The sequence below is a fragment of the Streptococcus gallolyticus subsp. gallolyticus DSM 16831 genome (assembly GCF_002000985.1).
GTDB lineage: Bacteria > Bacillota > Bacilli > Lactobacillales > Streptococcaceae > Streptococcus > Streptococcus gallolyticus.
On the sequence record NZ_CP018822.1, the window covers coordinates 2268510 to 2326180 of the forward strand.

Sequence of the window (57671 nt, forward strand, 5' to 3'; positions counted from 1 at the left end):
TTTTAGTTTGCGGAAGGTATTGGTCAAGCATATCGTCTTTGATACGTTTGAGTTCGGTACGTGGGAGGATTGATAACAATTCCCAGCCTAAATCAAGCGTTTCTTCGATGCTACGGTTTGTTTGGAAACCTTGATTAATGTATTCTTCTTCAAAACGTTTAGTGAATTCCACATAAAGTTTGTCGGTGTCAGACAAGGCTGATTCACCCAACACAACAGCCAATTCTGCCGCTTGTTTTCCTTGGGCGTAAGCAGCGAAAAGTTGGTTCATTGTTGCCGCATGGTCACCACGTGTTTTACCTTCACCTGACCCTTTATCTTTCAAACGAGATAGTGATGGCAATACATTAATCGGTGGACGATAACCAGAATTATACAATTCATGTGATAAAATGATTTGTCCTTCGGTGATGTAACCTGTCAAGTCAGGAATTGGGTGCGTAATGTCATCTTCAGGCATGGTCAAAATAGGAATCTGTGTTACAGAACCTTTTTTACCAACCAAACGCCCCGCACGTTCATAAAGTGTTGACAAGTTTGTGTAAAGGTAACCAGGGTAACCACGGCGCCCAGGGACTTCACGACGTGCAGCCGACACTTCACGAAGCGCTTCACAGTAGTTGGTCATATCCGTCATGATAACCAACACGTGCATATCTTTTTCGTAAGCCAAATATTCAGCCGTTGTCAAAGCAATACGTGGTGTGGCAATACGTTCGATAGCAGGGTCATTTGCCAAATTGATAAAGAGAACAGAACGGTCAATCGCTCCCGTTTGACGTAAGTCATTCATGAAAAATTCTGCTTCTTCAAAGGTAATCCCCATGGCTGCAAAAACAACCGCAAAATTTTCATCAGAATTTAATACCGTTGCTTGACGCGCAATTTGCGCTGCTAATTCATTGTGAGGAAGACCTGAACCTGAAAATACAGGTAATTTTTGCCCACGAACCAAGGTATTCAAATGGTCAATCGCTGAAATCCCTGTTTGAATAAATTCATCAGGATAATCACGCGCCACGGGATTGATTGCTTGACCGTCAATATCCAAATATTTTTCCGGAATCAAATCTGGTCCACCGTCAATTGGTTTTCCCATACCATTGAAAATACGTCCAACCATATCTTCTGATACTGGCAATTCCAAAGGATGTCCTGTAAAACGCACCTTCGCCTTTTCAAGATTGATACCACTAGACCCTTCAAAAAGTTGAACCATGGCTTTATCTTCTTGAACTTCAAGCACTTGCCCTTGACGAACTTCACCATTATGAAGCTTGATTTCAACCAGTTCATTGTAGTGAACACCAGAAACTTGGTCAACAATCATCAGAGGTCCAACAACTTCTCTGACTGTTCGATATTCTTTAAGAACACTCATCTTAGATACCTCCTTTTGCTAACACTTGATGAATCGCTTCTTGTGCTTGTTCAGATAGCGCTTTGATTTGGTCAATATTTTCCTCGGCAATGTATTTACTACGCGCCATGCGGTCACGTACTTCAACAGTTCCGTCCATGATTTCAGTGAAATAAGCTCCTAGTTCAAGGGCTTTTTTAGCTTCATCCGCAAAATTCAAAATATTGTTAAGCATCGCTTCTTGTTTGGCAAATGAAGTGAAGGTATCAACTGAATCGAAGGCATTTTGTTGCAAATAATCCTCACGGATTTGTTTAGCAATTTCCATGGTCAAACGGTCTGTTTCAGAAAGTGAATCAATACCAACCAAGCGTACAATTTCTTCCAAACTAGACTCACGTTGCAAAATATTCATAGCTTGTGTCACCTTAGCAGCCCAATTTGTTTTTTGGACTTTATCAACGTACTTCCCAACTTCATCTTTATAAAGTGAATAGGATGTCAACCAGTTAATTGCTGGGAAATGACGACGTTGGGCAAGCGGAGCATCCAAGCCCCAGAACACTTTAACAATACGTAGCGTATTTTGCGTAACAGGTTCTGAAATGTCTCCTCCTGGAGGTGATACAGCACCAATGGCGGTAATTGTACCTTCGCGGCCTTCTTGACCAAGTACACGAGCACGACCAGCACGTTCATAATATTCAGCAATACGAGAACCTAGGTAAGCTGGGTAACCTTCGTCACCTGGCATTTCTTCCAAACGCCCTGACATTTCACGAAGCGCTTCTGCCCAACGAGATGTTGAATCTGCCATAATGGCGACAGAATACCCCATATCTCGGAAGTATTCAGCAATCGTAATCCCTGTGTAAATAGAAGCTTCACGCGCAGCCACGGGCATATTTGATGTATTGGCAATCAAGACTGTACGTTGCATGATAGATTGACCAGTATTTGGGTCAATCAATTCTGGAAATTCATTCAAAACATCGGTCATTTCATTACCACGTTCACCACAACCAACGTAGATAACAATATCCACATTCGCAAATTTGGCGATTTGGTGTTGAACAACCGTTTTACCAGCTCCGAAAGGTCCTGGTACGGCAGCAGCACCGCCTTTTGTCACAGGAAAGAAAGTGTCAATAACGCGTTGACCTGTTACCAAAGGTTCCTCTGGAATCAAGCGTTGAGCAACAGGACGTCCTTTACGAACAGGCCATTTTTGCAACAGTGTTCCTTTAAAAATAGAACCGTCAGCTTGTTCAATTTCATAAACCGTTTCTTCAACGGTAAATTCACCTGCTGTGATAGAAATCAGTTTTCCTGAGACATTGTTTGGCACCATGATACGGTGTTCGACGACTGATGTTTCTTGAACAGTTCCCAAAATATCACCAGTGCTAACCTCTGCACCAATTTCCAAACTTGGCACAAAGTCCCATTTTGCTTCACGGTCAAGACTTGGGAGCTCGACACCACGAATCAAGAAATCACTATTCGTTGCTGTTTTAAAACGGTCCAAAGGACGTTGAATCCCGTCAAACATTTGAGAAATCAACCCTGGTCCCAATTCAACAGACAATGGATTTCCTGTCGTCACAACAGGTTCACCAGGACCAATTCCTGATGTTTCTTCATAAACTTGGATAGAAGCTTGGTCACGGCGCATTTCAATGATTTCGCCAATCAAGCCCAAGTCTCCAACACGACAAATGTCTTGAATATTTGCCTCTTGCATTCCAGAAGCCACAACTAGCGGCCCTGAAACTTTTATAATTTTTCCTTGGCTCAAGATTTTTCCTCCTGATTAAGATAAGCATTTCTTTTTGTTGTTCCCAACTGCTAATACTCTTCGAAAAGTAAAACAAAACCACACCTGAGAAAACAACAGATTTATGTCAAATGATTAATAAATTATCCACAGATAGTTTCACAATCACAACGGACTCCCCAGCAGCCTAGATCGACACCCCACAGAGGCTGAGACAAAAGTACTCAGCTTCTGTGTTTATATAATTATTATTTACAAGGCGCAGTGGTTGAGATAACGAAATCGAATTTCTTCGAAATTACCGATTCGCTTTTTAATCTTTATTTGTCCCACTCCCAATTAAACTGGTACAACGGATTTTTTGGGGGTCGATAATAAGCCCCTAAAATCCTAGTAAGCGAACTAGGCAACTGCCACAGCAGTTGGCACCCACTTACTGTCAGCCAATAGTCAGATAAACAAATTGTTACGACGCGAGAAGGAAAGTTCGTTTTTTAACTTTCCGACGAGCTAGTAAGGGGCTTAGGTTGGCGATATAACGCCAAGCGTGACAGCACTAAACATCTTTGATGTTAGTGGTGTCTAGCCCATTACAAAATATTCTGTCCGACTGCTTTTTCCACGTTATCTTGAACACGTTGTAAGCCTAGCCCTGCTGAGCCTTTGTGCGTTGGGATAAGGATAACAGCTGGTGTCACTTGCGTGTCATAATAAGCAATAGTATCTGGAATTTCAGCTGCGATGTCTTCTGTTAGATAAACAATACCATAGTCATTCATTGCCAATTGACGCAGGGTATTGATAGCTTCCTGCGCATGATTGACTGGAAAAGTATTAAAACCAATCATACGAAATGGCAGGATAGCATCACGATTTCCAACAACGCCAATTTTGTATTTTTTATTGTCCATAGATTGGTCGCATCCTTTCTCTGACAACCTCTAGCGGCATTTCATTACATAAGGCAGATAATAATAAGCGAAGATTTTTAACTTCAAATTCTCGTCCTAACAAGTATCTTGCCAAGACCAATGGACCTTGCACCTCATAGCGCGCTTGGTCAAGCAATTGAAATTGCATCACGTCGTAAAGGTACTCTAATTCGACAACTGAAATCGTTCCTTGACGCATTTTTTCTTCGTAATCCACCAGCGAAGTATCTAAAATACCTGGATTAACCTGATTAAACCATGAAATCAAGTCATTATTTTCAACCAAATCAATAAATTCATCAGCCGTAAAACTACCATTATCAGACAACAATTGAAGCATAAAACTACGCGGTTTCTTTTGACGTAAAGCCCGCTGAACCGTGGTAACATTATAAAAATCAATCATCAACGTTGCTGCCTGACTAAAAGCTGGTATTTCAGACTGCTCTGCTATTTTTTGCAAATGGTTAAAGTAAGCCAAATCAGCTCCGATTTCCAGAACGCGAATATCCTTGTAATCTTCATATTCTGCCCAAATATCTCGAATCTCTGCCACCATAAAATCAGGGAAAAAATCGGATTTTAAAGCAGAAATCATATGTTGCAAAGCTTCTAAAGAATGTTCACCAATCGGAATAAGCAAATCTGACAAATCTTTTCCAGTTGCCTTAGCTTTCAGAAGAACCTTGACATTATGATAAACATAACGCAGTGAAAACATATTGACAATCGTTTTTTCAGGCGCTTCTGCAAATGCCCATTTGTATTCTTGCGATAATTCTCGCATCAAACTCGCATCAATGGCCGTTAAATCGTCCAATTCTTCCACCGATAGGTGATAAGGCGTTGTCTGCAACAAAAGCGCGATGTCATCCTTGTTCCCCGCTTGAAGCATTTTTTGAAATGTATCCACGGTGATAAAACTATTTTCTTTAACAGCAATCGTTGTGTTAATTTGAGAAAAGAGATTTGAATCCATATAGAATACCTCCTCTAATTCTCTTTGAAAATATCGGCAGCGATTCGAGAACTTTCTTCCTTGTAAATTGATTCAATCAAGTCAGCATACAAATACGTATCATCTACTTGTCCGATTGAAATGACTAAGCCAGCTTGACCAGCAATAACATCATTTTCAAAAGTTGCCTTTGGAAACTCACTCTGCAATTGCGTGATGTCAGTAGCGCTAAGCTTCTCAGCAGTCACCTGACCGAAAGTAACCACTACTGCCTGACCAGAATATTTAGCCAAAATCTTGCGGATAAAAGCTAACTCATCTGTAACTGTCCATGCAAACATACTGTCTTTTGCCGCCGCAAACAGCTCTTTTAAGACTTTTTGCTTAGACACCAAAGTTGGTTGACGTTCTTGGTTACGAATTTGCTGCGCTTCAATTTGAAATTGTTGATTAATATCTTTGAGTTGACTTTGACGTTCTGCTTCTTTTTCACGCAATAAACGTGCTTTGTTTGCCTCAAATTCTGTTGTCAATTTATCTTCAGCAGCAGCCAAACGTAATTTGCCTTCTTGATGAGCCTGTTCAATAATTGATTGTTTTAGTGCATTTGTGTCACTCACTTGAACACCTCTTTCTAAGATAATATCCTAACGGTTATATTAGGAAAATAGTCATTAAAATTGCTTCTCATTATCCTACACGAAGTGTCAAAAGGAAAGAAACAACGAAAGCAAGGATGGCATAAGTTTCTACCATGGCAGCAAGGATAGCCCCTTTCATGAATTCTTCAGGACGTTTTGCCAAGATTTGCATACCAGCAACAGCCACATTTCCTTGATGTTTAGCTGAGAAATAACCCACAATCGCAACAGGAAGGGCAACAAAGAAATATGCCACACCTTTTTCCACAGAAAGGTCTGGAGATAATTGCAACCAAATCAAAATTCCGATAACGAATCCGTAAAGTCCTTGTGTACCTGGTAATAGTTGAAGAATCAAGGCTGACGCAAATTTTTCAGGTTGTTCTTTCAACAAAGCTGCCGCTGCTTGACCAGCTTTACCAACACCATAAGCAGAGCCCATACCACTAAGAGCAACGGCTAAAGCAACACCAAGAGCTCCAAAAAATGCACCACCATGTGCTGAGAAGTAAGTAGCTAATTGTTCCATTTTAGTTTTCCTCCGATTGAGATTTTATAGTAACTTTAACGTATTTTTCAGATGATTTTAAAGGTTGGAAAGGTTTTCCTCCACCTTCATAGAATTTTCCAAAAAATTCAACAAACATCAGACGTGCCCCATGCACATAACCTGATAACAATGATAAGAAAATATTAATAGCGTGTAGAAGTATAAAGATGACAATACCAATAGTAAAACGTGCTACTGGTGGGAAAATTTCAACAATCAAATTGAAAGCAGAGCCAATGCTTGCCCCTGACAAACCAAGCGCCATCAAACGCGTAAAGCTGACCAAGTCTCCCACATAACCACTAATATTGTAGAGATTGTAAAGACCGCTTCCTAAGCCGACCAAACTCTTTGCTTGAATAATCGAGACAATCACAATACCAATCGCATTTGCAATGGCAAGTACCGCACCAATTGTTGTCAATACTGATAGATGAGGAAGCATTGCCCCTAACACAATCAGTAAAATACCAATCAATATCAAACACCAAGCAAAGCCAGAATTGTAACTTTCCACATAATCTTTTAGCCGCAGTTTTTGCAAACCACCCAAAAGTAGCCCAACAACCACTGTCACAAAACCAAATGCAACTGATAAAAGCAAAATAGTCATCACATCAGTCGTCGTTGACAAAAGAACGATTGGCATTGTGTAGCCAAAGAAAGAACCATAAACAATTCCCCACAAGGATACCGCAACCGCTAAAATATTAAAGAATTTCAAGAAACGCCTTGTTCCTTTAGGTAAATTGAACAGTTTCAACGCCAAAAACGTCGCTAAGAATAAGAACAAACCATAACCCAAATCCGCTACCATCATTCCAAAGAAAGTAAAATAAAATGGCATCAAAATTGGTGTCGGGTCTTTCTCATAATATTTTGGCAAAGCGTACATTTCTGTCACTAATTCAAAAGGTTCTACCAATGGGTGATTTTTAAGCTTGATAGGAACATTTTCCCAATCATCTTCAACCACATCCAACTCTTGAATAAAAACACCATCGCCAAATTGTGCCTGAATATCTGACTTCAGACGGTCAATTTGCTCTGCTTCTGCCCAGCCTTCCAAAGCCACCAAATGCTTGGTACTAGCCAATTTTTTCTTAGCTTCCTGACGTGCATAAAGCCCTAAGACATAATCTGTCTGAACTTTCAACTCTTGAAGCTCTCGTTGCGAAACCTTCAGTTCACCCTCGACTTCCAGCTTTTCAGACGTCCAAGTAGCCACTTCATCTTGCATTTGAGAAATAGCTTGCGCTGGCAGTATGTTTTTGTCATAATCAAAAGGCTTAAAGCCATAGTCATCAAGTGATGACATCACTTTGCCACTTTGAAAAACAATCACACCATACTCTAATTCTGAACTAAAGACATCTTGAACTTCCAAGGCTGAATTAGCTTTAAGATTATGATATAAAGCATCATCATCTGTTTTAGGAATCGTTCCAACAACCGCATGAACAAAATCAAAATGGCTCAATTCTTTTGGAGTAACCTCAAGCGAGCGCCAGTTCATTAAACGATTGATTTCGGCTTGATGTTCTGCGATTCGTCGCTCCAAATTACGATTCTGCTTGATTTTATCATTCACTCGATTGATTAAAACATCAGCAGAATTATCACGACCAAACGCTTCTAATTCAGCAAAAGACATGGAAAAATCAGCTTTTCGTAACGATTGTATCGTTCCCTCTTTTGGAATAAAATGTTGCAATTTTCCAACAGTTGTTTCCAAAGATTGCTGTCTTTTTGCCAAATGCGAGAGCACTTCTTCTCCAGTCAACTCCTTATCAGACTCTTGCAAATGAATCTGTGGGAGATTGACTTGAGCAGTTTCAAAAGCCTCTTGCCAATCCGTCATCTGTGTGATATCACGTATCTGAACCACTTGTGATTGCTGAAGAATAAGCAACAGAGCGTCAAGCGTTTCTTTTGAGAAGATGAGAGAAATCTTCTTCATTTGACTAATTGCCATACTTTTCTACCACCCTGTCCACGATTTGCTGAACCAGACCGTCTTTTCTCGTCATCAAAACCGACCTGACATTGCTGTCATTTTTTGCAATGGTTGTCGTCAAGTTTTCTTTCAACTGAGTAGTTTTCTCCGCAAGTTCTTTTGAAAGCCCCTCAACTTCAATTTGAGTTTTCTGGTCACAATCCGTTTCGATACGTTCCAATTCTTGTGTAAATTGCGAACGTAATCCTTGAACCTTTGCATCATAAGCCGCCAAAACTTGCTTTGCTTCGGCTTCAATACCCTGCATTGTTTCTAAAATGGAATTTGCCACCGTGACACCTCCTCTCAATAATTACCTTTATTGTACCAAAATTAACACAAGAATATTAGCAAATGTTAAGTTTTTTTAGTCTTATTCCATATTCGCATAGCTCTATTCCTAACAAAAAACCTATCACGTTACTAATCATGATAGGTTTTAATTGTCAAATATCAATTGCAAAAATTTTCAATTGCTAACAAAACAGAACTCAAATAAAACTCCGTTTTTAATAGCTGAAAACGATAGTCTTTTGTGCTGTATGCGCTTACAGAATATATTGCTTATTATATCATATTTTTTCATGAATACCCAAAAAGTAAGACTGGATTTCAAGAAAATAAAAAAAACCGTCAGACTCGAGCACTGACGGTGACTTTTTGTATTCTATCAATTAAGCAGATAAAACTTTACGTCCTTTACGACGGCGAGCAGCAAGCACGCGACGTCCGTTTTTAGTTGACATACGGTGACGGAATCCGTGTTTACGTTGACGACGGATTTTACTTGGTTGATAAGTACGTTTCACGATGAATACCTCCTCATAGATTTTCGTATTCGTTTAGCCGGCTATATTTGATCAGTTACTAAACATACCATACTATTTTATAATAAGAATAGGAAGCTGTCAAGGACTACTTGGTTTTTATTTCAATGTCTCTCTTTTAAAAGATGACCCCAAAGAGCTTTTATAGTTTAAAAATACCCCAGCATATAACTGGAGCATTCGTTATCATTCTTCTAAAGCTTCGTACAAGGCTTCTTTTAGCTCTCCGACCGTTGTTGCTCTAGGGGAATCTAAGCTTAGTTCTTCCACGACTTGACCGCTGTCAGTATCGTATGTCTTTAGAACCGCATGGTTATCAGTTAAAGAATAAAATAGACCACCTTCCTCATCAGCGATGACTTTAGTATTTTCATCAATACTCCAGTTGTTAAACATCTCATCAACGTAATCTTTTGTGAAAAATTCTTCGCCCTCATAGCTGCTAAGAATTTTATCAATAGTATAATTGCCAGTTTTATGCGATACCGTACTAGCATCAACATCAGAAGCCACTAAATAACCATTAGCCCCAAGCAATGAAAACAACAAACCAAATGTGCAACCCACAACTACAATAAACTTTTTCATAATGTTCCATCTCCTAAAACCATAAACGCTTAAAAATATATACTTTAAACAAGTATATCATTTGTACCACTATTTTCAAAATATTTTAATGTTAAATATAGCAAAAGAGAACAAATTTTTGTTCTCTTGAATTTTTTATAATTACTTTACCCATTCTTCTCACGTAATCTTTGGTTAATATTTTTCACACGGTTATTGAAACTGATATAGATGACAAACCAGATGACTAGATAAGTAAGGGAAAATTCGCCTAAAAGATGCCATGACCAGACAATGCCGTTAAGTTTCTCAAGCCAACTATATAGCCCATAAACCAAGCAAAAATGAATCAGAATTTCCCATGCGACAGGAATGGCTTCCACTTCAAAAATCATACTAACCAAACCAATCAATCCACTAATGAACACCACATTTGCAATATGCTGAACCGTCTGCGTCTCAGCACCACTCTGCCACAAAAAGAACAAGTAAACCAAACTCCCAAAACCTACTCCCATTAAGAAATAGATAATCACTCGTTTAACATAATTCATCAATGTCACCTCACAATTCCAAGCGTTTTTCCAACTCTGATAAATAACGCCGACTAACATCTGTTTTGATTTTTCCTGTCAATATCGCTAACATATTGCCTGAAAAGCTATTCTCAAGTGCTTTCAGATGATTGATATTAATCAAAGCATGCTTAGAAACTTGGACAAAATCTGGGTTTGCTAAACGCTGGCGAAATTTATACAAGCGGTCGTTAGTCAACAATCGTCCCTGCGTCGTTTCCAAAATAAGGGCAGAGCCATCAACATCAACGAGAATCAAATCTGCCACACGCAACATTTCAATACGATCCACCGTTTTTATCGGCAAAACTGTTGGCTCTTTTTGCTCAAATTGAGCAAGATAATCCAGAACTTTTTGTACGGAATTGTCAAGCTGACAGCTTTTTACTAAAACTTCAATAACATCTTTTGGTAACTGCTTATCTTCCTCAAACTGATAATGCACAACTCTCTCCCTCATTTTCTACTTATCCACTAATCACTGGACGTTTTTCCTTGACGATTAACATCATTCCTAGAATGCCAAGGCTAATAACTAGCACACCGCTGATGATTAGCAATTCTTGATTGACCGTTGTTAATTCTTTTAATTTTAAGCCAATGCCTAAGTACACTTTTTCTGATTTTCCCAGATAATCTTGGTTAATCAACGTCTGACGATAAGCCGCAGCGACGTAGGCTGCTGGTGTTATTTTAACCACAATTTGTGCAATGTTCGGTAATGTTCCAAGTGGCATATAAACGCCCACAAGAAAACCTGAAACTGTCCCAACAATGGTTGATAAAGCCTCACTAGACTCTATCGATTTAAAAAATTGTAAAATCAGCAAAGCAAGACTTGCTCCGAGCAATGACCCTAAAACCATTATACTAAGTATTTGTGGTAAATGTGAACCAGAAAGGCTAATATTATCTTGCCAATGAAAGTAGAGTTTCATCACGACAAACATAAATGCTTGCATGGTAAAACCAATGACGCTCGCTGACATTAAATAACCTAGATAGACTTTAAAACGTGACGTATCAGTCAACAGAAAATCTTCTAGCTTGTGATTTTCTCGGTCATAAACTAAGCGAACAATTCCTGTCCAAGTAGTCGTAATGCTCGTTATCGCCAAGGTGCCACCAATCACCCAATTGTCTAAAATTTCTTCCAAATGTGGGGTTCCAGACCAAGAATCCTGCATATTTTTTTGCAAGAAAATAATGTATAAACCAAAAGCAATCAAAGCTCCCAACAGTGAGAAAAAGACACTCATTTTATTGGAAAAATAAAGTTTCAAATTTCGTTTGGTCATCGCAACCATTTACGCCATCTCCCTTCCCGTAATGCTTAAAAAGACATCGTTGATATTAGCCTTTTTGTAATCAAAATCCTCAATCACGGCTCGCTTGTCCGCCAAAATCGCAAGAGCTTCTGATACACTGTTAACCTCAATTTTCAAACAATCATCTGCTTGTAGATAATAATCAGTATCCTGAAAAGCTTTCACTTGCTGTGTTTTGATTAATAAATGTGGCTGTGTATAAGTTTCTTTCAATTCCTTGGCTGACCCTTTTGCCAAAACCTTTCCATGGTCAATGATATAAGCCATATCCGCATTTTCAGCTTCTTCAAGGTAATGCGTTGTCAAAAAGATTGTTAAATTTTCTTCCGCTTGCAACTGGCGCAATAATTGCCAAATAGCTTCGCGTGTCTGAATATCAAGCCCTGTTGTTGGCTCGTCCAAGAAAAGCAAATTAGGCTTATTTAAAAGTGCACGAACAATATCAACGCGGCGACGTTGCCCACCTGACAAGGTTCCATATGTCTGATTCAGAAAAGTATCAATCCCCGTCAAACGAATCAATTTACCCATCCACTCCTTATCACGGTTACGATAAAGTGCCGAACGACTCCTCAAATTATCCAAAACAGTCAATTCAGCGTCCAAGACACTCTCTTGAAAAACCATTCCGATTTTCAAATCTGGCGCTAACTCAATCTCACCAGATGTCGGTACCAAAAGCCCCGTCAACATCCGCATTGTCGTAGATTTCCCAGCACCATTTGTGCCAATATAGGCTAATAACATTCCCTCTTCAACTTCCAAATTCAAATGGTCAATCACCAATTGGTCACCAAATGTTTTCGTAAGATTCTTCGTTCTAATCAACATAACCTTTCCCTCCCTTTTGCAACCATTATAGCAAAAAAGCCCCAACAAAAGAGGCATCTTACGGTAAGCGGCGAAAAAAAGCAACTAAGCGGTAAAAAAAGAGCCTTAACGGCTCTGGAAATTTATTGAACAGCTGTCACAACAACGTAGCGATTTGGATCGTTACCTTCTGAATAACTATCCACACCATCAATGCTTGTGATTGTTTTGTGAACAATTTTTCGCTCGCTATTGCTCATTGGGTCCATGACATAATCTTTACCAGTTTCGAGAACACGATTGGCTGCTTTGCGAGTAAATTCAATCAATGTCTCTGTGCGGTGTTCCACATAATCATGAACATTCAAAATGACAGAAAAATTCTTTGAATAACGGTCATGTAAGAAATTTTGTGAAAGTAATTGAAGAGATTTCAAAACTTTTCCGTGATAACCAATGACACGACCAGCTTCTGGAGTTTCAATTTGCAAATTGATTTGACGGCGATTGTGGCTAGTTTCAACCGTTGCATCAATGTCCATTTCATAGATGATTTTTTTGACATATTCTGCAACTTCTTCCGTAGCTTTTTCGATGTCTTTACTCAATTCACGTTGAGCTGGAAATTCACTAGCAACAAATTCTTCAAAAGATTGCTCAGTTTTAGCCACTTCTGGGCTTTCGTCAACCTGAACATCTTCTTCAACTGGTTCTTCAGCCTTTTCAAGCGCTTCTAAAACCTCTGTATGCCCAGCTTCTTCAAGAATGGTTTGCGTTTTTTTCTTGTGCATGACAATATCTTCTTTAACTGAATCGTCAATGACTTCGCCACGCTCTTCCATTTTCTTAATAATGCTGGCAACTTTTCGAAGTTCCATTGTATCTTCAAATTTTGATGACACAGGTTCATTTTTTTGATTAACTTCCTCTGGCACACCCTTAACCACTTTTTGGTTAGCTCGGTGAGCCGTCACTTCATTAATCCCTTCGATATCAACCTGAGCAGGCTTTTTACCAAAACCTAAGAACCCTTTTTTTTCACGAGAAACCACTTTAATGTGGGCTTTAAGGCGTGACAAATGCAACTCCTTCAAGCCTTTTTCAATAGCATCTTCAACAGTTCTACCTGTGAATATTACCATACTTTCTTCCTCTTACTTTCTTCTCTTTTGCGCTTTCTTCTTAGCACGACGAATCTTAGCCGCACGTTCTTTTTCAGCTTGTTCCTCTTCCAATCGTTTGGCAATGATTTTGAAAGGATTATTCAACAAAAGAATTTGGAATACCTGAAAAGCATAAGAAACTGACCAATAAAGCACAACCCCTGAAGCCAATCTGAAACTCATAAAGAAAATCATAATTGGCATCACATAAGTCATCACCGTCATGGCAATATTTTTCTCACGCGCTGCTTTGTTTGTTAACCAAGATGAAAGGAATGTGAACAAAGCGGCTAAAACAGGCAAAATAAAATATGGGTCTGGTTTTGATAATTCAATCCATAAAAATGTACCTGTTTTCAAAAAGGCAACACGTGTTAAGGCTTGATACAAAGCCATCAAAATCGGCAATTGAACGACTAGTGGGAGCATCGTCGCATATGGATTAACACCGTATTCCTTGTAAAGCGCTTGGCTTTCCTCTGTCAACTTCATGCGGCTGTCTGTATCACGACCAGGATACTTTTCTTGCAACTTTTTAAGCTCTGGCTGCAAGTCTTGCATTTTTTGCCCTGATTTGATTTGCATATTGTAAAGTGGCATCATGATTGCTCGAATGATAATGGTAAAGAGAACAATCCCAACTCCGATTCGACCATTAATCGATAGCCACTGAATAGCTTTGGCAAAGAAATAAACAATTTGATCCCAGCCATTAGTTGATGAAGCGGTTACTTCGCTGCGACCACAAGCAGCCAAAAGTATTAAAGTAAGACTACTTAATCCTAATAATTTAATCTTTCTTTTCACTATTTAGACCTTCCTGATATAAATTGGCAAGTTTTAAAACATGGAGTAAATTTTTCTTCACTTCATGATAATCAAGTTCCTCGACACCCTTACGAGCAATGATAACAAAATCATGATGTCGTAAATTTGGTGACAATTCCATGACAACATGTCGAATTTTTCGCTTGATGCTATTTCGGGTAACAGCATTACCAAGTTTTTTGCTTACAGAAAGCCCTACACGATAGTGGCCTTGATTTTTTTCTAATTGATAGACGACAAATTTTCGATTGGCAACACTTGTTCCCTTGCTAAAAATTGCCTGAAAATCTTTGTCACTTTTGACACGATAGGTTTTCTTCAACGTACGACTCCATTCTAAATTATTTTTATTATACCATAAAAATTTAAAAAGCCCTAACCTCTAAGGATTTTGGGCTTAATATCTTTAAATATTTTATTGGAAAATGCTTTAGGAAGTAGAAAAAATTGTTAATGGGTCGCTTTTAGACTGTTTTTGGCTTCTTTAATTTGCCATTTGACTTGGTCAAATCCAGTCCCACCAAGAGAATGGCGACGCTCAACAGCGGTGTGTGATTTAAGAGTTTCATAAATGTCCTCATCAATCAAATCAGAAATTTCTTGGTAACGTTCAAACGGCACGTCTTGCAAATAATAGCCAGCTTTAGTACATTCTAATACTAATTTACCAACGATTTCATGAGCTTGACGGAACGGAAGCCCTTTACTTGCGAGATAATCAGCCAATTCAGTTGCATTTGAAAAATCTTTTTCAGTTGATTCAGCCATATGCTCTTTATTGACCGTCATGGTTTTAAGCATACCAGCCAAAATATCAATAGCCACCGTAATGGTTTCAACCGTATCAAACATGCCTTCTTTATCTTCTTGCAAATCTTTATTGTAAGCCAAAGGCAAAGACTTCATAACCGTCAAAAGCCCAAAAAGATTACCGTAAACACGACCAGATTTTCCGCGAATCAATTCTGCCATATCAGGATTTTTCTTTTGCGGCATGATTGATGAACCTGTTGAGAACGTATCTGAAAGCGTCACAAACTTAAATTCATTTGAGCACCAGCTGATGATTTCTTCACAAATACGGCTCATATGCATCATCAAAATAGAACTATTTGCCAAAAATTCCAAGATAAAATCACGGTCAGACACTGCATCAAGTGAATTGCTGTAAGGTTTGGCAAAGCCCATAAGCTCCGCTGTCATCTCACGGTCAATTGGAAAAGTTGTTCCAGCAAGAGCAGCCGCACCAAGCGGTGATATATCCGTATGTTTCACATTAAATTCAAAACGTTCACTATCACGCGTAAACATATTATAATACGCCATTAAGTGATGCCCAAATGAAATCGGCTGTGCGTGTTGCAAATGTGTATAACCTGGCATGATAGTATAGACATGCTCATCAGCCAAGTCCGCCAACGTTTGACGCAAATTGCCAAGCTTTTCAATCACTTCATCAAGCTTAGCTTTTAAGTACAAGTGCATATCAGTTGCCACTTGGTCATTACGTGAACGCGCCGTATGCAATTTTCCAGCCACAGGACCGATTTTAGCAGTCAAGAGACTTTCCATATTCATGTGAATATCTTCGTTTGACACATCAAATTCAATTTTTCCAGCCCTGTATTCTGCAAGCAATTCTTCAAGACCTTCTTTGATTTGCGCAGCTTCGTCTTTTGCAATAATGCCTGTTTCACCAAGCATGGTCACGTGAGCAATTGAGCCTTTCAAATCAAATTCTGCCATTTTTTGGTCAAAAGAAATCGATGCCCCAAATTCTTCAACCCATTTTTCAAGACCAGCTTCAAAACGCCCGCCCCATAATTTATGATTTTCTGTTGCCATAACAATGATACAATGAACCACCAAAACACGTGGCGTTCAAAGCCTTTCTCTTTTCTTATTTGTTTAATTAATAAATAAGTCCAAGGAGCGACCTAGGACTTATAGGGTGTTGCCTCACGGGGCGTTGGTCTTAAATGATTCTCACAGGATATCATTATTTAAGCTCGATGCCACTCTCTGTTGACATTAACGAGATAGGTAAGTTATAAGAAAAGAGTCTCAGATGGGGCTCCCTGTCCCCTTTTATCTGAAGCTTGGTGGAAATTTTCGGTACTAATCATCGTCATCATGGCTTGCCGTACCCTAAGTACTGCCTGCGCCATTCTTCCTTGATTAGCTTTAAAAATTTCTCACCAATTCTTTTTCTTACTTATTAAGACTTTTTTTCCACGGCTCAATTCCTTGATTGACATCAAAATTATCACCTTAGAAACCACCTTTTCTTCTTGATTAGCTTTGAAAATTCCTCACCAATTCTTTTCTTACTTATTAAGACTTTTTTTCTACGGCTTAATTCCTTGATTGACATCAAAGTTACGCCTTAGAAACTATTTTATTTATTTTTCTGTTAATTATTTATTGTTTACTTGTGAATTAACTTGGGTTGGTAGTCCCCAAAGTTTGATGAAGCCTACGGCTGCGTCTTGGTCAAAGCTGTCAGCTGATGTGTAAGTTGCCAAGTTTTCGTCGTAAAGTGAGTTTGGTGATTTACGAGCCACAACTTGAGCATGACCTTTGTAAAGTTTAACTTTAGCAGTACCGTTAACCACTTTTTGTGTTTCTTTGATGTAAGCAATGATAGCTTCTGTCGCAGGGCTAAACCACAAAGCATTGTAGATAAGGTTTGACAATTCATTTTCAAGAATTGGTTTGAAATGAGAAACTTCACGTACCAATGTGATGTCTTCGATTTCTTTGTGAGCTGTCAAAAGTGTGATAGCACCTGGGCATTCGTAAATTTCACGTGATTTGATGCCAACCAAACGGTTTTCAACATGGTCAATACGTCCAACACCGTGTTTACCAGCGATTGTGTTTAATTTTTGGATAAGGTCTGCCAATTTTAGCTCTTCGCCGTTAAGTGCAACTGGTTTTCCTTCTTTAAATTCAATATCAACAAATTCTGGTGTATCTGGAGCTTCTTCTGGAGAAGTTGTGATACCAAAAGCATCCTCTGGTGCTTGATTCCATGGATTTTCAAGGACACCACATTCATTAGCACGCCCCCAAAGGTTTTGGTCAACTGAATATGGATTGTCAAGGTCAGCAGGAACTGGCACACCGTTTGCTTTAGCGTATTCAATTTCTTCTTCACGAGACCATTTCCATTCACGAACTGGAGCAATAACTTTCAAGTTTGGATCAAGCGCAGCGATTGCCACTTCAAAACGAACTTGGTCATTACCTTTACCAGTACATCCGTGAGCAATAGTAGTCGCACCAGTTTTATGAGCAATTTCAACCAATTTTTTAGAAATGACTGGACGGCTAAGCGCTGATACCAATGGGTATTTTTGTTCGTAGTAAGCGTGAGCTTGAAGTGCTGGAAGCACATATTCCTCAGCAAATTCATCTTTAACGTCAAGGACGTAAGATTCAACCGCACCGACTTTAAGAGCTTTATCATGAATAAAATCAAGGTCTTTACCTTCGCCGACGTCCATACAAACAGCAACAACATCATAATCTTTCATGAGCCAAGTAATGGCAACTGAAGTATCAAGACCACCCGAGTAAGCAAGGATAACTTTTTCTTTTGACATAGGAATACTCTCTTTTCTTATTTTTGTGTTTTTATCAACTTTATGTGTATAATTATACATATCAAAAACAATCCTGTCAACACTTTTTTGAATATTTTTTCAAAAAAAAGCGAAATTTTTACGATTTTATAACAAATATACAGTATATATACAGAAAATGAGCGATTTTATGCAAAAAAATAACCATCCATAAGTGGATGATTTTTCCTAAATATCACGATTACTACATTACCATTTATTTAATTAGCTTACTTCTATTGATAAAAACGAGTATGCTTTCTAAAATCAAACAAACTATAGCTAACCAAAAACCCGTTAGCACTCCGAAATAATCGGTTATTAAGCCTATTAAAAATACAAAGCATGAAAAAGCAAGCGTAGAAATGACCTCAAAAACAGAATAAACATTTACTAAGTTATAATCATCAACAGACTCCTGAAGCATAACACTTTCGGAAATTTCTTTGAGTTGCGACAAGAAACCTGTTAATGCAGAAAAAATCAGAAAGTAATTCGCTTTTGGAACTTGAATAATGCAAAGTGTTACGATAGCCATAGCAAGTAAAGAAAAAAACATACTTTGCCATTTATAGTTGAGAATTTTTTCAGATAAACGAAAAACGAGAAATCCTCCTAATAAAATCCCCAAAGAATAAGCTGAGTTCGCATAGCCCCAATAACTTTCTGTTTGATGCAAAATATCAGTCACAAAAACCAAAATAACTGATGATACCCATATGGTATTCGCTAAAATTTCTAAAAGATTTGCTTGTACTAAAAACCTTAATTGCGGGTGCTTAATGACTAAAAACCAACCTTTTGTTAGGGTTTCAAAGCTTGTTTCAGATTCTACTTTTTCTATGTCAACTAACAGCAAAAAACACATCACGATTGTGGAAATAATAAACATTACCAGAATAATTATCATACTAGTGCGCAAGCCCATTATCGCAAATAAAAGCCCACCCAGCCCCCAGCCAACTAATTGAATACTCTCATCACTCATGGATAGAGCAGCATTTGCTTTTCCTAAATCAGTCGCATATTGTGGAATAATAGCATGAGAAACTGGTGCCGCAAATCCATCTAATAACGAAATCAAAATGATAAAAACATAGAGAAATAGGAGAGAAACATTTCCAAAACGATAAAATAAAAGCACTAAAAGCAGAAAAATAACCGTTTTACCACCTTGTGTTAACAAAAGTACCTTATTTAGAGCAATCTTCCGTGTAACTAACGGCACTAGAAAACTAGCCACAAAAGATGATAGACCAATCAAGATAGGTGCCATTGAAGTTGCTAATATCGACCCTGATAAAACAAATATATTTGCAATGATAACCACTCTAAAGAAAACATCTGCCAAATTTGCCACAGATTGTGAAACCAATAATCTCCAAAACGCTTTAGTCACTTAAAACTCCCAATTTATCTTTTTCAAAAAGCCATCCATATATCATGAACAGCTTCTAATCAACCCTTTACTTTAAATATCATCTTTTTTGATTTCTCCAATAAAATAAGCGGCAAACCAAAGTGAAATCATCAATAAAATATTATAAATGATGTACAACCAATCAATAACACTCGGCAAGAGCAACAAGCAGAGATGATAAGCAATTACTGGCGCAAAAATAAATAATATAATTCTAAGCATTTCCATCATTAATCATCCCACTTTCCAATATCGTTTCCGCCTATTTGGCGATCATTAGTAAACTAATCGTATCAATTTTTATTTAGAAATTCAATTAAAAGTATATATTTTCTAAAAATTTTAATAAAATCTCCTCAGTATAGCCTACTGGGGAGAAGTTTTTCATCTATTATAGTATTTTTTCAAAACGTTCGGTGTAGAACAAAGCCACTGCCATGATAATCGTACAGATGAATAGGCAAAGGGCTGCTACTTTCCATGAACCAAAGAGATCAAAGCTATAACCAAACAGTGTTGGTCCAAAGGCTGCTAGGAAGTAACCTCCTGATTGTACCATACCAGATAATTGAGCGGTTTGGCTTGGCGTATGAGATTTCATTGAGAAAGCGACAAGCAGATATGGGAAAAGGGCGCTAACAGCAATTCCGATTAAAACATTAACAAGCAACCAATAGACAAAGTTGCTTGATTGGAATAACAGCATACCAGTTCCGATGATACCACAAGCAGAAACAATCGCTAACATGATTTTACGATTCTTAGACGATAAATTAGTGGCTAAAGTTGGAATTGTCAATGAAAATGGCAAACTAATCAATGAATAAATAGAAGCCAAGATACCTGCTGCTTCGCTTGATACACCAGCTTGACTTGCCATTGTTGGTAACCAAGTCATTCCTGTGTAAAAAAGAAGAGATTGCAAACCACCAAAAACAAGCAATGCCAGCGCACGCTTATTTTTCCAAAGCGACCCAACGTGTGCTTCTTCATCCTTTTCAGTCACATGATTGTGGAATGTATTTGGAAACCAGACCACCAAAGCAAGCAAAATCAAGAAACTAAGAAGTAAAATCAAGCCTTTCCATGATGTCATCTTGACAATTGGCACAGCCACAGATGAAGCGACCGAAGAAGCTAAGCCCATAGCTGTCGTATAAACAGTCGTCAAAAGCCCAATACGCAACGGTTGATTAGCCAAGATAACGCTTGGTAGTAAAACGTTCATCATGGCAATACTAACCCCAATAATCATAGTACCGAGATAAAGACTTGGTAAATTAATCACGCGCATACTTGAGCCGATAAACATGGCAATCAAAACCATGGTGAATAATTTTTCAAGCCCAAATTTATCTGCCAAGCGCGGTGCCAAAGACGAACAAAAAGCAAACATAATCAACGGAATACTCGTTAGAATCCCTAGTGAATTGACCGAAACGCCCAAACCGTCCGCAACATAGCTCAAAACCGTTGGTATCGTTGTAAATGGAATCCGCAAAACAGCTCCCACTAAGATGATACCAGGAACAAAAAAGCTCGAATAATCTTTTTTCATGTAACCCCTCTTAACTTAGAAATAAACAAATTCAGTGCCTATTATAACAAGAACGACACACGTTTAGAATAGACATTATCAAAGAAAACGTTTTTTACAACAAATTTAAATATTTCTCAAAATTCATTATTTTAAGCAAAAAGGGAGTGGGACAAATAAAGTCTCCAGTGGAGACTTTATTCATGAGCATAAAAACTAAAAAGCGAATCGGTAATTTCGAAGAAATTCGATTTCTCAGCAAGTCTTAATTTCTTGTTGCTGACCTAAAACAGTTCACTGAACTGTTTTTGACACTTACTTCGTAAGTTTTATTTCCCGATTATAAAGGTTCCCCGAACCTTTATAACCCATCCCCGCATGGCTCAAAAGGTTTGGGGAACCTTTTGAGGTTGGAAATGAAGTCAAGCGCAGCTTGATGTCAAAAGGGTTGTAAAAGCTGATTTATCAGCGCATTAGAATCCACTCAACTACTGCGTCTTGCAAATAATAACTATATAAACAAAGAAGCTGGGTACTTTTGACCCAGACTCTTTTATTATATTATTTCAAGCTGTTAAGCATATTTTCGATGTGTTCAATTGATTTTTCACGACCAAGAAGGTAGATAGTATCTGGAAGTTCTGGACCGTGCATTTCACCTGAAACAGCGATACGAATTGGCATAAAGAGGTTTTTACCTTTGATACCAGTTTCTTTTTGAACAGCTTTGATTTGTGGGAAGATATTTTCTGATTTGAAATCTTCGTCACTCATCGCTTCAAGTTTAGCTTTGAAAGCTTCAAGAACTGTTGGAACGGTTTCACCAGCCATGAATTCTTTTTCAGCATCTGTCAATTCTGGGAAATCTTCGAAGAACAAGTCAGTCAATGGAATGATTTCGTCAACAGATTTCATTTGTGGTTTATAAAGTTCAACCAATTTTTCTGCTTTATCAGTCAAACGACCAGCTTCTTCCAAGAATGGTTTCGCCATTGCAAAGATTGTATCAAAATCAGCATTCTTGATGTATTCGTTGCTCATCCAGTCCATTTTCTTTTGGTCAAAGGCAGCTGGAGATTTGCTCAAACGATTTTCATCAAAGAGTTTGATTAATTCTTCACGTGAGAAGATTTCGTCTTCACCACCAGGATTCCAACCAAGAAGAGCGATAAAGTTAAAGACTGCTTCTGGCATGTAACCTTTTTTACGGTAGTCTTCGATAAATTGAAGGGTATTTGTATCACGTTTTGACAATTTTTTACCAGTTTCAGAGTTGATAATCAATGTCATGTGACCGAATTCTGGTGCTTCCCAACCAAGTGCTTCGTAAACCATCAATTGTTTTGGTGTGTTTGCAATATGGTCATCCCCACGGATAACATGAGAAATTTCCATCAAATGGTCATCAATAACAACGGCGAAGTTGTATGTTGGGTAACCATCTTTTTTCTGGATAACCCAGTCACCACCGATGTTGCCACCTTCAAATTCGATGTCGCCTTTAACGATATCATGCCATTTGTAAATGCCTGATTCGTTAACAGCCAAACGAACAGTTGGAACGATTCCTTTAGCTTCACGTTCTGCGATATAAGCAGCTTTTTCGTCTTCTGACATACCAAGGAATTCGTTGATATAACGAGGTGTTTCACCAGCAGCTTCTTGGCGTTCACGTTCTGCCGCTAATTCTTCTTCAGTAACGTATGATTTGTAAGCTTTACCTTCTGCCAACAATTGGTCAATGTATTTTTGGTAAATGTCCAAACGTTCTGATTGGCGATATTTTTCATGAGTTTGTGGGCTTTCGTCCCAATCCATTCCCAACCATTTAAGGTTTTCCAATTGTGAACGTTCACCGTCTTCGACATGACGTTTACGGTCAGTATCTTCGATACGGATAACAAAATCACCACCATGGTGACGAGCATAAAGATAATTAAAGAGCGCAGTACGCGCATTTCCGATGTGTAAAAGTCCTGTTGGACTTGGTGCATAACGCACGCGAATTTTCTTAGGCATTTTCGTCTCCTGTTGAATTTCAATCATTTCTATTATAGCACAATATTTATCCTTGGAACAAAAAATCAGCTGAAAACAGCTGATTTCCTACGTATTTTTCAATATTTGATTTCCAGCAAGTTTTGATTTCTTGTTGTTAACCTAAAACGGTCTATTTCCAGACCATTACTTTCCAACTCCATAATCAGCTTGAGGCAGAGCTACTTGATGATTCGATTGCTTTGACGTAGTCGATAGCAATCACTAGCGAAATCACTAAATCAGCAAGACTGTCATCGTAAATATCAACATGGTAAGTCGAGGCTATCTTGAACCATTCTTGATGAATACTTGCCACTTCACGCCCTTGGTCAAGCAGACTAAAATTCATATTCCAAATGTCTCCAGCCACTTCCAAACCAAAATCAGAAATATCATATTTAGCTTTGAGCAATGAAAAACGTTGTTGAATCGTAATCTGTTTGCCGTCCGCAAAAGTCACCGTAAACCGTTGAAAAGGAAAGCTAAAATGATGTTTGATATGACTAACAAACTGCCCTTGACTGTCAGAAATCGTGAATTCCTTTAAAAACTTTAAAAATGATCCTTGTACGTGATAGGCAAGTTGACCAGTTTCATCTTTAATATCAAATTTGCCAGCTAATGACCAAAGTTTTTGTTTAATCTCAAAACTTCTCATCTTGTACACCTCAATATTTTCATTTTATTTGTACCAATATGCTAATACAAAAATTATATTACTTCCTCAAAAAGCTGTCAACAAAAATCCGAAAATTCATCTTTATTTGATTTCTCTCATGCGTCCTGTGTCCACATCATAAACAGCTCCCGAAATCACAACATCCTCTGGGATTAAGGGAGAATTTCGCAAAATAGCAATGTCCTCACGCACACTTTCTTCCACATCAGAAAACGGTAAAAAATCTTTATCATGGACATCAACACCCAAATCACGCTCTAACTGCGCTGCAAAAGCTTCATTTGTAAAACTTTGTGCCCCACAATCTGTGTGATGAAGAACTACAATTTCACGTGTCCCCAATTGTTGCTGAGAAATCACCAAAGAACGGATAATATCATCAGTCACACGACCGCCAGCATTTCGCAAAATATGAGCATCACCAAGCGCTAACCCCAAAGCCTGTGCCACATGTAAACGAGAATCCATACAAGTCACAATAGCAACATGCGTTTTGGGCTTCTGTGGCAAATGCTCTGTACCATGTAAATCAGCATAAGCTTGGTTAGTTTTCAAAAAATTTTCAAAATAAGACATCAAAAGTCCTCCTTGACTACGTGACTAATAAAGTTTTTCTTATATTATCATTTTTCATACCTCTTGTCGCCTAAAATGACTTTAAATGAGGAAATAAAAAAAGCGGAAATACTCTCCCACTTTTTACGCAAAAACTTTTTTGAGGACTTCGCCCACAGTTGTCACACCAATGACTTGAATATTGTCTGGAATATCAATACCTGACAGGGAGTTTTTAGGAGCATAAACTTTGGTAAAACCAAGTTTTGCTGCTTCGTTGATACGTTGCTCAATACGTGTCACACGACGAATTTCGCCTGTCAAACCAATTTCACCGATGAAGGCTTCCTGTGGATTTGTTGGCTTTTCTTTATAGCTTGACGCAATGGCTACCGCTACTGCCAAATCAATCGCTGGCTCATCAAGTTTAACACCACCAGCCGATTTCAAATAAGCATCTTGATTTTGCAATAAAAGTCCACAACGTTTTTCAAGCACCGCCATAATAAGGCTAACACGGTTAAAATCCAGTCCTGTCGTGGTGCGTTTAGCATTTCCAAAGACTGTCGGCGTTACCAAAGCTTGGACTTCCGCCAAAATTGGACGGCTACCTTCCATGGTAACCACGATAGCTGACCCCGTTGCACCGTCCAAACGTTCTTCTAAGAAAACTTGGCTCGGATTAAGCACTTCAACAAGACCACCAGATTGCATTTCAAAAATGCCGATTTCGTTAGTTGAACCAAAACGATTTTTCACAGCACGTAAAATACGGAAGGTGTGATGACGTTCCCCTTCAAAATAAAGCACCGTATCCACCATATGCTCAAGCATGCGCGGTCCTGCAAGCTGCCCTTCCTTAGTCACGTGACCAACGATAAAGGTTGCAATATTATTTGTCTTAGCCAGTTGCATCAACTCTGCAGTCACTTCACGTACTTGTGATACCGACCCTTGAACCCCAGAAATATCAGGGCTCATAATGGTCTGAATCGAGTCAATAATCAAGAAATCAGGCTGAATTTGCTCAATCTGTGCGCGAATGGCTTGCATATTCGTTTCAGCATAAAGGTAAAATTCATTGTCAATGTCGCCGAGACGCTCACTACGTAGTTTAATCTGCTCTGCTGATTCTTCCCCAGAAACGTAAAGAACCGTTCCCTTATCTGCAAGTTGAATAGATACCTGCAAAAGAAGCGTTGATTTTCCGATACCTGGGTCACCACCGATAAGCACCAAACTACCTGGCACCACACCGCCACCAAGCACGCGGTTAAATTCATCCATGCCAGTCTTCGTGCGTGAATAATGAATCGAGCTAACATCCTTTAACTTAGTCGGTTTACTCTTTTCACCCGTCAAACTAACACGCGCATTTTTGACTTCTTGCACCTCAACTTCTTCAACAAAAGACGTCCAAGACGAACAATTCGGACAACGGCCCAAATATTTCGGAGAATGATAGCCACACTCCTGACAAATAAATGTTGTTTTTTTCTTAGCGATAGCCCATTACCTCCTACTTATAAATCTACTGTTATTATTTCACCATAAGCAATTTCTTTCTGAGAAACAAATTGGCGCATTAGCACACCGTGGGTCACAATAATAACCGTGTCATATCTACGATATTTTTCCAAAGCGGCTAGAAAACGTTGCTTAACTTGTTCTGCTGTCTCATATCGATAACAAGAATTTTCTTCTAATTTTCCATTATTTTCCCCAAAAATCCGATAAGCTTTTGCAACAGCTTCTCCTGTGTAATTCAAATTATCTAAATCAGGTCGCCACTCATGAAAGAAAGGCTCGACTAAAAGATCCAAGCCAGTTTCACGTGCGATATAAGTTGCTGTTTCAAGTGCGCGAGTTATCGAGGATGAGATAATGACATCAGCAGATTGAAATACCTCTTTTTTAGCAACCTCTCGTGCTAAATGCCGACCATGTTCGGTCAACGGTGCTAAATCACGTCCAAAACCACTATATTTTTCAGGGTTCTCACACCTATCTAACATGGAATAGTCTGGTTCAGAATGTCGAACAAATATTATTCTCATAAAAATCTCCTATCAACTCGCAAATATCACTTATTTCCCTGTTGAACCAAAGCCGCCTGTACGAACGCCGTCTGCTTCGTCACCGTCAGCAACCAAGAAAGGCATGAAAACACCTTGAACAATGCGTTCGCCAGCTTCGACCACAACAGTCTCATTAGTGATATTTTTCATTTGTGCGAAAATGTGACCTTCATTAGCAGGATTGCCATAATAATCACCGTCAATGACACCTACCGAGTTAATCAAAACCAAGCCTTTTTTACGCGGATTTGAAGAACGGTCAAAAAGATAAAGCACCTCACCAGCTTGCATGTAAGCTTTGACACCAGTTGGCACTAATTTAATCTCACCAGCTGCAATTTCTGTTGTTTCCGCAGCTTTCAAATCATAACCTGCAGCGTGTGCTGTTTCTCGCTTTGGTAGCAATGTTTCATCAGTAAATTGTGAAACCAATTCAAATCCTCTAATTTTACTCATTTTGTCTCCTTTTTTCTGTATTAAATCATCTTCATATTATAACATAAAAGCTATTCATCAAAAAAACTTTCCTTGCTTGGAAACAAAGAAAGTTTACTTATTACTATTTTTCCTTACACTATTTAATTCCGTAAATGGTAGGGCAAAAAATAGCAAAACCAATATTATTGCTAAAACAGCACTACCGTCAAAAAAGATTGTTGTCAAATGGCAGAGCTTTTCAACAATAGCAAAGCAAGCTGTTAGACTAAGTGTTAAAACAACCGAACTTGTCCGTAACAACGATAATGATTTTCTTTGATGATTATCTGGAGTAACAAGCATTCTTTCTGCTGAAAGCAACCCAAAACACGGTAAACCTGTTCCAAAAATAGCTCCTATCGCTAAACCAAACAATAGGAAATGCTCAACAGTTTGTGCATGACCAACAAGATAGGTAAAATACCCACTACAAGCAATTAAGAGCATTGAAAGAACTTTTCTTACCGATACCTTAGCTAAATAAAGAATCTTATTAAGCACCGCACCACCTGCTACACTAAGCAGAATTCCGATACCAATGATATGAATATGAGTAAATCCCTTATCAATCTGTCCAATTCTAAAAATCAAAAGGCTCATGACAATCTGATTTTTCACCATGAAGAGAAGATTGGCAAGGTAAAGACCTACTTGTTTTAGCCTTACAATCACTTGCAATAATTCTCTTAAGGCCAAAATAAAGCTTTCTTGTGTTTCAGAAAGAGGCTGTTTTTCCTTTGTTTCCTTTGGCAAATGAAAAATAAATATAGCACTAAAAAGGTAACAAATGCTAACGATAATAAAATAAGTGTTAATTTTGAGAAAAGAAATTGTCAAAAAGACAAAAAGATAGCCAACAATAGCAAAGGCTGAATCAACAATATTAATGCTCTGTAAAACCGAAACGGATTTTTCTTTAGTTGTGATAAGGCTGAGATAAACAGGTCTTGAAATCTCATCTAACTCCGAAACAACTATCGAAATCATGTCAATAATGACTATTGAAATCAGAAATAACGGAATTGAAACTTCAAAAAGAAAAATAGGAATGATAAATAGCGGTATCAAAACCAAGTCTGATAACAAAATCAACTTCCACGGCGATTTCTTATCAACAATATAACCTGTAAAAAATGCCATAAGCATGCTTAATGTCACGCTGATATTGCTAACTAAACTATTTAAAAATTGACTATCAACATAACGCTGAACAATAAATGATAGCGTTAACCCATAAACGCTACTAGCTACAATCCCAGCAGCTTCAGATAATAGAAAAAACGATGACCTAAATTTTTTCATAACCTCTCCTAAAACCTACGATAATTCACCCTTCACCAAAACGCCACTTTTTATCAATAAATAAACACCGATACCGAATGTCATTATATTAATCGAAATTCCTAAAACCGTTATATTTTGATAAAAACTTGGAATTAACAAAAATAAAATACCAAAGATAGCGTATAAACTAGAACTAGCAGTGTAAATTAAAGCAACTTTATTATTGTCATATTCCGCATAAATCATTTTTTCAAATATATTTCCAGATACTCCAATCACAACAAATGCGATAAAAAATAGCAGTAATTTCACCAATGGATAAGGAATAATGAATACAAATAACAAGCACAGTCCAGATATGGTATAGTCAATGCAGAAAAAATGTCTAGGACGTATTCTGATACGTGGTGCTAAAAGTGCTCCAAGCAAATCTGCTCCACGTTGCACAGCAAGCACAACACCTAAATACCCAATAGGAATTTTCTCCTGCAGTAAATATAAAGGAACAAGAGTCAACAGTAAATCCGTACCCCCACTCAAAAAAGCCTCGATGAAAATAATAAGCGAAGCAAATTTTGACTCTCTAAACGCCTCTACCGATTCTAATAGACGAAGTTTTTCTTTCTCATGCTCCTTAGAAAATTGACTTGTCGCCCTAGTGTCAAGTTTAACTCGAAACATAAAATAGATAGCTCCTATAAAAAATGGAATACTAAGTTGCAAAAGGACTAGATACGAAATAAAAGCCAACAAAGAGGAAGCTATGAAATTACTAATAATATCTAGCACATTTGACGTTTTGTATTGAATATCAACAGATTTATCAATCAGCTCGCTATCATTATCCAAAGTTGCAGGAGTAATTTTCATTTGCATGGTATTTAATAACGTTGTCAGCAAATTAAAAATGAAATTCAAACTATACATCCAAAGAACAGCAAATTGATAGTTAAGACACAAAATAATTCCCACAATTACAACTAATTGCGATATTTGGAAAATCATTAACCATTTTTTGTCATTCTTTATGCGATTTAAAAAAGGACCATAGAAAATCGAGGTCACATTAGGAAGCAGACCAAGTAAAGTAAATAAAGACAATTTCGCAGCGTCTATTTGATATACCTGTACCAAACCAATAGAAAGAGCAATCAAATAAAAACTATCCGCTATATTTCTCGTTGAACGACTTAAAATTAAATGATAAAAATTACTCGTAAATGTTTTAATTTTCATACCGATTTATTCCCCAATCTCCAAATCTATCTTCCCTCTTCTTAATTACCCCCTATTTTATCACGGTTTAACATAGTTTTGAAATATAAATATATACTTTTTAAAATTATTTATCGGCAACAAAAAAGCAGGACTAGCTTGAAACTAATTCTGCTTTTCTTGTATTAAATTTCTTTTCCTTCGAAGGTAAAGCGGATGTGTGGGAATTCTTTTTCGCCGTCTTTTCCGACCATAAATTCTTTGGCTTCTTTTTTGATTTGGGTGAAGTCAATGCCCTGCATTTTAGCGGCAAAAACACAGCCACAATAACATTGACGATAGATGTCATATTCCTCGCACATTTCTACTGAACGGCGGTAGCCATTATTTTTCTTGAAATCGCTTGGTAGGTACTTGGTTGCATAAACTTTTTGGACTTCGATTCCCACGCTATTAATAACCTGTGAATTTTTGTGCGGACTAATGGTCAAGGCACTGGCAAAATAATCAAAGCCAAGCTCAACAGCCATCTTTGCTGCCTTATCTAAACGGTAATCAAAGCAAACACGGCAACGCTCGCCACCCTCAGGTTCCTCCTCAAAACCATGAACTTTTTGAAAATACTCCGACGGGTCGTAAGGCGCTTCAATAAATTGAACGTTATTGCCTGTTTTTTCATTAAAATCCGATACAAATTTTTGAACGACATAAGCTCTGCGGTAATATTCTTCCTTGGGATGAATGTTTGAATTGGCAAAATAAACCGTCAAATCAGCATATTGCGTCAAATATTCCAAGGTATAAGTTGAACAAGGTGCGCAGCAAACATGAACAAGAATACGTGGTCGAATCTCTTCTTGCATCCACCGTTTTGCCATTTGTTGCATGACACGGTCATAGTTGATTTTCTGATTGGGATTCATTTTGGATAAAATCTCTTCTAAATCAATCACAACTTATTTCTTCCTTTCCTAGTAACGTCATTTCATTATACCACAAGTTATTTTTCAAAAACATCATCTAAACACCGTGAAATTTCCCCTTATCACAAATAATTCTCTGATTACCTTTCCAATAAACAAAGACAAACAAGGGGCTCTTGTGATATAATGGGAAATGAAATCTTGCTCGTTTGAGAGAGGAGAAAAAATGACAAGACAAAAAGTTGCTGTCTTAGGGCCTGGTTCATGGGGAACGGCTCTTGCGCAAGTATTAAATGACAACGGACATGACGTTTGTCTTTGGGGAAATATCCCAGACCAAATTGAAGAATTAAATACAAAACACACAAACACTCGCTACTTCAAAGATATTACAATCTCTGAAAATATCAAAGCGACACTCGATTTAAAAGAAGCACTCACAGACGTTGATGCTATTTTATTTGTTGTACCGACCAAGGTAACACGCTTGGTCGCAAAACAAGTAGCTGAAACACTTGACCACAAAGCTGTTATCATGCACGCTTCTAAAGGACTTGAACCTGGCACACACGAACGTCTTTCTACTATTTTAGAAGAAGAAATTCCTGCTGAATTGCGTTCTGAAATCGTTGTTGTCTCTGGACCAAGCCACGCTGAGGAAACAATTGTTCGCGATATTACATTGATTACAGCTGCTTCAAAAGACCACGAATCTGCTAAATACGTTCAAGAACTCTTTAGCAACAATTATTTCCGACTTTACACTAATACTGATGTTGTCGGTGTTGAAACAGCTGGTGCCCTTAAAAATATCATTGCTGTTGGTGCTGGTGCCCTCCACGGTCTTGGATACGGTGATAATGCCAAGGCGGCTGTTATCACACGTGGACTTGCTGAAATCACTCGTCTTGGGGTTAAAATGGGAGCTAATCCACTAACTTATAGCGGACTTTCTGGTGTCGGTGACCTTATCGTGACAGGAACATCTGTTCATTCTCGTAACTGGCGAGCTGGCGACGCACTTGGACGTGGTGAAAAACTCGAAGATATCGAAAAAAATATGGGTATGGTTATTGAGGGTATTTCAACCACTAAAGTTGCTTATGAACTTGCTAAAGAATTAGATGTTTACATGCCAATCACTAGCGCTATCTACAAAGTCATCTATGAAGGTGGCGACGTCCGTGAAAGTATCTTAGGTATGATGTCAAATGATTTCCGTTCTGAAAATGAATGGCACTAATATTAGAATTGTAGTATAATTTAGTCCAGTATAGTTAATTTATGAAAAGGAGTTCTCATATGAGAAAAGTTAGAAAAGCCGTCATTCCCGCTGCTGGTCTTGGAACACGCTTCTTGCCAGCAACTAAAGCACTCGCTAAAGAGATGCTTCCAATTGTTGATAAACCAACCATTCAATTTATCGTCGAAGAAGCCTTGAAATCAGGTATCGAAGACATTTTGGTTGTTACTGGGAAATCAAAACGTTCAATCGAAGACCACTTCGATTCAAATTTTGAGTTAGAATACAATTTGGAACATAAAGGGAAAACTGACCTTCTCAAACTTGTGAATGATACAACAGCTATCAATCTTCACTTTATCCGTCAAAGCCATCCACGCGGATTGGGAGACGCTGTTCTGCAAGCCAAAGCTTTTGTTGGTAATGAACCTTTCGTTGTTATGCTTGGTGACGACCTTATGGACATCAATAACGATAAAGCTGTACCATTGACAAAACAACTGATCAACGACTACGAAACCACACACGCATCAACTATCGCCGTTATGCCCGTACCACACGAAGAAGTATCATCTTACGGTGTTATTGCTCCTCAAGGCGAAGGCATTGACGGACTTTATAGCGTTGAAACATTTGTTGAAAAACCAGCCCCTGAAGATGCACCGAGTGACCTTGCAATCATCGGTCGTTATCTTCTTACTCCAGAAATCTTCAATATCCTTGAAACACAAGAACCTGGAGCTGGTAATGAAATTCAATTGACAGACGCTATCGATACCCTTAACAAAACACAACGTGTTTTTGCGCGCCAATTTAACGGTGACCGCTATGATGTCGGTGACAAATTTGGCTTTATGAAAACTTCTATTGACTATGCCCTTCAACACCCTCAAATCAAAGATAGCATGAAACAATATCTTATCGATTTAGGTAAAGAATTAGAAGCTGATTCAAAAAAAGAAGAAACTAAATAATACTTATAAGATAAACCCCTTAGAAAATTTCTAAGGGGCTTATTTTTATCTCAACGCAGCTAAAATCAAAATAAGATTTAAAATAACATACGCACCTGCAGCAAGCCAACGTTGCCAAGGTTTAAACATATCTTTTTCTACAATTGTTGGCAAGAAGATAGCACATAAAATACCACCAACAAGACCGCCAATATGTCCGATAATCCCAACACCTGGGGTAAATAAATTAAAAAGTAAATTAATCAAAATCAACAACTGGTAATTGCGTCCCAATTCTTTCAAAAAAGGATTTCTACCAAAATAGCCAACTACCATAATAGCTGCAAAGACACCAAATAGCGATGTTGAAGCACCTGCCGCAATCACATTTGGCGTAAAGAAAAGGGTAAAGGCATTTCCAACCACTCCTGATAACACATAAAGCGCCAAAAATTTATGATGCCCCCAAATCTTCTCTGCAATTTGCCCAACAAAATAAAGCGTTAAGGCATTAAAGAAAAAATGTTCCCAACCAATATGCACAAAAATCGGTGTCACTAAGCGCCACAATTGTGTCGGAACTAGGCTAACATAAGCACCATACATGCCACCAAAATTAAGAATCGCTTGCCCAGAGGTCGCATTACCAAAATAAACAATCTGCATTGCCAAAAAGACAAGTGTTGTTAAAACCAGTAAAAATATCGTTATTGGATTTCTTTTAATTTCATTTTTCATCTACTAAAAACCTCCTTCACAGCCATATCATGACAATCTGCCTGAAACTCTACTTTCTGAAACTCATAAATTGTGCTAACAGTATGTCCGTCATAATCAGCTAAATAACGGTCATAGTAACCGCCGCCATATCCGATACGAAAACCAGCTGGATTGAATCCTACGCCTGGGACATGAATGACATCAATTTGCGACTTATCCACAGCATTAGCTACCGCTGGCTCCCACAGACCAAACCTTGTTTTCACCAAATTATCCTTATCGTAAGGGCAAAAAATCATTTTTCCTTTGGAATAAGTCTTGGGAACAAGAATTTTTTTCCCATCTTTTTGGGCTTGATTGATTAACAATTGCGTATCGTATTCAAAATCAAAAGCTAAATACGTTGCGATTGTTTGCGCATTTTGATAAGCTGCTGACGCGACTAAATCTTCTAACAAAGCCTTATCTTTAGCGGCTTTCTCCGCCTTGTCATACTCTTTTAACTGAGTCAGAATAGCTACTCTTAACTGTGATTTTTCCATGCTATTATGATAACACAAAACTGGTTTTTTACTTAGCAAAAATCTTAAAATTTACTTTAAGGTTTCTTTAAGGTTTCTCCGATATACTATAAACATCCTAAATAGCGGTTCTCCCAAACCGCTGGGAATAGGCTCTTTTGGGAGTTATTCCCTTTTCATAAATCTCCTGGACATGGTTGAGAAATCATGTCCTTCCCTTTTTAAGCCGCTAACTCCCAATAGCGGCTTTTTTGCTGCCTAAAAAAGAACTTGAGTCTTAATTCTCAAGTTCTTTTAGTTATTACTATTTTGCTTTTTCTTTGAGAAAAGCTGAAATCTCACTAACCGCAAATGGTAAAGCAGCTTCATTTGGGCTCATCTGTGGGTGATGAAGCGCATAAGGCGTATCAACGCCAAGCCAAAACATCACACCAGGGATTTTATTTAAAAGATAACCAAAATCTTCTCCAGTCATCGCAGGCGGGCAATCAATCAAATTAACAGCCTCTCGATTTCGGAAAAACGCCATTAAATCTTGTGCCAACTCTGGATTATTCTCCACAGGCAAATAGCCACCTTGTTTCAAATTGACATCAACTTCCATGTCAAAGCTGGCAGCAACGCCTTTGGCAATTTCCGTTAAACGTCTTTGAATATGCAAGCTCATATCCTGCGTCAATGTTCGAATGGTACCATGCAAACGCGCTGTCTCAGCAATGACATTGTTAGTTGTTCCAGCATGGAAAGAACCAAAAGTCACCACACCACCTTGAATTGGGTCAACATTACGGCTAACAATTGTCTGTACTTGCGTGACAAAATACGAAGCAGCAACCAAAGCATCATTTGCTTCATGTGGAAAAGCAGCATGTCCTCCTTTTCCTTTAAAAGTGACCAACACTTCGCAAGTTCCTGCAAACAATGTTGAGGTATTAGTCGCAATATCACCAACCTTGAAATCAGGGCGAACATGAAGCCCATAAAATTCATCTGGTTTCCAATCGCCAAAGGCATTATCTTGATACATGAGCATGCCGCCAGCTTCATTTTCCTCTGCTGGTTGGAAAAGAAAGAGTACATTATTTTTTGGCTGCACTTGCACCAATTCATTAAGTAAACCAAGCGCAACGGTCATGTGCATGTCATGCCCGCAAGCGTGCATACGCCCCTCATGCTGGCTAGCAAACGGCAACCCAGTTTCTTCTACAATAGGCAAAGCGTCAATATCTGTTCGCCAACCAATCGTCTTTTCAGGAGCTGAGCCATTTAAAAAGACAAGGATCCCAGTTCGCCAAGTACGTTGCTCTACAAAATCTTTTCCAGCCGTAATTTCTGCAATACGCTCCAAAAGATAAGCTTGTGTTTTAAATTCTTCCAAACCAATTTCAGGAATCTGGTGCAAATCACGGCGGATATTAACTAAATCTAAAGTCATATTTTTTCCTTTATTTTTTAAAAGGGAGTGGAACAAATAAAATCTCCAGTGGAGATTTTATTCATGAGCCTAGAAATTAAAAAGCGAATCGGTAATTTCAAAGAAATTCGATTTCTCAGCAAATCTTAATTTCTTGTTGCTGACCTAAAACGGTCTATCCCCAGACCGTTTTTGACACTTACTCCGTAAGTTTTATTCCCCGATTAAAAAGGTTCACCGAACCTTTTTAACTCACCCCCGCATGGCTCGAAAGATTTGGGGAATCTTTCGAGGTGGGAAATAGAGTCAAGTGAAGCTTGACATCAAAAAGGTTGTAAAAGCTGATTCATCAGCGTATTAGAACCCACTCAGCAGTGATTGATTGGCACTGAAGTGCCTAATCAATTGTGCATGGGAAACTCTAAGTTGACTAAAGTCAACAGAGTTTCTCCAAACTACTGCGCCTTGCTTACTACAACTACATAAGTAATGAAGCTGAGCATCTTTTATCTCAACTTCCTTTATTACAAATTACGCAAAGCGTCTTCGAGTGCTGTTTTTTGTTGTGTTTTGGCATCAATTTCTTTAATGACACGCGCTGGAACACCTGCTACAACAACATTTTCAGGGACATCTTTGGTAACAATAGCTCCCGCAGCAACAACAGAACCATTACCGACTTGAACCCCTTCGATAACGACCGCATTAGCACCGACAAGAACGTTGTCTCCGATACGAACTGGATCAGCTGAAGCTGGTTCAATTACACCTGCAAGAACGGCACCTGCACCGATATGGCTATTTTTACCAACAATGGCACGACCACCAAGAACAGCACCCATGTCAATCATTGTTCCTGCACCGATTTCAGCACCGATATTAATCACAGCTCCCATCATAACAACCGCATTGTCTTCGATTGTCACTTGGTCACGAATGATAGCCCCTGGTTCGATACGAGCGTTAATATGGCGTTTATCAAGCAATGGCACAGCTGAATTACGACCATCTTGTTCAACAACATAATCTTTATTTTCAGTCAAGTTTGCCAAAAGTGGCTCAATGTCTTTCCAATCACCAAAAAGCACATTACCAAGCTTAATGACACTTTCTGGAACAGCTGCTGCTAATTCACCTTCAAATGTCACTTTAACATTTGTTTTTTTCTCCGCATTTCCGATAAATGCGATAATTTCTTGAGCAGTCATTTTTTGTGCAGTCATATTTAAGATACCCAGAGCGTTGAAGCGGCTCACAGAGCCTTTCAATCGAGAAAAGTAAAGCAGAATATCTACTACTAACCAGTTTTCCCTTTTAGCTCAGATACAGTTATTCAAAACTCCCCTTGCTAAACACTCAAATCCTTCTAATTCAAATTTTATTATATAATTTACTATTATAACAAATATTCAGAAAATTTGGAAAGAAATTTGGTTATTTATTCACCTCGAATAATTTTTTCACGCAAAAAAGCTCCCTTACGGAAGCTTTTTTATCTATGTTAATGATGAATTAAAGACGTGCGTTCAATTCTGCTGACAAGTCTTCAAATCCTGGTTTACCAAGAAGAGCAAACATGTTTTTCTTGTATGCTTCTACACCTGGTTGGTTGAATGGGTTAACAGCGTTAAGGTAACCTGAAAGACCGATAGCCAACTCGAAGAAGTAGATTGTGTAACCAAGAGTGAATTCATCTTGTTGAGGAAGTGTCAAGAACATGTTAGGAACACCACCGTCAGTGTGAGCAAGAAGAACACCGTCAGTTGCTTTTTTGTTTACGAAGTCAACGTCTTTACCTTGAAGGTATCCAAGACCGTCAAGGTCTTCTGACAATTCAGGGATAACAACGTTTTTACGTGGTTTGTCAATACGAACAACTGTTTCGAAGATGTTACGGTAACCTTCTTGGATGAATTGACCAAGTGAGTGAAGGTCAGTTGAGAAGTTAGCAGATGTTGGGTAGATACCTTTTTGGTGTTTACCTTCTGATTCACCAGCCAATTGTTTCCACCATTCACCGAAGTATTGAAGTGATGGTTCGTAGTTAGCCAAGATTTCAGTGATGTAACCTTTACGGTAAAGAATGTTACGAATAGCAGCGTATTGATAAGCGATGTTTTCTGAAATTTCAGCAGAAGTCAATTCTTGACGTGCAGCGTTAGCACCAGTCATAAGAGCTTCGATGTCGATACCAGCGGCAGCGATTGGAAGAAGACCTACGGCAGTCAATACTGAGAAACGTCCACCAACGTTATCTGGAACAACAAATGTTTCCCAATCGTTAGCAACAGCTTCAACTTTAACAGCACCTTTAGCTTTATCAGTTGTAGCGTAGATACGTTTGTTAGCTTCTTCTTGACCGTATTTTTCAATCAAAAGTTCTTTGAATACACGGAAAGCGATAGCTGGTTCAGTTGTTGTACCAGATTTAGAGATAACGTTTACTGAGAAATCTTTATCTTTAACGTATTCAACAAGGTCTGCAAGGTAAGTTGAAGAAATTGAGTTACCAGCGTAAAGGATTTGTGGACCTTTACGGTCTGCAGATGCTTGTAGGTTATAGAAGTGGTTGCTCAAGAAGTCGATAGCCGCACGAGCTCCAAGGTAAGAACCACCGATACCGATAACAACAAGAACTTCGCTGTCTGATTGGATTTTAGCAGCAGCTTTTTGGATACGCGCAAATTCTTCTTTGTCGTAGTTTTCAGGAAGGTCTAACCAACCAAGGAAGTCAGAACCTGGACCTGTACCTTTACGCAAGTATTCGTCAGCAGCGTTGACTTGCGGTTGCATGAAGTCGATTTCTTCTTGTTCGACGAATTGACCCAAAAGTTTTGAATAATCAAATTTAATATGTGTCATTACAATACTCCTCAAAAAATTAAATTTCTCTTCTATATTACTCTTTTATGCATGATTTTTCAATGATTTTTACTAAATTATCTCATTTAAATAAAGCGTTTACCAAGTTGCTGAAAACTTTCATGAAACAACCATTTTGTGATGAAAATTTCACAGATTTTTACAGTTATAGCCACGTCACAACACAGATGACACTTGATTTATCTAAACGATTAAACACGATTAAAATATTTTAATTCCTGCCCCTATTTCGCCCCTTTTAGTCTCTTAAATAAAAAATAATCCTCTGAAACGATTGATTTCAAAGGGTTTTAGTTTTATATACAAAAAGAGCACACACCTACAATCGCTTAGGGCTGCTGGATTCCTCCCCTGACCCACTTCACGCGCAGATGTTGCTCCGAGGAATATTATATCATAATTTCTAGATTATGCAAACTAAGACTGTTCTTTGGCAGCTTGCTTAGCTGCTTTTTTCTTTTCACGGTTTTTACGGAAAAAATCTTGCATGATAGCTGCACATTCGGTCTCTAAAATCCCAGTCTCCACTTCCACTCGATGATTGAGACGAACGTCCGTCAGAATATCATAAAGACTGCCTGCACCGCCAAATTTTTGATTGGCAGCCCCATAAATCACTTGCGGAATGCGGGCAAGCCCAATAGCTCCGCTACACATCACGCAAGGCTCAATGGTCACAAATAGGGTGCTATCTAGCAAACGCCAACTACCTTCGTTTTCATTGGCATCATCAATCGCCATGATTTCAGCATGCAAAATGGCTTTCTGACGTTCTTCACGCGCATTGTGTCCACGTCCAATGATAACACCGTTTTTCACGATAACACAGCCAATTGGGATTTCCTCTTTTGCTAGCGACTTTTGCGCTTCCTTGAGCGCTTCTCGCATGAAATATTCCTTTTCTTCTTGTGTAAATTCAGCCATTATAGCTCACCAAGTTGCCATGATTTGTGTGGCTCAGCTAAATCAACAGGAACACCGTCAGCATAATTTTCTGCTTCTTCTTTAAGCACTTGAAGGTGATTTTCGGCATCAATGCCTTGTGGTGGAACTGGTGGCGTATGCGTCAAGACAAGGGATGTCACACCTGCAGCCTTGGCAATTTGCCCTGCTTCTTTGGTTGTCAAATGCGCTGGATGATTTTCATTTCCCGCATAAAGGTAAACATCTGCCAAAAAGAGGTCAGCGCCTGCAGCAAATTTATCCAAACCTTCAAAATAGCCTGTATCACCAGTGAAAACAAGTGTTTGCCCTGTTGCACGTTCGACAATACGAAAAGCATAGCAAGGAACAGGGTGGACGGTTTTGATAAAGGTAATGTCGAATGGACCGATCTTCTCAACGCCGTTGACATCATAAGCTTTCCCTTGAGAAACACCGTCTAAAGTCAGTTTAGCAAATTCTTGCTCATCTTCGGTGTGTCCGTAGATTGGCAAAATTTTAGGCTCCCAGAGATGTTTGGGATATAGTTGGAAATAATGGCGTAGCACGCCTAAATCAGCAACATGGTCAGGATGATAATGCGAAATAATCACCGCATCCAAGTCAAGTGGGCTGATTTCTTTTTCTAATTCTGTGACAGCACGGCTTCCGCAATCCATAAGCAATTGAAAACCGTCCTCACTCGTAACGAGATAAGAGGTCGTTCCGCCGTCTTTATATGGGTAAGCTCCCCAGCAACCAAGTGTTGTGAGTTTCATCGTAGAATCCTCCTCTAGTAATGCTTACTCACATTATAACATTTTTTGAAAACTATCTCTTACGACACCATCAGTCTATCTTTAAATTTATAGGCTACAACACTAGCAATAATTGCCTTAATCGTATCTCCTGGGATAAATACAAGATTTGATAAAAGAGAAGTCAACAAAGGTGTGTGTATATAAACAGATAGATAAATTGCTCCCACCACATCAACAAATAAAACACCGCCTAGTAAAATTGCAATTAAATTATTAATAAAAGATGATGTCTTAAAAATTTTCAAAATCACATTGATTAGAATTGGCACAAAAAACCAAGCAACCACATAACCAGCCGTTGGTCCAGCAAAAACAGCAAACAAGGTACTACCAGAAAAAGCTGGAATAAACATCCCCAAAAGGAAAAACAGAAGAATCGACAAGCACCCTTTTTTCCAACCTAAGAGCACACCTGCTAACATGATTCCCAAATTTTGCAAAACAATTGGAACAGGGATAAAACCCAGTGGAATGGCTGGAATAAAACCTAAAATGACAAGAATAGTTGTCATCATTGCAATATAAAGTAAATCTCTCACGTTTTTCATAAATTACTCCTTAAAATAAATGGTTTCGTGTAAGCGACAGTTCGGATTAAAGTCATGATAACAATATGGACAAGCCCCTTTTTTATACTCCGCATAAGTTAAAAAATGGCGGCAATTACCACAAAGAACAGGTGAGGCAGCTTTTACCGAAACTGATTCAAAAGGGTGATTTCGTAGCTGATTATGACATTGATAGCAAGCAAAATAATCTTGGCACTTACCACATTTGAGAGCAACAATGTCCTGTTTTGTATGATAATGTTTGCATCTTCCTTTACTATCAAGATTAATTCCATAAATTATCATAATCATCAACCTCCTAACAAAGTTTACTACTTTATTTATTTTTAGTCAACTCATTTATTTTTATTGGTTAACTCTTTTTTGAAATCTTCTCACTGATAAAGCGCAAAAAGTCTGGAGCAGCTTTGCCCCAGACTTGGTATGATATTAGAAATTACGGTCACTCTTGTTATAGCCGTAGCGTTCAAAGAAATCTTCGCGGAATTCCAAAAGATTATCATCCATAATAGCTTGACGAACTTTTTTCATCAAGTTGACAAGGAAGTAAAGGTTATGATAGCTTGTCAAACGAAGCCCAAAGGTTTCATCAGCTTTAAGCAAGTGACGAATGTAAGCACGTGTGTAATTGCGACATGTGTAGCAATCACAATCATGGTCAAGTGGTGTGAAATCTTCTGCGTAAGCTGCATTTTTAACCACCAAACGCCCTTCACTTGTCATACATGTTCCATTTCGAGCGATACGTGTTGGAAGCACGCAGTCAAACATATCCACACCGCGGATAACACCGTCAATCAAACTATCTGGTGCACCAACGCCCATAAGGTAACGTGGTTTATTTTCTGGCAACATTGGCACTGTGAAATCAAGCACCTCATTCATTTCTTTGTGTGATTCTCCAACGGCAAGTCCACCAATTGAATAACCTGGGAAATCCATGCTGACCAAGTCACTAGCTGATTGGCGACGAAGGTCTTTGAAACCAGCACCTTGCACGATACCAAAAAGCCCTTGGTCATGTGGACGACGATGTGCTTTCAAGCCACGTTCAGCCCAACGACTTGTACGTTCGATTGATTTTTTAACGTAATCATACGGTTGGTAGAATTGAGGACATTCATCAAAGCTCATCATGATGTCCGAGCCAAGATTATTTTGAATAGAAATGGCTTTTTCTGGTGAAAGGAACATTTTAGCACCGTTAAGGTGGTTTTTAAAGGTCACCCCTTCTTCGGTGATGTTACGTGTATCAGCCAATGAATACACTTGGAAACCACCACTATCAGTCAAAATTGCTTGGTCCCAATTCATGAATTTATGAAGTCCACCAGCGCGAGCGATTAATTCGTCACCTGGACGTAACCAAAGGTGATAAGTATTTGATAGGATAATCCCTGAGCCCATTTCCTTGAGCTCTTCTGGCGATTGTGTTTTAACCGTTGCTTGTGTCCCAACCGGCATAAACATTGGCGTTGGGAATGTGCCGTGTGGTGTGATAATTTCACCCAAACGCGCACCTGTGTGTTTTTCTTTCTTAATTAAGCGATACTTAATCGGATAATCTGTCATTTTCTTCTCCTAGCTACCACAAAAAACAGTTGTGGGCATTTTTAATATTGTCATGATTAAACAGTAATCAGACTGAGAATTTGAGACTGAAAAGCTCATTAATCTCTTGCCTTGTATTATAAAAAATACAAAGCACAACCTTTACGATTTTACCAAAAATCACATCTTTTGTCATGTCTCTCTGATTTAGTGTGCTATCTCTAATACAATATGATATAATTGAAAACGTGGAAGTAATTATTTTTTAAGGGATATAAAGGAGGTCCATTATGAAAGCTTCAGAAACACGTCGAAAAGCTAGAGAATTTCTTAAAACACTCTCTGGTAAATATCAACTATTTATTGTTTCTATTGTTTTAGCGATTCTTACCGTTTCAGTTTCTTATCGTCAAGCGATTTTTACAACAAGCAACGGTACTGAATTTAGCATCACAGAATCAGTTCCAAGTATCATTGGAATTCTGTCTGCACTATTTCTTGCGTCAGCAAGTTATGCTGTACTTGACGTGATTCGTCTCAAACGTGACCACGTCGAAGTAGGAGACAACATGATTGTCTTTTCAAACGAATTATTTGGGAAATACGTTTTGACAGCTCTTTTAAAATGGCTATTTCTCTTCTTATGGTCTTTGATTGCTGGTGTCGGAATATTCATTTTCGCTATCGGAATTACTTACGCAGCTATAGATGATTCTGCTGCGGGGTGGGTTATTGTGATTATTGGTTTGATTGCGATGATTGCAGGATTTGTACTTGCTATTATGAAAAACTATTCATACAGCATGACAACCTACATCCTTTATGATGATGTCCAAAACGGCACTTATGAAGGTCCTCGTAGCATTATTGATAAGAGTACAAAACTAATGAAAGGAAACAGATGGCGTTTCTTCTGCCTACAATTTAGCTTCATTGGTTGGCATATTTTAACAGTATTCACTTGTGGTTTGCTTTACTTCTACACACTACCATATACCACAACAGCTAACCTCTTCTTCTACGAAGATTTACTAGAAAATGCTGAATAATATAACAAATCACCCTAGCCTTGCTAAGGTGATTTTTTTATGTTCAGGTTTATGACCAAAGTCCAACTTGAACCTTTACTTATCCTCGTGATAGGTCATAAAAGATTCGCCTGCTGCTTTTAGTTTTTCTTGGCATTTTGGGCAAATACCATAAGCTGTCAGTTGAATTTTTGTGATTTGATAACCTGTTTGTTCATAAGCTTCTTTGCCAATATCAATGGCATCAACATCCATAAAATCAGCAATTTCACCACAGTTTTTACAAACAATGTTAATGTGCTGATGTCCCATAAAATCATAGTAAGTTGTGGTGTCGTTTGTTACTTTTAACTCGGCAACAAATCCTTCATCAACCAATACTTTCATATTGTTATAAACCGTTGCTAAACTCATATTAGGGTGTTCTGGCAATAGGTCTCTATAAATTTTATCGGCACTAGGGTGCTCATGACTATTTATAATATAAGCAATAATGGCTTTACGAGTCTCCGTTATACGGATGTGTTTCTTTTTGAGATGCTCAATGACATTCTCATAGGCATCCAAAGGACGGTGGTGAGTGTGAACATCCATTATAGCTCTCCTTATCTAATTTACTAAGTTAATTATAACATAGTTTAAAAAAGTACATGTCAAGACACGCTCACCTATTTTATTACAAAAATCAGACAATTTCAAGTTACTGAGAGATTTTTTAGTAAAAAATTGATGAAATCGGATTTTTGAAATGTTACTTTTGGATTTTTGTAAATATCGACATAAATTTCTTGACTATTTCTCAGGTTTAGTCTTATAATATATTTGTCGTTAACGACATAAAATAATCAAAAGGAGATCAACAGATGACAAAAACATTTAAAACTTTGGACGATTTTTTAGGAACTCACTTTATTTACACTTACGATAATGGTTGGGAATACGAATGGTATGCTAAAAATGACCACACTGTTGATTATCGTATTCATGGCGGTATGGTTGCTGGGCGTTGGGTCAAAGACCAAGAAGCTAATATCGTTATGCTCACAGAAGGTGTTTATAAAGTTGCTTGGACAGAACCAACTGGTACTGACGTTGCCCTTGATTTCGTGCCTAATGAGAAAAAATTGAACGGTACGATTTTCTTTCCTGCTTGGGTTCATGAACATCCTGAAATTACGGTTTGCTTCCAAAATGAACACATTGATTTAATGGAAGAATCTCGCGAAAAATACGCTACTTATCCAAAATTAGTCGTTCCTGAATTTGCTCACATTACCTATATGGGTGATGCGGGGCAAAATAACGAAGATGTCATCTCTGAAGCACCATACGAAGGCTTACCAGACGACATTCGTAATGGGAAATACTTTGATGATAATTACAAACGTTTGAAAAAATAATTATCTAATCTGGCGAATTCTTGCTATACTAGTTATAAACAACTATTCATTACAAGGAGGTCTTATGCCTAAAGAACGTCTCTTACCCTATATCATTTTGGGGATTGTCAAACATTCTTCACCGATTACTGGGCAGGCTATTACGAAACAATTTGACAATGAGATTGGCGAATTTTGGCGTGCTTCTCATAGTCAGATTTACCCTGAATTAAAACGTATGTCCAATGACAATTGGCTCAAACAAACGACCTCTGAAGATAATGCTAAAGAAAAATATTACCAATTAACGAGTGAGGGGGAAGCAATTCTTTCTAACTGGTTAGAGGAGACGGTCGAGGAAGCGCCTATTCAAAAGGACCTTTTCTCTTTAAAAATGTTCTTTATCCACGACCAAGCTAATCCACGGATTTTGTCCTTATTAGAGGAAGAACGTCAGATTTTGCTAGAACAGCTGGCGCATTTTAAAATGCGAGAAAAATTACTTTTTTCAAGCTCAAAAGATATTAATCGCGCCTACGGTCACTACCTTATCCTAAGCCGCGCCATTTCGCGTGTTAGCAGTCAATTGAGCTGGATTGAGGACACTATCCAGCAATGGCAGAAACATCATAAAAACTGAGAGTCCGCAAAAAGCGACTCTCAGTTTTTTTGTTAGCTTACAAGCCTTGATATTCAATCTTGATGCATTTGTTCATGACAATTTTATCACGTCCTGCAGCTTGTAAAATATCAGCAGCTTCTTGACTTTCTAGACCAAGTTGCGCCCAGAAAATGTCGGCATCTGTTTCAATGAAATCTTTGGCAACTTCTGGTAGAAATTCACTTCGTCTGAAAACATCAACAATGTCAATGTGGACAGGAACATCTTGAAGTCTAGCATAAGCTGTCTCGTTTAAAATTTTCTGTCCTGCTAATCTTGGATTGACAGGAATAATCGTATAGCCAGCTTCTTGCATGATTTTTGAAACACCATAAGCTGGACTATTTTCACGATGTGATAAACCAACAACAGCAATGGTTTTGGCATTTTTTAAATAATCAGCAATCACATCTTGACTAGGATTTTGAAATGTTGTCATCTGGCTGCCTCCTAAAAATTAATTAAACAATATTTGTTTAAATGCCAATATTGTATCTAAAAAAATATTACTGTAAATTTTTAAGTTTTTCTTTGGATAATGGTTTAACTGCAACAGATTTTGCATCTACCATGAAGATACCATCGGTCAATGATGCTAAAAATTCCTCATAACCAATATCTGCAAGTTTTTTTCCTTTAGCATCCATGATAAACAAACGTGGAGTTAACATTTTCTTACCTTGATATTGTTGTTGATGTTGAATTGTTAATTCAGGTATTGCAGGTAAAACAGTTAATGCTTCACTGTTAAGATAATTGACAGGAAGGATGAATTCATCATTGTTTTGTTCAATTTTAAAAACTTGTTGCTCTGAAAAATAAGCATTAATTTGTTGGGTCAGCCCTAGTCGTTTATCATAACTGTCCAAAAGTAGTTGGTCATCAGGAACATTAATAATTTGTCCGAAGTAATTTTGATTAATAAAAATTGGTCGCCTAATACCTGATAATTGGACACCTGAGTGAACTTGAAGTTCTTTTACTAGTTTACCAATAGCTTTTAAAAGGACAGATGTGAAATGATAGTCCAAAATACTATCATGTGTAAATGTTTTTCCTTGACTTTGTACAGTATTAACCTCAAGAATCACTAGTAACATTTTTAAAAACATTAAAGCGCCAGTCCAATCAGAAGGTGTCGCTAACTCTGAAATAGAGAGTTGGTATTTAGAATTTTCGTAAGAAAGACGAAATCCAAATGTTGATTTTCCTTTTACTGCAAAAAGAATAGATTGGAAAAGTGAAATCTTAGAATCTTGGTTTGGAGTAGTCTGTGTATCTTTGGCAGCAACGCTTATACATTCAAAAAGTTCATTTTGAAGTAAATCTCCAATGGTTAATACCTTATCACTACTAGTTGTAAAAATAATTGATTCCAATATGATGTCCTTTCTCTAGTCAATCGGTAAATCTTCTCTTGTTCTTAAAATTGTGACTTCACTGACAGGGATTCGAGAAGAATGGTAGAAACGATGGCCGTACTGATTATCCACCACTTCAGCACCTTCCCAGATGTCATTTGCCTTTAAGAATTCTACATCGTCAGTAACAATGGTAATCCATGAATCAGGTTGATCAAAGTTATCGTCACTTGATTGGAAGATTCCATATTTTTTACCATTGATTAATGCTACGTCGCTGACTCGATAAATTTTTTCAATTTTGTCTCTAGGAATTAATTTTTTATAGGTAACTAGATACCCCTTTTCTATTTCTCCGGTATTGTAATTTTGGTGTACAATAATTTCTTCTTTTATTGCTTTATAACCTTCTTTTAGTGATTCTTTACTGTCAGAAATCAAATAATAATTACCATTCTCTTCCTCAAAATTAGTAAATTTTTTTCCATTATAGACTAAAAAAATTTTTTCCATTTCATCCTCCTACATATACGAATTTTCCATCTTTAACTACCCCAACAAGAATTTCATCACCGTCAATATTTAAAAACATTTTAGCGCCATTTTTTAGTAGGAGCCCTTTATTATCTGGTTTAACAGTTTTATATTCCGGTGTTAAGTACTCCTCTGATTTAATAAAACCATGCCCTGTTGCAGGGTCTGGGTCTAATCCAATCCCATTCTGTTCTCCAAATGGGATGTCTATGTAACCTGTATCTTTGGTTTGAAATTCAATACGGACATAACCATCAGTAATAATATTCCCATTGGCATCTACAAATTTGGAACCATCATAATCTAGACGTAACCCCTTAACTGCTTCTTCAATATTAGTGATACTAGTGACGTCTTCTCGTTTGGTAATATACCCCCTGATTCCCCAAGCATTTTCTCCAAAATAATTATCAGCCTCTTCGATTGGAATAATCTTTTGCATGACAGTTTGACTTGTTGGATTAGGGACGGCATTTCGAATATCAATCATCATATCATATTCAGCTTGAGTCATATCCACAACACGAGTAGCACGCAGCCTGTTGAATTCTGCTTCAGTTATATTATGTTCAATGAGCTTTTGTTGGATAATTTCGTAAGTTGACTGTCCAACCTTCACCCCATCTTCAACTTTTCCAACAGTCGAGGCAACTTCGCTGGTTTCTGCGAGTTTAGTGAGGGCGCTGGCTTCATCAACGTACTTGAGTTTGCTAACTGAAGCGGGACCAACTAGTGTAGCCACATCAAAGACATAGCCACCTAAAGCATAGTCGTCACCTGTTTTAACAGCAGTAACAAAGTCCGTTCCAATCTTCCCAAGCTCCTTACCAACAGCACCCCAAGCCTCGGCGTCCAGAGCCAGCAAGCTGTCAGTAAACTCACTAGCTGCAAGCAGATTATTGGTAGCACCTGTTATGTCGTCTTTAATCCATTGGGGCGTTTGATGACCAGTAACATAATCAACTCCCATTTCAAGCCCTTCAACCGTTAAGTGACTCAATTCGCCAATTCCAATAGCTAATTGGTCTACCGTTTCCGAGGCTTTAGAGATAAAGCCAAGGACGGACAAAGCTAGGGATTTATCAACTGCCCCACCAAAGTAATCCCAATGGGTCTGCTCTAAGGTTTGTCGTGCTCCCTCAAAGAATTGAGCATCTTTGGCGGCTTGACTTTGTAACCAAGCCTCAACAGGGTGTTGTTTGGCCCAAGCTGCCTGGGCTTCTTTGGCAGCTTCCTCTTTAGTCAGCTTTTCTTGCTCTTTTAGCTGTTTATTGACAGACTTAATCCCTTTAGCAAAGCTAGCGTCATTGACAAAACTTAGGTACTGACTATCACTATAACTTAGGCTTGTTGTCTGACTGACTTGGTTGACCTTGCTGTCAATGGCGGTCAACAGGCTTTCAGAACTAAGCTCACTTCCAGCACTATTAAAGCTCGTCACCTTATCAATGGTATTGCTTAGGTATTGGCTAGCGGCATCACTATCCGTGTCGTAGTTACTTTGTGGGCTAGGGAGCGAAATCAAATCACTAACACTGGCATAGATGTCGGCAATGGTTTCTTCTTGCTCCCCATGTTGATTTTTAAAGTTGCTTAGCTGGTCTTTGAGCTGATTAAGGTAATCCTCATCTAAAACCGCAGTTGTGGAGGTTTCACCAACACTTGCTTGAAATGCTGCGATTAACTGGTACATATCGCTAGCAAGGAGCTTGGTCGTATCCGCTAACCCAACGAGAATCGCCGCATCAACGTTGTTCAGTTGGTGGTAAATCGCTTGTCCTGTTTGACCAGTCAAAGCTTCAGAGGTGATAATCTTGTTAACACTCTTTTTGGCTGTTTCAAGCTGTTCTTCTAAGCGCTCCGCTTCTTGGCTTAACTTAGTAGCTGCTTTGGTCAACTCAGCTAACGAAACATGAAAGCCCATAAAAATCCCCTCCCTTTAGTTGAACTTCCAGCAAAAGGAGAGGACTAGCTATCACTTGTCCTAAATATAACATAAATTTCCTCCCTAAATTTTGTCATCATTATAGCATAAAAAACTGGAATTTTCAGAATTTAACATAAAATAATGTCAAAAAACCAAGCTACCAAAGTTTGGCAGCTCGGTTTTTTATTTCTATTTTGCTTCGTACCATGTTTGTCCTGCATTTTCGTCTGCAATGAGGGGGACTGATAAGTCAATCGCTGATTCCATGGTTTCTTTGACCAATGTTTTAACGGCTTCAAGTTCATCTTTTGGTACTTGAAGAATGATTTCATCGTGTACTTGTAGAAGCATTTTTGTCTTGAATTGACCGTCAACTAAGGCTTTGTCAAGGTTAATCATGGCAATTTTGAGAATGTCAGCTGCGCTACCTTGGATTGGTGAGTTGATAGCTGTGCGTTCTGCAAATTGACGAATATTGAAATTACGTGAATTAATATCTGGCAACTCTCGGCGACGGTGGAAAAGCGTTTCGACATAACCTTTGTCTTTGGCATCACGCACTACGCGTTCCATGTAATTTTTAATACCTGGGTAGCGTTCAAAATACGTTTCAATGTATTTTTTAGCCACTTTACGTGGAATGCCGAGGTTATTAGCAAGCCCATAATCCGAAATGCCGTAAACAATACCAAAGTTAACAGCCTTAGCGTTACGACGGTCATTTGGTGTGACATCTTCTGTTTTTTCAATGCCAAAGACACGCATGGCTGTTGACGTGTGAATGTCTGCTCCTTCACGGAAAGCCGCAATCAAATGCTCATCATTTGAAATGTGGGCTAGAATACGCAATTCGATTTGTGAGTAGTCAGAACTTAAAAGCACTTCATCTTCTGTCTCTGGGACAAATGCTTTACGAATCAAGCGCCCTTGTTCCAAACGTACTGGAATGTTTTGCAAGTTAGGGTCAACACTAGACAAACGACCTGTTTGCGTCAAATCTTGTAAGTAACGGGTGTGAATTTTTCCGTCCTGCAAAATGAAATCCTGCAAACCAACGATATAAGTTGATTGCAATTTGGCAATTTGGCGATATTCCAAAATTTTAGACACGATTGGCGAGATTGGCGCCAATCGTTCCAAGACATCCACCGCTGTTGAATACCCTGTCTTGGTTTTCTTCGTGTAGCTTGTTGGCAATTGCATCTTGTCAAAGAGCAATTCACCCAATTGTTTTGGCGAATTGATATTAAATTCCATGCCCGCCAAATCGTAAATTTCTTGTGTCAACTCATCGATAACAGCCTGGTTAGAAGCTTCCATTTCTTGAAGCGTTGCTTTTTTAACCGAAATACCTGCAATTTCCATTTTAGCAAGGACATTTGCCAACGGTTGCTCCATGTCAAAGAGAAGGCTGGCTTGTTGGTGTTCTGTCAACTTGTCTAGCATGACTTTCTCAGAATGGTTCAAAACCACAATCTTACGTGCTAAATGGCTGAGCAGCACTGCTTTTTCAGGAACGGCACGCTTAACCCCCTTGCCATAAACAGCTTCGTCACTATCTAAAACATAATCCGTGTAAAGTCGTGCAATAGTTGACAGTTCATTGTCATCAACCGTTGATAGGAGGTATTTTGCCAAACGGCTGTCAAATGCTGGCGCTGGTAAATCAACACCCAAATGACTAAGCAAGACTTTGCTACGTTTAAAATCGTAAGTTTTGATTGGTTTAGCTAGCGCTGCTTTGAACAAATCGTCCTTAAGAAGGTCAAGATTGGTTGACGCATAAATCGCCTTGTCATTTCCCCAAGCAAAGCCAATGATATTTTCAACGTGATAATTATCACCTAAAATTTCAAAATAGAAAAATTGGTCATCCGTGAACATATCCGCACTCAAGCTATCCACCTCGGTGTAGCTAACGTCGAATTTTTCTTGTTTCTTCGGAGCACCTAGATTGTCTTTAAATTGCTTGAAGCCCATTTCATCGTAAAATGGTACTAATTTGTCCAAATCTGGTCCTTGATAGTTGATGTCGTCCAAACCAATGGTAATCGGTGCACTGATATTGATAGTCGCCAAAGTCTTAGATAAGAAAGCTTGCTCTTTATCATTAATCAAGTTTTCTTTCATCTTAGATTTTTTCATGCCGTCAATGTTTTCGTAAACACCTTCAAGGCTGCCGTATTCTAAGAGTAATTTAAGACCAGTTTTTTCGCCAATTTTTGTAACGCCAGGGATATTATCTGATTTATCCCCCATGAGCGCTTTAAGGTCAATGAATTGTTTAGGGGTGATTCCCATTTTTTCCATGAGGTAGGCTGGGGTGAATTCTTCAAATTCTGCCACACCTTTTTTGGAAATTTCGACGGTTGTGTTGTTATCAGCTAATTGAATAAGGTCTTTATCTCCGCTGACAATGGTAACGTCGTACTCGTCCTCATTTTCAGCTAATTTATCCAATGTTCCGATAATATCATCAGCTTCATAATTTTCCAAATCATAGAAAGTAATGCCAAGCGCACTAAGCATTTCACGAATGTAAGGTAATTGCTCACGGAATTCATCTGGCGTTTTGGCACGACCTGCCTTGTAATCTTTGTACATTTCTGTACGGAAAGTCGTCTTACCAGCATCAAAAGCCACCAAAACGTGTGTTGGCTGAACTCTTTCTAATAAATGATTGAGCATGAGGTGAAAACCGTAAATGGCATTGGTATGCAAACCAGCACGATTTTTAAAGCGATCAATCTGATTATACAGTGCAAAAAAGGCACGATAAGCAACGGATGACCCGTCAATTAAAAGTAATTTTTTCTTGTTTTCCATGGCTTTATTATAACATATCTTGAGCTTTCATTTGGCTTTGGAAGGTTGAATCCGATAAATATTCTCAATCATTTAAATACTATAATTCTTATTTTAACAATCATATCATTATATGTTACAAATCCATCTCTGGATGACTTATATCTACTAATCCAACGCTTGTTTCACATTTAAAAATTTGCCTCAAATAGATTTCAAGTTCATCTCTTGCAGCGATTACACGATTGATATTTAGATTAGTAAAACCATCAATTGGGAAAAATATATTAGACGATTTCGTTGTAATTTTTCCATGTTCACTTTGTCTCCATGTCCAACGACGAGTACGAACCTGATGTCCAACTGCATAGACAACTTCGCCCATATCTGGTGTTTCTTCTACATTTCCACCAAAAGGTAAGAAACTGTCACTTGTTTGTGCAAGACGAATACAAATATCTTTATCATCTACTCCTAAATCATGCGCTCCTATTGGTAATGTATATTTTAAAGATATTGCATTTCCTAAATCTACGATAGGATTAATATGTGGCATACCTTTTCCTTTAGCAATACGAGTAAACATTGCTTCAATTGAACAAAGGTATTTATTTGGATTAATTCCTAAAGCTCGAAAGGCCTCTCGATATGGAAGAATGTCAGGTTCTTCTTTAACCTTTTTCCCCTCAAATTGTCGTGAGGTTGACTGAATACATTCATCCAATAATTGATTAATCAGCGGATATACTTTACCATTATCCACCCCTTTTGCTACGACCACTCCAAAACAAGCATTGGGCATTTTTTCAAATATTTCTTGTTTAACTACAAATTTCATAATTTCACCTTCACTCTCTGTGTTTAACTGGAATACAGATTTCTGTTACAAACTTATCTGGATCATCTGTAACACCGTAGTCAATAAGTGTCATTTCACGAGAAAATCCTACAATCTGTAACTGGTGTTTTTCAATATAAGCTAATAATTTCTTATATTGCTTAGAAGCTTCTGTGTGACTGCCACGAAAACGTAAACGTACGCATAATGTTTCTGGTAATATATCAGTCTCACCTGTATAAATATCTTCTTGGTCTAAAATTAGAAAAATACCATCATAGCGGTCTATCTGTGCTTTACATAAATGTTCTGCAGAAATCCCTAATCCAATCTTACCAAGAAATACGACAGCCTCCGTGTCTGATTGGTCTAATTTTCGAATTGGTTTTTCCATGTCAAGAAAGCCATCAATTTTTAAAGGTTCATCAACCCATACAATACGACTTTCTGGAAGATGTACTAAAGAAATGGTATCTACAGGCACTGTTTTGGCATCAGACAACCAATTTAAACGATGTTCAATCTTTTGCTCAATTCGCTTTAATTCCTGCTGTTTTTCCAAGACAACATTTTTTTGTTGCTGTAATTTTTCTTCGATTACGTTAATATCTTTATTTTGCAAGAAATCTTTAATTTCAGAAAGCGGCATATCTAAAGCACGTAAATAACGTATCGTATTAAGCACTTCAAATTGCTCAGGTCCATAGTAGCGATAACCCGAATCAGACGAGATATATTCTGGGGTGAGTAATCCCAGAGCCTCATAATGCCGCAAACTACTGACACTGACATGAAACATTTTTGACACTTCACCGATTGAAAAGATATTTTCTTTATTCATCCTTTATCTCTCCTTCTAAGATAAGTGTATTTTGACGATGTATGATAATAAATGCCATTAAACAAATTAAAACCGAAAGTAAAGAACCTGCTGCTGTTGCTAATCCCATTGGAAATAGTGTTGCAGGAAACAGTATTGATGTAAAATATGCTCCTGGAATGCGAACCAATATAATGGCTAAAATATTATGTAAAAATGATAATTCTGACTTTCCACAAGCACAAAAATAACCACTAAAACTAAAATGAATACCTGCAAAAATACAGTCCCAAATATACCCTCTGAGATACTGACCACCAAGACGAACCACTTCAGCTCCATCTATTGTTGTTTTATCCGTAAACAAAGCAATAATCGGCTCTGCTGTAAATTGAATGATAATTGAAACTATAATACCAAAAATAACGGTAAGCGCAACTGCATATTGTAAGGTTTTTATAGCACGCTCTGGCTTCTTCGCTCCTATATTCTGTGCACCTAAAGCCGACACCGTTGATAACATTGAAGATGGAATCAAAAATAGAAAACTCATAACTTTCTCTACAATCCCAACTGCTGCCGAATCATTTAATCCTCTCAGATTTGCAATAATCGTAATGATGATAAATGCAACCTGAATTAAACCATTTTGAAAAGCAATAGGAATACCAATTTTCAACATTTCTCCCATTATTAAACGATTAGGTTTAAAGGCCTCTTTTTCAATCATAATGTCTTTACGTTTCAAAGTGACTATTAGGGATACAATGACACTAATTGCTTGCGATAATGTTGTTCCAAGAGCTGCTCCAGCAGGTCCAAAATGTAAACCACCTATAAAAATATAATCCAAAATAATATTAGCAACACAAGCTACAGCAATAAAATACATTGGACTTTTGCTGTCTCCCATGCCACGAAAAATTGAACTAATAATATTATATGCCGTAATAAAAGGAAGCCCAATAAAACAAATTGTTAGATAAACTATCATACCATTTACTGCTTCTTTTGGGGTGGACATAACAGAAACAATGGGATGTATAAAACTCAATAGAATAACTGTTAACACAACAGATAGTATCATAAACAATGTCACAGTATTCCCAATATTTTTTGCTGCATGTTTCTTATTTCTAGCACCGATAGCTTGCCCAATAGTAACCGTTGTTCCCATGGCTAATCCAACAATTATGACAGTAAACATATACATGACCTGTGAACCGTTAGAAACCGCTGTTATACTTCCAACATCTCCAAATTGACCAATAATAAATAAGTCAGCCATACCGTAAAGCATTTGTAAGAAATAAGAAAGTAAATATGGCAAAGAAAACAAAACGACACTTTTTAATACGCTGCCCGTAGTAAGATTTTTTTCCATTAACATTTTCCCTTCTCTAATTATTTATATACAGTATAAACTCTACAACGGTTATAGAGTCAATATTGGATAGAAATTTCAAAAATTCTTTCATCATTTAGCAGAAAAATGGGTATTTCTTAAAACAAATCATATTCACTTTAATTTTTTCTTGTCTTGGAGTTAACTTAAAGGTATATAATAAAAGCGTAAAGGAGGTATTTTCATGGTAGAAACATTTAAACTTAACGACAATCGTGATATTCCTGTGCTTGGTTTGGGAACTTGGATGATTGCGACTGATAAAACTGCGCAGGCTGTCCGAGACGCATTGGAAATGGGTTACCGCCACATTGATACTGCACAAGCTTATGGCAATGAAGCCGAAGTTGGTGAGGGAATCCACACGTCAGGCATTCCTCGTGAGGAGATTTTTGTTACCACGAAGGTCGCTGCTGAGCATAAAACATACGATGCCGCCGCAAAATCAATCGACGAATCGCTGGCTAAAATGGGGCTTGATTACATTGATTTGATGATTATCCATAGTCCGCAACCTTGGGCAGAATGGCGTGATAGCGATAAGAATTTCGACGAGGGGAATTTGGAAGCTTGGCGTGCTTTGGAAGATGCTCAAAAAGCAGGAAAAATTAAATCTATTGGTGTGTCAAATTTCTTGATTTCTGACTTGCAAAATATTTTAGACAATGGGGCTGTAACGCCAGCGGTCAATCAAATCTTAACGCACGTTGGAAACACGCCTTTAGCATTGATTGACTTTTGTAAAGAACACAATATCCTAGTCGAAGCTTATTCGCCAATCGCACATGGTGAAGCTCTCAAAAACAAAGACATCGTGGCAATGGCTGACAAATATAATGTTTCAGTAGCTCAACTTTGCATTAAATACGTCATTCAACTTGGTCTTGTTGCCCTTCCAAAAACAGCGAATCCTGAACACATGAAATCAAATGCCGAGCTAGATTTCGTGATTTCAGATGAAGATATGGCTATCCTTAAAAATATTGACTTCAAAGATTACGGTGAATTTTCTGGTTTTCCTGTCTTTAACGGAAAATAATTTTTCTCTTAAGATTTCTTTAAGGCTACCTTTTTATACTTTAATCATTCCTAAAACTTTCACAGCTGGCTTTGCTAGCTAACGTTCACTTTAGCACCTCCCAAGCTGAGTGAATGTATCTTTTTCATAATCTCCTTAAAGTCTAGCCTTTGGCTAGGCTTTTTGTGTTGAAAAAAACACTTCCGCTATGCTGGAAGTGCCATTTTATCATTATAAATAATTCACTAAATACATCAAAATTGGGACAATGAGCATAGTGAGAAGGGTTGATTCGGTCACCATAATGGCTGCGTAATCTGCGTCTGCTCCGTAAAGTTTTGCGACAACGGGGGCGTTTGTCATGACAGGCATGGCTGATTGGATGATAAAGACTTGTTTCATTAGTAATGGCATTTGCGTGTGGCTAACAATCACCATCATTAACAGCGGAGCTACAACAAAACGTCCTAAAAGGACCAAAACATTGTCTTTACTAAAACGCAGACGTGACAGCCCTGCATTTGCCACCGAAATCCCAATAAAAATCATTGATAGCGGAATCGTAAGGTTGCCCAAATATTGAAAGTCGCTAAGTAAAAAGGCAGGCAGTTGGATGTTCAATAGCACCAAAATCACCCCAATAATAAAACCTAAAAGCGGTGGTGAGAAAATTTTTCGTAAACTGTCACGAAAGTCAATCGTGGCAGAATGACGTCCATCTTTTTGGATAAAATAAGTTCCAATCGTCCAAAAGAAAGTCGTGTTGCACATATAATAAACCAAAACGTAAGAAATGCTTTTATCGCCAAAAAGGGCTTGATTGATGGGCAATCCCACAAAAATGGTATTGGAATTAAAAAACATAGAGACAAACAAGCCCTGATGTTTTTTATCTACGGCAAATAGCTGCGCTACCGCCATGGCAATCGCAAGTAGAATAATCATCGAAAGAGCAGGAAAACGCAATTGTGGCAGTATTTTTAACAATTCATCAGCCGTGAAACGACCAACAATCGTATAAATCATGTAACATGGTAAAGCCACTTTGGTAACCAATTTTGCAATCAAAGAGGGGGTCTGGTCATCAAACCAACCTTTTTTAGCTAAAACATAGCCCACCATAACCATGACCAAAATAATTAAAACACCTGAAATACTATTCACAAACGTTGCCATTACTTACTTCCTTTTAAACTAATTATTTTCAGTATAGCATATTTTCTTAGGTTTCTTAAGCACGGTTAAAAAAATCAGTAAAAAACGACTGGAAAACAGTCGTTTTAATGTTAGGTATTAGCAAAAACATCTACTGTATTAAGGGAGTTATCAAATACAGTAGGTACGAAAGCTCCCGAGGAGATTAGAAGGAACTTTCTTTGTATCGTAAAACATTATTAAAGATGATTGATAGTGTTGACAATATTATCAACTGTGAAACCGTAGTGTTCAATCACCTCTGATGCTGGTGCTGAAGCTCCAAACGTATCAATACCGATGACTTTGCCGTCTAAACCAACATATTTATACCATGGTTGGGTTGCCGCCATTTCAATAGCAACACGTTTACGAACAGCATTTGGTAGAATCATTTCTTTATATTCTGCTGATTGGGCATCAAATAATTCTGTTGACGGTACTGAAACAACTCGAACCTTACCACCTTGGGCAACTAATTTTTTAGCTGCTTCTACCGCTAAATTAATTTCTGAGCCTGATGCTAAAAGAATGGTATCAAAATCTGTGCCTGATTCGTAAACAACATAAGCACCTTTTTCGACGGCTGTGAAACTTGTTCCTTTTTCAACAACTAGATTTTGACGTGTTAAAACAAGCGCTGTCGGCGTTGATTTTTGTGTCAAAGCATAGTGCCAAGCGGCCTGCGTTTCACGAGCATCTGCTGGGCGAAGCACTGTCAAATTTGGAATTGCTCGCAAGCCTGATAATTGTTCAATTGGCTCATGAGTTGGTCCGTCCTCACCAACAGCAATGGAATCATGAGTGAAAACATAGACAACTGGCAAGCCTTGGAGAGCAGACAGACGCATGGCAGCTTTAAGATAATCAGAAAAGACAAAGAATGTCCCACCAAAAACGCGAAGCCCACCATGCAGTGCCATACCATTCAAAATAGTTGCCATACCAAACTCACGAAC

General features: G+C 38.2%; 58 protein-coding genes and 1 other RNA gene (2 of these 59 cut by a window edge). 6 read left to right on the forward strand and 53 right to left on the reverse strand.

The genetic code is table 11. From position 1 onward, the window contains the following. From BTR42_RS11300 to BTR42_RS11450, 31 genes are all read right to left on the reverse strand, one after another. On the reverse strand, window positions 1-1381 hold the 5' portion of the coding sequence (locus tag BTR42_RS11300; RefSeq protein ID WP_009855046.1) for a V-type ATP synthase subunit B. The gene continues 14 nt to the left of window position 1, outside the view; only the first 1381 of its 1395 coding nucleotides appear in the window; it begins with the start codon at window positions 1379-1381; its stop codon lies beyond the left edge, outside the window. 1 nt (window position 1382) lies between these two features. Next, window positions 1383-3158 (reverse strand): V-type ATP synthase subunit A, encoded by a 1776-nt coding sequence (locus BTR42_RS11305; protein WP_077497781.1) that lies wholly within the window; start codon window positions 3156-3158, stop codon window positions 1383-1385. Window positions 3159-3727: 569 nt separating this feature from the next. Further along, entirely contained in the window at window positions 3728-4048 is a 321-nt protein-coding gene (locus BTR42_RS11310; protein ID WP_009855048.1) for a V-type ATP synthase subunit F, read from the reverse strand. Then, on the reverse strand, window positions 4038-5048 hold the full coding sequence (locus BTR42_RS11315; RefSeq protein ID WP_077497783.1) for a V-type ATPase subunit: 1011 nt from the start codon (window positions 5046-5048) through the stop codon (window positions 4038-4040). Before BTR42_RS11315 ends, BTR42_RS11310 begins: the two co-directional genes overlap by 11 nt. 14 nt (window positions 5049-5062) lie before the next feature. Beyond that, window positions 5063-5647, reverse strand: coding sequence for a hypothetical protein (locus BTR42_RS11320; RefSeq protein WP_077497785.1), 585 nt, complete (start codon window positions 5645-5647; stop codon window positions 5063-5065). A gap of 70 nt (window positions 5648-5717) precedes the next feature. After that, complete coding sequence (locus BTR42_RS11325) at window positions 5718-6197, reverse strand: V-type ATP synthase subunit K (RefSeq protein WP_009855051.1); 480 nt, start codon at window positions 6195-6197, stop codon at window positions 5718-5720. A gap of 1 nt (window position 6198) precedes the next feature. Further along, complete coding sequence (locus tag BTR42_RS11330; RefSeq protein WP_077497787.1) at window positions 6199-8193, reverse strand: V-type ATP synthase subunit I; 1995 nt, start codon at window positions 8191-8193, stop codon at window positions 6199-6201. Beyond that, complete coding sequence (locus tag BTR42_RS11335) at window positions 8183-8506, reverse strand: hypothetical protein (protein ID WP_009855053.1); 324 nt, start codon at window positions 8504-8506, stop codon at window positions 8183-8185. The genes BTR42_RS11330 and BTR42_RS11335 overlap by 11 nt, the downstream gene beginning before the upstream one ends. Window positions 8507-8888: 382 nt before the next feature. Continuing rightward, window positions 8889-9023, reverse strand: coding sequence for a 50S ribosomal protein L34 (gene rpmH, locus BTR42_RS11340; protein WP_002885866.1), 135 nt, complete (start codon window positions 9021-9023; stop codon window positions 8889-8891). Between the two features lie 204 nt (window positions 9024-9227). Further along, window positions 9228-9629: a hypothetical protein gene (locus BTR42_RS11345; protein ID WP_061458124.1), complete on the reverse strand. Its 402-nt coding sequence runs from the start codon at window positions 9627-9629 to the stop codon at window positions 9228-9230. Window positions 9630-9775: 146 nt separating this feature from the next. Then, entirely contained in the window at window positions 9776-10162 is a 387-nt protein-coding gene (locus tag BTR42_RS11350) for a DUF3021 domain-containing protein (protein WP_074658267.1), read from the reverse strand. A 10-nt stretch (window positions 10163-10172) separates the two neighbouring features. Then, window positions 10173-10628 (reverse strand): LytTR family DNA-binding domain-containing protein, encoded by a 456-nt coding sequence (locus BTR42_RS11355; protein ID WP_039694669.1) that lies wholly within the window; start codon window positions 10626-10628, stop codon window positions 10173-10175. A 22-nt stretch (window positions 10629-10650) separates the two neighbouring features. Beyond that, window positions 10651-11490 carry an ABC transporter permease gene (locus BTR42_RS11360; protein ID WP_167367615.1) on the reverse strand — a complete coding sequence of 280 codons (840 nt, stop codon included), beginning with the start codon at window positions 11488-11490 and terminating at the stop codon, window positions 10651-10653. Continuing rightward, the gene (locus tag BTR42_RS11365) at window positions 11491-12342 is read right to left on the reverse strand and encodes an ABC transporter ATP-binding protein (protein ID WP_077497789.1); all 852 of its coding nucleotides are present in this window, start codon (window positions 12340-12342) and stop codon (window positions 11491-11493) included. It abuts the gene before it with no gap. 122 nt (window positions 12343-12464) lie between these two features. Continuing rightward, window positions 12465-13463, reverse strand: a complete 999-nt coding sequence (jag, locus tag BTR42_RS11370) for an RNA-binding cell elongation regulator Jag/EloR (protein WP_009855059.1) — start codon at window positions 13461-13463, stop codon at window positions 12465-12467. A gap of 12 nt (window positions 13464-13475) precedes the next feature. Then, window positions 13476-14291, reverse strand: a complete 816-nt coding sequence (locus BTR42_RS11375) for a YidC/Oxa1 family membrane protein insertase (RefSeq protein ID WP_009855060.1) — start codon at window positions 14289-14291, stop codon at window positions 13476-13478. Next, window positions 14275-14634, reverse strand: a complete 360-nt coding sequence (gene rnpA, locus BTR42_RS11380) for a ribonuclease P protein component (protein ID WP_003066688.1) — start codon at window positions 14632-14634, stop codon at window positions 14275-14277. Before rnpA ends, BTR42_RS11375 begins: the two co-directional genes overlap by 17 nt. A gap of 128 nt (window positions 14635-14762) precedes the next feature. Next, entirely contained in the window at window positions 14763-16157 is a 1395-nt protein-coding gene (gene argH / locus BTR42_RS11385; RefSeq protein ID WP_077498017.1) for an argininosuccinate lyase, read from the reverse strand. 572 nt (window positions 16158-16729) lie between these two features. Next, window positions 16730-17920: an argininosuccinate synthase gene (locus BTR42_RS11390; protein WP_012962562.1), complete on the reverse strand. Its 1191-nt coding sequence runs from the start codon at window positions 17918-17920 to the stop codon at window positions 16730-16732. 235 nt (window positions 17921-18155) lie between these two features. Continuing rightward, window positions 18156-19337 (reverse strand): ryptide export MFS transporter, encoded by a 1182-nt coding sequence (locus BTR42_RS11395; protein ID WP_077497791.1) that lies wholly within the window; start codon window positions 19335-19337, stop codon window positions 18156-18158. Window positions 19338-19409: 72 nt separating this feature from the next. Then, window positions 19410-19580 (reverse strand): potassium transporter Trk, encoded by a 171-nt coding sequence (locus tag BTR42_RS11400; protein ID WP_237394386.1) that lies wholly within the window; start codon window positions 19578-19580, stop codon window positions 19410-19412. Between the two features lie 169 nt (window positions 19581-19749). Then, window positions 19750-20916 (reverse strand): CynX/NimT family MFS transporter, encoded by a 1167-nt coding sequence (locus BTR42_RS11405; RefSeq protein ID WP_077497795.1) that lies wholly within the window; start codon window positions 20914-20916, stop codon window positions 19750-19752. Between the two features lie 540 nt (window positions 20917-21456). Further along, on the reverse strand, window positions 21457-22914 hold the full coding sequence (gene gltX, locus BTR42_RS11410; RefSeq protein ID WP_012962565.1) for a glutamate--tRNA ligase: 1458 nt from the start codon (window positions 22912-22914) through the stop codon (window positions 21457-21459). Window positions 22915-23098: 184 nt separating this feature from the next. Further along, window positions 23099-23593, reverse strand: coding sequence for an LURP-one-related/scramblase family protein (locus tag BTR42_RS11415; protein ID WP_012962566.1), 495 nt, complete (start codon window positions 23591-23593; stop codon window positions 23099-23101). Between the two features lie 102 nt (window positions 23594-23695). Next, window positions 23696-24190 (reverse strand): beta-class carbonic anhydrase, encoded by a 495-nt coding sequence (locus tag BTR42_RS11420; protein ID WP_003066696.1) that lies wholly within the window; start codon window positions 24188-24190, stop codon window positions 23696-23698. 123 nt (window positions 24191-24313) lie between these two features. Continuing rightward, window positions 24314-25675 carry a DNA repair protein RadA gene (gene radA / locus BTR42_RS11425; RefSeq protein WP_074581596.1) on the reverse strand — a complete coding sequence of 454 codons (1362 nt, stop codon included), beginning with the start codon at window positions 25673-25675 and terminating at the stop codon, window positions 24314-24316. A 17-nt stretch (window positions 25676-25692) separates the two neighbouring features. Next, window positions 25693-26226 carry a histidine phosphatase family protein gene (locus tag BTR42_RS11430; RefSeq protein WP_061458130.1) on the reverse strand — a complete coding sequence of 178 codons (534 nt, stop codon included), beginning with the start codon at window positions 26224-26226 and terminating at the stop codon, window positions 25693-25695. A 30-nt stretch (window positions 26227-26256) separates the two neighbouring features. Continuing rightward, window positions 26257-26703, reverse strand: coding sequence for a dUTP diphosphatase (locus BTR42_RS11435; RefSeq protein ID WP_012962568.1), 447 nt, complete (start codon window positions 26701-26703; stop codon window positions 26257-26259). A gap of 93 nt (window positions 26704-26796) precedes the next feature. Next, on the reverse strand, window positions 26797-28026 hold the full coding sequence (locus BTR42_RS11440) for an MFS transporter (protein WP_111697150.1): 1230 nt from the start codon (window positions 28024-28026) through the stop codon (window positions 26797-26799). Window positions 28027-28041: 15 nt separating this feature from the next. Continuing rightward, a complete protein-coding gene (locus BTR42_RS11445) occupies window positions 28042-29244 on the reverse strand; it encodes an MFS transporter (protein ID WP_077497797.1) in 1203 nt (400 codons plus the stop codon). A 164-nt stretch (window positions 29245-29408) separates the two neighbouring features. After that, the gene (locus BTR42_RS11450; RefSeq protein WP_009855078.1) at window positions 29409-30176 is read right to left on the reverse strand and encodes an epoxyqueuosine reductase QueH; all 768 of its coding nucleotides are present in this window, start codon (window positions 30174-30176) and stop codon (window positions 29409-29411) included. A gap of 196 nt (window positions 30177-30372) precedes the next feature. Between BTR42_RS11450 and BTR42_RS11455 the strand changes: the two genes are divergently transcribed. Both BTR42_RS11455 and galU read left to right on the forward strand, forming a co-directional pair. Next, window positions 30373-31389, forward strand: a complete 1017-nt coding sequence (locus BTR42_RS11455; RefSeq protein ID WP_077497799.1) for an NAD(P)H-dependent glycerol-3-phosphate dehydrogenase — start codon at window positions 30373-30375, stop codon at window positions 31387-31389. Window positions 31390-31448: 59 nt separating this feature from the next. Then, window positions 31449-32363, forward strand: a complete 915-nt coding sequence (gene galU / locus BTR42_RS11460; protein ID WP_012962573.1) for a UTP--glucose-1-phosphate uridylyltransferase GalU — start codon at window positions 31449-31451, stop codon at window positions 32361-32363. Window positions 32364-32408: 45 nt separating this feature from the next. Here galU and BTR42_RS11465 read toward each other — a convergent pair whose 3' ends face one another. From BTR42_RS11465 to tgt, 11 genes are all read right to left on the reverse strand, one after another. Next, window positions 32409-33080, reverse strand: coding sequence for a rhomboid family intramembrane serine protease (locus BTR42_RS11465; protein ID WP_074658299.1), 672 nt, complete (start codon window positions 33078-33080; stop codon window positions 32409-32411). Beyond that, complete coding sequence (locus tag BTR42_RS11470) at window positions 33077-33604, reverse strand: 5-formyltetrahydrofolate cyclo-ligase (protein ID WP_077497801.1); 528 nt, start codon at window positions 33602-33604, stop codon at window positions 33077-33079. Before BTR42_RS11470 ends, BTR42_RS11465 begins: the two co-directional genes overlap by 4 nt. A gap of 283 nt (window positions 33605-33887) precedes the next feature. Continuing rightward, entirely contained in the window at window positions 33888-35018 is a 1131-nt protein-coding gene (locus tag BTR42_RS11475) for an N-acetyldiaminopimelate deacetylase (RefSeq protein WP_077497803.1), read from the reverse strand. Window positions 35019-35521: 503 nt separating this feature from the next. Beyond that, the gene (gene dapD / locus BTR42_RS11480) at window positions 35522-36220 is read right to left on the reverse strand and encodes a 2,3,4,5-tetrahydropyridine-2,6-dicarboxylate N-acetyltransferase (protein ID WP_004233376.1); all 699 of its coding nucleotides are present in this window, start codon (window positions 36218-36220) and stop codon (window positions 35522-35524) included. A 289-nt stretch (window positions 36221-36509) separates the two neighbouring features. Beyond that, window positions 36510-37859: a glucose-6-phosphate isomerase gene (locus tag BTR42_RS11485; protein ID WP_009855085.1), complete on the reverse strand. Its 1350-nt coding sequence runs from the start codon at window positions 37857-37859 to the stop codon at window positions 36510-36512. Between the two features lie 321 nt (window positions 37860-38180). After that, window positions 38181-38266, reverse strand: an RNA gene (gene ffs, locus BTR42_RS11495) — signal recognition particle sRNA small type. A gap of 31 nt (window positions 38267-38297) precedes the next feature. Further along, window positions 38298-38804, reverse strand: coding sequence for a tRNA adenosine(34) deaminase TadA (tadA, locus tag BTR42_RS11500; protein WP_009855087.1), 507 nt, complete (start codon window positions 38802-38804; stop codon window positions 38298-38300). Beyond that, window positions 38804-39580 carry an MBL fold metallo-hydrolase gene (locus BTR42_RS11505; protein WP_039694316.1) on the reverse strand — a complete coding sequence of 259 codons (777 nt, stop codon included), beginning with the start codon at window positions 39578-39580 and terminating at the stop codon, window positions 38804-38806. The genes tadA and BTR42_RS11505 overlap by 1 nt, the downstream gene beginning before the upstream one ends. Window positions 39581-39639: 59 nt before the next feature. Next, window positions 39640-40170 carry a biotin transporter BioY gene (locus tag BTR42_RS11510; RefSeq protein ID WP_077497806.1) on the reverse strand — a complete coding sequence of 177 codons (531 nt, stop codon included), beginning with the start codon at window positions 40168-40170 and terminating at the stop codon, window positions 39640-39642. A gap of 3 nt (window positions 40171-40173) precedes the next feature. Continuing rightward, entirely contained in the window at window positions 40174-40482 is a 309-nt protein-coding gene (locus tag BTR42_RS11515; protein ID WP_009855090.1) for a CHY zinc finger protein, read from the reverse strand. A 138-nt stretch (window positions 40483-40620) separates the two neighbouring features. After that, the gene (gene tgt, locus BTR42_RS11520) at window positions 40621-41763 is read right to left on the reverse strand and encodes a tRNA guanosine(34) transglycosylase Tgt (RefSeq protein ID WP_003066739.1); all 1143 of its coding nucleotides are present in this window, start codon (window positions 41761-41763) and stop codon (window positions 40621-40623) included. Window positions 41764-42032: 269 nt separating this feature from the next. Between tgt and BTR42_RS11525 the strand changes: the two genes are divergently transcribed. Further along, entirely contained in the window at window positions 42033-42791 is a 759-nt protein-coding gene (locus tag BTR42_RS11525) for a DUF975 family protein (RefSeq protein ID WP_061458136.1), read from the forward strand. Between the two features lie 75 nt (window positions 42792-42866). Here BTR42_RS11525 and perR read toward each other — a convergent pair whose 3' ends face one another. Then, window positions 42867-43364 (reverse strand): peroxide-responsive transcriptional repressor PerR, encoded by a 498-nt coding sequence (gene perR, locus BTR42_RS11530; protein WP_074658311.1) that lies wholly within the window; start codon window positions 43362-43364, stop codon window positions 42867-42869. 269 nt (window positions 43365-43633) lie between these two features. Here perR and BTR42_RS11535 point away from each other — a divergent pair, with 269 nt between their 5' ends. After that, window positions 43634-44170: a phenolic acid decarboxylase gene (locus BTR42_RS11535; protein ID WP_009855093.1), complete on the forward strand. Its 537-nt coding sequence runs from the start codon at window positions 43634-43636 to the stop codon at window positions 44168-44170. A 64-nt stretch (window positions 44171-44234) separates the two neighbouring features. Next, window positions 44235-44789 carry a PadR family transcriptional regulator gene (locus BTR42_RS11540; RefSeq protein WP_077497808.1) on the forward strand — a complete coding sequence of 185 codons (555 nt, stop codon included), beginning with the start codon at window positions 44235-44237 and terminating at the stop codon, window positions 44787-44789. A 37-nt stretch (window positions 44790-44826) separates the two neighbouring features. On the opposite strand, the gene BTR42_RS11545 is transcribed toward BTR42_RS11540, so the two are convergent. From BTR42_RS11545 to BTR42_RS11580, 8 genes are all read right to left on the reverse strand, one after another. Then, window positions 44827-45249 (reverse strand): CoA-binding protein, encoded by a 423-nt coding sequence (locus BTR42_RS11545; protein ID WP_012962581.1) that lies wholly within the window; start codon window positions 45247-45249, stop codon window positions 44827-44829. A gap of 67 nt (window positions 45250-45316) precedes the next feature. Next, window positions 45317-46189, reverse strand: a complete 873-nt coding sequence (locus tag BTR42_RS11550) for a DUF4299 family protein (RefSeq protein WP_077497810.1) — start codon at window positions 46187-46189, stop codon at window positions 45317-45319. 15 nt (window positions 46190-46204) lie between these two features. After that, window positions 46205-46684, reverse strand: coding sequence for a UCP033725 family protein (locus tag BTR42_RS12765; RefSeq protein ID WP_074629979.1), 480 nt, complete (start codon window positions 46682-46684; stop codon window positions 46205-46207). Window position 46685: 1 nt separating this feature from the next. Further along, window positions 46686-48629 carry a T7SS effector LXG polymorphic toxin gene (locus tag BTR42_RS11560; protein WP_077497812.1) on the reverse strand — a complete coding sequence of 648 codons (1944 nt, stop codon included), beginning with the start codon at window positions 48627-48629 and terminating at the stop codon, window positions 46686-46688. A 192-nt stretch (window positions 48630-48821) separates the two neighbouring features. Then, window positions 48822-51458 (reverse strand): DNA polymerase I, encoded by a 2637-nt coding sequence (gene polA, locus BTR42_RS11565; RefSeq protein ID WP_077497814.1) that lies wholly within the window; start codon window positions 51456-51458, stop codon window positions 48822-48824. 115 nt (window positions 51459-51573) lie between these two features. Beyond that, window positions 51574-52275 carry a B3/B4 domain-containing protein gene (locus BTR42_RS11570; RefSeq protein ID WP_077497816.1) on the reverse strand — a complete coding sequence of 234 codons (702 nt, stop codon included), beginning with the start codon at window positions 52273-52275 and terminating at the stop codon, window positions 51574-51576. A 10-nt stretch (window positions 52276-52285) separates the two neighbouring features. Next, a complete protein-coding gene (locus BTR42_RS11575) occupies window positions 52286-53116 on the reverse strand; it encodes a MerR family transcriptional regulator (RefSeq protein ID WP_077497818.1) in 831 nt (276 codons plus the stop codon). Beyond that, window positions 53109-54479 (reverse strand): MATE family efflux transporter, encoded by a 1371-nt coding sequence (locus tag BTR42_RS11580; RefSeq protein ID WP_077497820.1) that lies wholly within the window; start codon window positions 54477-54479, stop codon window positions 53109-53111. The genes BTR42_RS11575 and BTR42_RS11580 overlap by 8 nt, the downstream gene beginning before the upstream one ends. Window positions 54480-54684: 205 nt before the next feature. Between BTR42_RS11580 and BTR42_RS11585 the strand changes: the two genes are divergently transcribed. Further along, the gene (locus BTR42_RS11585; RefSeq protein ID WP_077497822.1) at window positions 54685-55539 is read left to right on the forward strand and encodes an aldo/keto reductase; all 855 of its coding nucleotides are present in this window, start codon (window positions 54685-54687) and stop codon (window positions 55537-55539) included. Window positions 55540-55749: 210 nt separating this feature from the next. Here BTR42_RS11585 and BTR42_RS11590 read toward each other — a convergent pair whose 3' ends face one another. Beyond that, the gene (locus BTR42_RS11590; RefSeq protein ID WP_077497824.1) at window positions 55750-56694 is read right to left on the reverse strand and encodes an AEC family transporter; all 945 of its coding nucleotides are present in this window, start codon (window positions 56692-56694) and stop codon (window positions 55750-55752) included. 218 nt (window positions 56695-56912) lie between these two features. Beyond that, window positions 56913-57671, reverse strand: the final stretch of a protein-coding gene (gene tkt / locus BTR42_RS11595) for a transketolase (RefSeq protein ID WP_077497826.1). It continues 1212 nt past the right edge of the window; the window shows 759 of its 1971 coding nt (coding positions 1213-1971); its start codon lies off the right edge, out of view; it ends in the stop codon at window positions 56913-56915.

Coding starts and splice junctions, on each gene's coding strand:
- BTR42_RS11310 (WP_009855048.1), bottom strand. CDS start 4,048: ATGGACAATAAAAAATACAAAATTGGCGTTGTTGGAAATCGTGATGCT.
- BTR42_RS11315 (WP_077497783.1), bottom strand. CDS start 5,048: ATGGATTCAAATCTCTTTTCTCAAATTAACACAACGATTGCTGTTAAA.
- BTR42_RS11325 (WP_009855051.1), bottom strand. CDS start 6,197: ATGGAACAATTAGCTACTTACTTCTCAGCACATGGTGGTGCATTTTTT.
- BTR42_RS11330 (WP_077497787.1), bottom strand. CDS start 8,193: ATGGCAATTAGTCAAATGAAGAAGATTTCTCTCATCTTCTCAAAAGAA.
- BTR42_RS11345 (WP_061458124.1), bottom strand. CDS start 9,629: ATGAAAAAGTTTATTGTAGTTGTGGGTTGCACATTTGGTTTGTTGTTT.
- BTR42_RS11350 (WP_074658267.1), bottom strand. CDS start 10,162: ATGAATTATGTTAAACGAGTGATTATCTATTTCTTAATGGGAGTAGGT.
- BTR42_RS11360 (WP_167367615.1), bottom strand. CDS start 11,490: ATGGTTGCGATGACCAAACGAAATTTGAAACTTTATTTTTCCAATAAA.
- BTR42_RS11365 (WP_077497789.1), bottom strand. CDS start 12,342: ATGTTGATTAGAACGAAGAATCTTACGAAAACATTTGGTGACCAATTG.
- jag (WP_009855059.1), bottom strand. CDS start 13,463: ATGGTAATATTCACAGGTAGAACTGTTGAAGATGCTATTGAAAAAGGC.
- argH (WP_077498017.1), bottom strand. CDS start 16,157: ATGGCAACAGAAAATCATAAATTATGGGGCGGGCGTTTTGAAGCTGGT.
- BTR42_RS11390 (WP_012962562.1), bottom strand. CDS start 17,920: ATGTCAAAAGAAAAAGTTATCCTTGCTTACTCGGGTGGTCTTGATACT.
- BTR42_RS11400 (WP_237394386.1), bottom strand. CDS start 19,580: ATGCTTAGAATTATATTATTTATTTTTGCGCCAGTAATTGCTTATCAT.
- BTR42_RS11405 (WP_077497795.1), bottom strand. CDS start 20,916: ATGAAAAAAGATTATTCGAGCTTTTTTGTTCCTGGTATCATCTTAGTG.
- gltX (WP_012962565.1), bottom strand. CDS start 22,914: ATGCCTAAGAAAATTCGCGTGCGTTATGCACCAAGTCCAACAGGACTT.
- BTR42_RS11415 (WP_012962566.1), bottom strand. CDS start 23,593: ATGAGAAGTTTTGAGATTAAACAAAAACTTTGGTCATTAGCTGGCAAA.
- BTR42_RS11420 (WP_003066696.1), bottom strand. CDS start 24,190: ATGTCTTATTTTGAAAATTTTTTGAAAACTAACCAAGCTTATGCTGAT.
- BTR42_RS11430 (WP_061458130.1), bottom strand. CDS start 26,226: ATGAGAATAATATTTGTTCGACATTCTGAACCAGACTATTCCATGTTA.
- BTR42_RS11435 (WP_012962568.1), bottom strand. CDS start 26,703: ATGAGTAAAATTAGAGGATTTGAATTGGTTTCACAATTTACTGATGAA.
- BTR42_RS11440 (WP_111697150.1), bottom strand. CDS start 28,026: ATGAAAAAATTTAGGTCATCGTTTTTTCTATTATCTGAAGCTGCTGGG.
- BTR42_RS11445 (WP_077497797.1), bottom strand. CDS start 29,244: ATGAAAATTAAAACATTTACGAGTAATTTTTATCATTTAATTTTAAGT.
- BTR42_RS11455 (WP_077497799.1), top strand. CDS start 30,373: ATGACAAGACAAAAAGTTGCTGTCTTAGGGCCTGGTTCATGGGGAACG.
- galU (WP_012962573.1), top strand. CDS start 31,449: ATGAGAAAAGTTAGAAAAGCCGTCATTCCCGCTGCTGGTCTTGGAACA.
- BTR42_RS11465 (WP_074658299.1), bottom strand. CDS start 33,080: ATGAAAAATGAAATTAAAAGAAATCCAATAACGATATTTTTACTGGTT.
- BTR42_RS11470 (WP_077497801.1), bottom strand. CDS start 33,604: ATGGAAAAATCACAGTTAAGAGTAGCTATTCTGACTCAGTTAAAAGAG.
- BTR42_RS11475 (WP_077497803.1), bottom strand. CDS start 35,018: ATGACTTTAGATTTAGTTAATATCCGCCGTGATTTGCACCAGATTCCT.
- dapD (WP_004233376.1), bottom strand. CDS start 36,220: ATGACTGCACAAAAAATGACTGCTCAAGAAATTATCGCATTTATCGGA.
- BTR42_RS11485 (WP_009855085.1), bottom strand. CDS start 37,859: ATGACACATATTAAATTTGATTATTCAAAACTTTTGGGTCAATTCGTC.
- tadA (WP_009855087.1), bottom strand. CDS start 38,804: ATGGCTGAATTTACACAAGAAGAAAAGGAATATTTCATGCGAGAAGCG.
- BTR42_RS11505 (WP_039694316.1), bottom strand. CDS start 39,580: ATGAAACTCACAACACTTGGTTGCTGGGGAGCTTACCCATATAAAGAC.
- BTR42_RS11510 (WP_077497806.1), bottom strand. CDS start 40,170: ATGAAAAACGTGAGAGATTTACTTTATATTGCAATGATGACAACTATT.
- BTR42_RS11515 (WP_009855090.1), bottom strand. CDS start 40,482: ATGATTATGATAATTTATGGAATTAATCTTGATAGTAAAGGAAGATGC.
- tgt (WP_003066739.1), bottom strand. CDS start 41,763: ATGACAGATTATCCGATTAAGTATCGCTTAATTAAGAAAGAAAAACAC.
- BTR42_RS11525 (WP_061458136.1), top strand. CDS start 42,033: ATGAAAGCTTCAGAAACACGTCGAAAAGCTAGAGAATTTCTTAAAACA.
- perR (WP_074658311.1), bottom strand. CDS start 43,364: ATGGATGTTCACACTCACCACCGTCCTTTGGATGCCTATGAGAATGTC.
- BTR42_RS11535 (WP_009855093.1), top strand. CDS start 43,634: ATGACAAAAACATTTAAAACTTTGGACGATTTTTTAGGAACTCACTTT.
- BTR42_RS11540 (WP_077497808.1), top strand. CDS start 44,235: ATGCCTAAAGAACGTCTCTTACCCTATATCATTTTGGGGATTGTCAAA.
- BTR42_RS11545 (WP_012962581.1), bottom strand. CDS start 45,249: ATGACAACATTTCAAAATCCTAGTCAAGATGTGATTGCTGATTATTTA.
- BTR42_RS12765 (WP_074629979.1), bottom strand. CDS start 46,684: ATGGAAAAAATTTTTTTAGTCTATAATGGAAAAAAATTTACTAATTTT.
- BTR42_RS11560 (WP_077497812.1), bottom strand. CDS start 48,629: ATGGGCTTTCATGTTTCGTTAGCTGAGTTGACCAAAGCAGCTACTAAG.
- polA (WP_077497814.1), bottom strand. CDS start 51,458: ATGGAAAACAAGAAAAAATTACTTTTAATTGACGGGTCATCCGTTGCT.
- BTR42_RS11570 (WP_077497816.1), bottom strand. CDS start 52,275: ATGAAATTTGTAGTTAAACAAGAAATATTTGAAAAAATGCCCAATGCT.
- BTR42_RS11575 (WP_077497818.1), bottom strand. CDS start 53,116: ATGAATAAAGAAAATATCTTTTCAATCGGTGAAGTGTCAAAAATGTTT.
- BTR42_RS11580 (WP_077497820.1), bottom strand. CDS start 54,479: ATGGAAAAAAATCTTACTACGGGCAGCGTATTAAAAAGTGTCGTTTTG.
- BTR42_RS11585 (WP_077497822.1), top strand. CDS start 54,685: ATGGTAGAAACATTTAAACTTAACGACAATCGTGATATTCCTGTGCTT.
- BTR42_RS11590 (WP_077497824.1), bottom strand. CDS start 56,694: ATGGCAACGTTTGTGAATAGTATTTCAGGTGTTTTAATTATTTTGGTC.